The organism is Streptomyces sp. NPDC048419 (genome assembly GCF_043200415.1).
Classification (GTDB): domain Bacteria; phylum Actinomycetota; class Actinomycetes; order Streptomycetales; family Streptomycetaceae; genus Streptomyces.
Map to the genome: position 1 here is coordinate 228,125 of NZ_JBICXT010000007.1, position 57,671 is coordinate 285,795.

Annotated in this window: 47 protein-coding genes (2 of these 47 running past the window's edge); 30 read left to right on the forward strand and 17 right to left on the reverse strand. The window is 71.1% G+C overall.

The window, feature by feature from the left end:
- The 3 genes in view from ACGFYN_RS17950 to ACGFYN_RS17960 are tightly spaced (at most 44 nt apart) and all read left to right on the forward strand, a layout consistent with a single transcriptional unit that may run on beyond the window.
- Window positions 1-793 carry the 3' portion of a thiamine ABC transporter substrate binding subunit gene (locus ACGFYN_RS17950; RefSeq protein WP_393866764.1) on the forward strand. 284 nt of this gene lie to the left of the window's left edge, so the window shows 793 of its 1,077 coding nt (coding positions 285-1,077); its start codon lies off the left edge, out of view; it ends in the stop codon at window positions 791-793.
- A 44-nt stretch (window positions 794-837) separates the two neighbouring features.
- A complete protein-coding gene (locus ACGFYN_RS17955; protein WP_393866765.1) occupies window positions 838-2,439 on the forward strand; it encodes an ABC transporter permease in 1,602 nt (533 codons plus the stop codon).
- A complete protein-coding gene (locus ACGFYN_RS17960; RefSeq protein WP_393866766.1) occupies window positions 2,440-3,459 on the forward strand; it encodes an ABC transporter ATP-binding protein in 1,020 nt (339 codons plus the stop codon).
- Window positions 3,460-3,562: 103 nt separating this feature from the next.
- Here ACGFYN_RS17960 and ACGFYN_RS17965 read toward each other — a convergent pair whose 3' ends face one another.
- The 7 genes from ACGFYN_RS17965 to ACGFYN_RS17995 all read right to left on the reverse strand — a co-directional run bounded on the left by ACGFYN_RS17965 (window position 3,563) and on the right by ACGFYN_RS17995 (window position 10,241).
- The gene (locus tag ACGFYN_RS17965; protein ID WP_393866767.1) at window positions 3,563-4,222 is read right to left on the reverse strand and encodes an LAETG motif-containing sortase-dependent surface protein; all 660 of its coding nucleotides are present in this window, start codon (window positions 4,220-4,222) and stop codon (window positions 3,563-3,565) included.
- Between the two features lie 196 nt (window positions 4,223-4,418).
- A complete protein-coding gene (locus ACGFYN_RS17970; RefSeq protein WP_393866768.1) occupies window positions 4,419-5,540 on the reverse strand; it encodes an LOG family protein in 1,122 nt (373 codons plus the stop codon).
- Between the two features lie 37 nt (window positions 5,541-5,577).
- Window positions 5,578-5,985 (reverse strand): VOC family protein, encoded by a 408-nt coding sequence (locus ACGFYN_RS17975; RefSeq protein WP_393866769.1) that lies wholly within the window; start codon window positions 5,983-5,985, stop codon window positions 5,578-5,580.
- Window positions 5,986-6,080: 95 nt separating this feature from the next.
- Window positions 6,081-7,427 (reverse strand): hypothetical protein, encoded by a 1,347-nt coding sequence (locus tag ACGFYN_RS17980; protein WP_393866770.1) that lies wholly within the window; start codon window positions 7,425-7,427, stop codon window positions 6,081-6,083.
- Window positions 7,409-8,149, reverse strand: a complete 741-nt coding sequence (locus ACGFYN_RS17985) for an ABC transporter ATP-binding protein (protein WP_393866771.1) — start codon at window positions 8,147-8,149, stop codon at window positions 7,409-7,411. The genes ACGFYN_RS17980 and ACGFYN_RS17985 overlap by 19 nt, the downstream gene beginning before the upstream one ends.
- A 192-nt stretch (window positions 8,150-8,341) precedes the next feature.
- The gene (locus ACGFYN_RS17990) at window positions 8,342-9,706 is read right to left on the reverse strand and encodes an aspartate aminotransferase family protein (RefSeq protein ID WP_393866772.1); all 1,365 of its coding nucleotides are present in this window, start codon (window positions 9,704-9,706) and stop codon (window positions 8,342-8,344) included.
- A gap of 19 nt (window positions 9,707-9,725) precedes the next feature.
- Entirely contained in the window at window positions 9,726-10,241 is a 516-nt protein-coding gene (locus tag ACGFYN_RS17995; RefSeq protein ID WP_393866773.1) for an Lrp/AsnC family transcriptional regulator, read from the reverse strand.
- A 168-nt stretch (window positions 10,242-10,409) separates the two neighbouring features.
- Between ACGFYN_RS17995 and ACGFYN_RS18000 the strand changes: the two genes are divergently transcribed.
- Window positions 10,410-11,858, forward strand: a complete 1,449-nt coding sequence (locus tag ACGFYN_RS18000; protein WP_393866774.1) for a gamma-aminobutyraldehyde dehydrogenase — start codon at window positions 10,410-10,412, stop codon at window positions 11,856-11,858.
- An 83-nt stretch (window positions 11,859-11,941) separates the two neighbouring features.
- Here ACGFYN_RS18000 and ACGFYN_RS18005 read toward each other — a convergent pair whose 3' ends face one another.
- Window positions 11,942-12,568: a hypothetical protein gene (locus ACGFYN_RS18005; protein WP_393866775.1), complete on the reverse strand. Its 627-nt coding sequence runs from the start codon at window positions 12,566-12,568 to the stop codon at window positions 11,942-11,944.
- Between the two features lie 239 nt (window positions 12,569-12,807).
- Here ACGFYN_RS18005 and ACGFYN_RS18010 point away from each other — a divergent pair, with 239 nt between their 5' ends.
- Entirely contained in the window at window positions 12,808-13,998 is a 1,191-nt protein-coding gene (locus ACGFYN_RS18010; RefSeq protein ID WP_393866776.1) for a spermidine/putrescine ABC transporter substrate-binding protein, read from the forward strand.
- A gap of 113 nt (window positions 13,999-14,111) precedes the next feature.
- Here ACGFYN_RS18010 and ACGFYN_RS18015 read toward each other — a convergent pair whose 3' ends face one another.
- Complete coding sequence (locus tag ACGFYN_RS18015) at window positions 14,112-14,774, reverse strand: YceI family protein (RefSeq protein WP_393866777.1); 663 nt, start codon at window positions 14,772-14,774, stop codon at window positions 14,112-14,114.
- A gap of 220 nt (window positions 14,775-14,994) precedes the next feature.
- Here ACGFYN_RS18015 and ACGFYN_RS18020 point away from each other — a divergent pair, with 220 nt between their 5' ends.
- The 5 genes from ACGFYN_RS18020 to ACGFYN_RS18040 all read left to right on the forward strand — a co-directional run bounded on the left by ACGFYN_RS18020 (window position 14,995) and on the right by ACGFYN_RS18040 (window position 17,653).
- Window positions 14,995-15,381 carry a sortase-dependent protein gene (locus tag ACGFYN_RS18020; RefSeq protein WP_393866778.1) on the forward strand — a complete coding sequence of 129 codons (387 nt, stop codon included), beginning with the start codon at window positions 14,995-14,997 and terminating at the stop codon, window positions 15,379-15,381.
- Window positions 15,378-15,998: a class F sortase gene (locus tag ACGFYN_RS18025; protein WP_393866779.1), complete on the forward strand. Its 621-nt coding sequence runs from the start codon at window positions 15,378-15,380 to the stop codon at window positions 15,996-15,998. Before ACGFYN_RS18020 ends, ACGFYN_RS18025 begins: the two co-directional genes overlap by 4 nt.
- A gap of 93 nt (window positions 15,999-16,091) precedes the next feature.
- Window positions 16,092-16,583 (forward strand): RNA polymerase sigma factor, encoded by a 492-nt coding sequence (locus tag ACGFYN_RS18030; RefSeq protein ID WP_393866846.1) that lies wholly within the window; start codon window positions 16,092-16,094, stop codon window positions 16,581-16,583.
- Complete coding sequence (locus ACGFYN_RS18035; RefSeq protein ID WP_393866780.1) at window positions 16,567-17,091, forward strand: hypothetical protein; 525 nt, start codon at window positions 16,567-16,569, stop codon at window positions 17,089-17,091. The genes ACGFYN_RS18030 and ACGFYN_RS18035 overlap by 17 nt, the downstream gene beginning before the upstream one ends.
- Before the next feature lie 40 nt (window positions 17,092-17,131).
- Entirely contained in the window at window positions 17,132-17,653 is a 522-nt protein-coding gene (locus ACGFYN_RS18040) for a hypothetical protein (protein WP_393866781.1), read from the forward strand.
- On the opposite strand, the gene ACGFYN_RS18045 is transcribed toward ACGFYN_RS18040, so the two are convergent.
- Both ACGFYN_RS18045 and ACGFYN_RS18050 read right to left on the reverse strand, forming a co-directional pair.
- The gene (locus ACGFYN_RS18045; protein WP_393866782.1) at window positions 17,635-18,330 is read right to left on the reverse strand and encodes a glycerophosphodiester phosphodiesterase; all 696 of its coding nucleotides are present in this window, start codon (window positions 18,328-18,330) and stop codon (window positions 17,635-17,637) included. The two genes, ACGFYN_RS18040 and ACGFYN_RS18045, sit on opposite strands and share 19 nt — an antisense overlap.
- Window positions 18,331-18,349: 19 nt before the next feature.
- Window positions 18,350-19,414 (reverse strand): adenosine deaminase, encoded by a 1,065-nt coding sequence (locus tag ACGFYN_RS18050; RefSeq protein WP_393866783.1) that lies wholly within the window; start codon window positions 19,412-19,414, stop codon window positions 18,350-18,352.
- Between the two features lie 178 nt (window positions 19,415-19,592).
- Here ACGFYN_RS18050 and ACGFYN_RS18055 point away from each other — a divergent pair, with 178 nt between their 5' ends.
- Window positions 19,593-20,366 carry a DUF4190 domain-containing protein gene (locus tag ACGFYN_RS18055; protein ID WP_393866784.1) on the forward strand — a complete coding sequence of 258 codons (774 nt, stop codon included), beginning with the start codon at window positions 19,593-19,595 and terminating at the stop codon, window positions 20,364-20,366.
- A 742-nt stretch (window positions 20,367-21,108) separates the two neighbouring features.
- Here the strand turns inward: ACGFYN_RS18055 and ACGFYN_RS18060 are convergent.
- Window positions 21,109-21,681: an NADAR family protein gene (locus ACGFYN_RS18060; protein WP_393866785.1), complete on the reverse strand. Its 573-nt coding sequence runs from the start codon at window positions 21,679-21,681 to the stop codon at window positions 21,109-21,111.
- 210 nt (window positions 21,682-21,891) lie between these two features.
- Between ACGFYN_RS18060 and ACGFYN_RS18065 the strand changes: the two genes are divergently transcribed.
- The 8 genes from ACGFYN_RS18065 to ACGFYN_RS18100 all read left to right on the forward strand — a co-directional run bounded on the left by ACGFYN_RS18065 (window position 21,892) and on the right by ACGFYN_RS18100 (window position 31,556).
- A complete protein-coding gene (locus tag ACGFYN_RS18065; protein ID WP_393866786.1) occupies window positions 21,892-23,427 on the forward strand; it encodes a gamma-aminobutyraldehyde dehydrogenase in 1,536 nt (511 codons plus the stop codon).
- Window positions 23,428-23,477: 50 nt separating this feature from the next.
- Window positions 23,478-24,725 (forward strand): PotD/PotF family extracellular solute-binding protein, encoded by a 1,248-nt coding sequence (locus tag ACGFYN_RS18070; RefSeq protein ID WP_393866787.1) that lies wholly within the window; start codon window positions 23,478-23,480, stop codon window positions 24,723-24,725.
- Window positions 24,726-24,730: 5 nt separating this feature from the next.
- A complete protein-coding gene (locus tag ACGFYN_RS18075) occupies window positions 24,731-25,882 on the forward strand; it encodes an ABC transporter ATP-binding protein (RefSeq protein ID WP_393866788.1) in 1,152 nt (383 codons plus the stop codon).
- Window positions 25,882-26,808 carry an ABC transporter permease gene (locus ACGFYN_RS18080; protein ID WP_393866789.1) on the forward strand — a complete coding sequence of 309 codons (927 nt, stop codon included), beginning with the start codon at window positions 25,882-25,884 and terminating at the stop codon, window positions 26,806-26,808. The genes ACGFYN_RS18075 and ACGFYN_RS18080 overlap by 1 nt, the downstream gene beginning before the upstream one ends.
- Complete coding sequence (locus tag ACGFYN_RS18085) at window positions 26,809-27,609, forward strand: ABC transporter permease (RefSeq protein WP_393866790.1); 801 nt, start codon at window positions 26,809-26,811, stop codon at window positions 27,607-27,609.
- 29 nt (window positions 27,610-27,638) lie between these two features.
- On the forward strand, window positions 27,639-29,090 hold the full coding sequence (locus ACGFYN_RS18090) for an NAD(P)/FAD-dependent oxidoreductase (protein ID WP_393866791.1): 1,452 nt from the start codon (window positions 27,639-27,641) through the stop codon (window positions 29,088-29,090).
- A gap of 111 nt (window positions 29,091-29,201) precedes the next feature.
- Window positions 29,202-29,669: a hypothetical protein gene (locus ACGFYN_RS18095; RefSeq protein ID WP_393866792.1), complete on the forward strand. Its 468-nt coding sequence runs from the start codon at window positions 29,202-29,204 to the stop codon at window positions 29,667-29,669.
- Window positions 29,670-29,738: 69 nt separating this feature from the next.
- Window positions 29,739-31,556 (forward strand): chitinase, encoded by a 1,818-nt coding sequence (locus tag ACGFYN_RS18100; RefSeq protein WP_393866793.1) that lies wholly within the window; start codon window positions 29,739-29,741, stop codon window positions 31,554-31,556.
- Here the strand turns inward: ACGFYN_RS18100 and ACGFYN_RS18105 are convergent.
- Window positions 31,544-32,071 (reverse strand): phosphatase PAP2 family protein, encoded by a 528-nt coding sequence (locus ACGFYN_RS18105; RefSeq protein ID WP_393866794.1) that lies wholly within the window; start codon window positions 32,069-32,071, stop codon window positions 31,544-31,546. The genes ACGFYN_RS18100 and ACGFYN_RS18105 overlap by 13 nt on opposite strands.
- 409 nt (window positions 32,072-32,480) lie before the next feature.
- Entirely contained in the window at window positions 32,481-33,815 is a 1,335-nt protein-coding gene (gene gabT / locus ACGFYN_RS18110; RefSeq protein WP_393866795.1) for a 4-aminobutyrate--2-oxoglutarate transaminase, read from the reverse strand.
- A 250-nt stretch (window positions 33,816-34,065) separates the two neighbouring features.
- Between gabT and ACGFYN_RS18115 the strand changes: the two genes are divergently transcribed.
- The 3 genes from ACGFYN_RS18115 to ACGFYN_RS18125 all read left to right on the forward strand — a co-directional run bounded on the left by ACGFYN_RS18115 (window position 34,066) and on the right by ACGFYN_RS18125 (window position 39,538).
- A complete protein-coding gene (locus tag ACGFYN_RS18115) occupies window positions 34,066-36,189 on the forward strand; it encodes an ATP-binding protein (RefSeq protein WP_393866796.1) in 2,124 nt (707 codons plus the stop codon).
- A 121-nt stretch (window positions 36,190-36,310) separates the two neighbouring features.
- Window positions 36,311-37,915: a PucR family transcriptional regulator gene (locus ACGFYN_RS18120; protein ID WP_393866797.1), complete on the forward strand. Its 1,605-nt coding sequence runs from the start codon at window positions 36,311-36,313 to the stop codon at window positions 37,913-37,915.
- A gap of 177 nt (window positions 37,916-38,092) precedes the next feature.
- Window positions 38,093-39,538 carry an aldehyde dehydrogenase family protein gene (locus ACGFYN_RS18125; RefSeq protein WP_393866798.1) on the forward strand — a complete coding sequence of 482 codons (1,446 nt, stop codon included), beginning with the start codon at window positions 38,093-38,095 and terminating at the stop codon, window positions 39,536-39,538.
- A 73-nt stretch (window positions 39,539-39,611) separates the two neighbouring features.
- On the opposite strand, the gene ACGFYN_RS18130 is transcribed toward ACGFYN_RS18125, so the two are convergent.
- Window positions 39,612-42,449 carry a glycoside hydrolase family 3 C-terminal domain-containing protein gene (locus tag ACGFYN_RS18130; RefSeq protein WP_393866799.1) on the reverse strand — a complete coding sequence of 946 codons (2,838 nt, stop codon included), beginning with the start codon at window positions 42,447-42,449 and terminating at the stop codon, window positions 39,612-39,614.
- A gap of 351 nt (window positions 42,450-42,800) precedes the next feature.
- On the opposite strand from ACGFYN_RS18130, the gene ACGFYN_RS18135 reads away from it, so the two are divergent.
- The 6 genes from ACGFYN_RS18135 to ACGFYN_RS18160 are packed head-to-tail and all read left to right on the forward strand — an operon-like array spanning window position 42,801 to window position 51,421.
- Window positions 42,801-44,501: an extracellular solute-binding protein gene (locus ACGFYN_RS18135; RefSeq protein ID WP_393866800.1), complete on the forward strand. Its 1,701-nt coding sequence runs from the start codon at window positions 42,801-42,803 to the stop codon at window positions 44,499-44,501.
- 27 nt (window positions 44,502-44,528) lie between these two features.
- On the forward strand, window positions 44,529-45,575 hold the full coding sequence (locus ACGFYN_RS18140; RefSeq protein WP_393866801.1) for an ABC transporter permease: 1,047 nt from the start codon (window positions 44,529-44,531) through the stop codon (window positions 45,573-45,575).
- Window positions 45,572-46,510 carry a carbohydrate ABC transporter permease gene (locus ACGFYN_RS18145; RefSeq protein WP_393866802.1) on the forward strand — a complete coding sequence of 313 codons (939 nt, stop codon included), beginning with the start codon at window positions 45,572-45,574 and terminating at the stop codon, window positions 46,508-46,510. The genes ACGFYN_RS18140 and ACGFYN_RS18145 overlap by 4 nt, the downstream gene beginning before the upstream one ends.
- Window positions 46,507-48,474, forward strand: coding sequence for a beta-galactosidase (locus ACGFYN_RS18150; RefSeq protein ID WP_393866803.1), 1,968 nt, complete (start codon window positions 46,507-46,509; stop codon window positions 48,472-48,474). The genes ACGFYN_RS18145 and ACGFYN_RS18150 overlap by 4 nt, the downstream gene beginning before the upstream one ends.
- Window positions 48,471-50,669: a glycoside hydrolase N-terminal domain-containing protein gene (locus tag ACGFYN_RS18155; RefSeq protein ID WP_393866804.1), complete on the forward strand. Its 2,199-nt coding sequence runs from the start codon at window positions 48,471-48,473 to the stop codon at window positions 50,667-50,669. The genes ACGFYN_RS18150 and ACGFYN_RS18155 overlap by 4 nt, the downstream gene beginning before the upstream one ends.
- Window positions 50,670-50,704: 35 nt before the next feature.
- Window positions 50,705-51,421, forward strand: a complete 717-nt coding sequence (locus tag ACGFYN_RS18160; protein ID WP_393866805.1) for a hypothetical protein — start codon at window positions 50,705-50,707, stop codon at window positions 51,419-51,421.
- A gap of 79 nt (window positions 51,422-51,500) precedes the next feature.
- Here the strand turns inward: ACGFYN_RS18160 and ACGFYN_RS18165 are convergent, their stop codons facing one another.
- Window positions 51,501-53,558, reverse strand: coding sequence for a TIM-barrel domain-containing protein (locus ACGFYN_RS18165; protein WP_393866806.1), 2,058 nt, complete (start codon window positions 53,556-53,558; stop codon window positions 51,501-51,503).
- Between the two features lie 55 nt (window positions 53,559-53,613).
- Window positions 53,614-54,630 carry a LacI family DNA-binding transcriptional regulator gene (locus ACGFYN_RS18170; RefSeq protein WP_393866807.1) on the reverse strand — a complete coding sequence of 339 codons (1,017 nt, stop codon included), beginning with the start codon at window positions 54,628-54,630 and terminating at the stop codon, window positions 53,614-53,616.
- A gap of 342 nt (window positions 54,631-54,972) precedes the next feature.
- On the opposite strand from ACGFYN_RS18170, the gene ACGFYN_RS18175 reads away from it, so the two are divergent.
- A complete protein-coding gene (locus ACGFYN_RS18175; RefSeq protein ID WP_393866808.1) occupies window positions 54,973-56,904 on the forward strand; it encodes an acyl-CoA dehydrogenase family protein in 1,932 nt (643 codons plus the stop codon).
- 153 nt (window positions 56,905-57,057) lie between these two features.
- Window positions 57,058-57,671, forward strand: partial view of a 1-deoxy-D-xylulose-5-phosphate reductoisomerase gene (dxr, locus tag ACGFYN_RS18180; protein ID WP_393866809.1) — the 5' portion only. 655 nt of this gene lie beyond the right edge of the window; the window shows 614 of its 1,269 coding nt (coding positions 1-614); the start codon lies at window positions 57,058-57,060; the stop codon falls past the right edge of the window.

Below are 57,671 nucleotides of genomic sequence, written 5' to 3' on the forward strand. Positions count from 1 at the left end.
CCTCCTGTCGCGGGCGCTCGGCAACGGCCTCTTCCAGTCGTACGAGGCCAAGGGCTCCGACACGATCCTGCCGGAGTACCGGGTCGACCAGGCCAAGCACCGGGTCACGCCCATCGACTCCGGCGACATCTGCGTCAACTACGACAAGGCGTACTTCAGCAAGCACGAGCTGACGCCGCCGCAGTCGTTCGACGACCTGGTCAAGCCCGAGTACAAGAACCTCCTCGTCACCGAGAACGCCGCCACCTCCTCGCCCGGCCTCGGCTTCCTGCTCGGCACGGCCGCCAAGTACGGCGACGCCGGCTGGCAGGGCTACTGGAAGAAGCTCAAGGCCAACGGTGTGAAGGTCGTCGACGGCTGGGAGCAGGCCTACAACCAGGAGTTCTCCGGCTCCGCAGGCGGCAAGAAGGCCAAGGGCGACCGGCCGCTCGTCGTCTCCTACGCCTCCTCGCCGCCCGCCGAGGTCATCTACGCCGACCCGAAGCCGAAGACGGCGCCGACCGGGACGTCGTACGGCACCTGCTTCCGGCAGATCGAGTACGCGGGACTGCTCAGCAACGCCAAGAACACCAAGGGCGGCAAGGCGCTCCTCGACTTCCTGGTCACCAAGGAGTTCCAGGACGACATGCCGCTGAACATGTTCGTCTACCCGGTGCGGGAGGCCGCTCAGGTTCCGCCCGAGTTCCAGAAGTTCGGGCAGCCGGCCAAGGACCCGGAGAAGATGGCGCCCGGCGAGATCGCCGAGAACCGTGACCAGTGGGTCAAGTCGTGGACGTCACTCGTACTGAAGTAGCCGTCCGCGGCCGTCGCGCGGGGAGCGCGGCGCGGCTCGGCCTCATGGCCGTGCCCGTCGCGTTCTTCGCGCTGTTCTTCGCCTGGCCCGTGGCCGCGATCGTGGCACGCGGGCTCAAGGTGGACGGGGCCTGGCAGTTCGGCCGGATCGCGGACGTCGTCACGCAGTCCGACATCCGGCACGTCCTGTGGTTCACCACCTGGCAGGCGCTCGCCTCCACCGCGCTCACGCTGCTCATCGCGCTCCCCGGCGCATACGTCTTCGCGCGCTTCGACTTTCCCGGCAAACAGGTGCTGCGGGCCGTCGTCACCGTGCCGTTCGTGCTGCCGACGGTCGTCGTCGGCACCGCGTTCCTGGCGCTGGTCGGACGCGGCGGGCTCCTGGACGAGCTGTGGGGCGTACGGCTGGACACCACCGTGTGGGCCATCCTGCTCGCGCACGTCTTCTTCAACTACGCCGTCGTCGTACGGACGGTGGGCGGTCTGTGGGGCCAGCTGGACCCTCGGCAGGAGGAGGCCGCGCGGATGCTGGGCGCCTCGCCGCTGAAGGCATGGCGCAAGGTGACGCTGCCCGCGCTCGCGCCCGCCGTCGCCGCGGCCGCGCTCATGGTCTTCCTCTTCACCTTCACCTCATTCGGCGTGGTGCAGATCCTGGGCGGGCCGACGTTCTCCACCCTCGAGGTGGAGATCTACCGGCAGACGTCCGAGATCTTCGACCTCTCCACGGCCGCGGTGCTCACCATCGTCCAGTTCGCGGCGGTGGGCGCGATCCTCGCGGTGCACGCCTGGACCGTACGGCGGCGGGAGACGGCCCTGCGGCTGGTCGACGCGTCCGTGACCGCGCGGCGGCCGCGCGGGGCGCGGGAGTGGGGGCTGCTCGCAGGGGTGCTCGCCACGGTCGCCGTGCTGCTCGTGCTGCCGCTGGCCGTGCTGGTGCAACGGTCGTTGGACGCCCCGGACTTCGGCTACTACCGGTCGCTGACCCACGAGGACGGCGGCACCTTCCTCGTCCCGCCGATCGAGTCGATCGGCAACTCCCTCCAGTACGCGGCCGCCGCCACCGCCATCGCCGTGCTGATCGGCGCTCTCGCCGCCGCGGCCCTCGCCCGCCGGGACGCGGGCCGGCTGGTGCGCGGCTTCGACGCGCTGCTGATGCTGCCGCTGGGCGTGTCCGCGGTGACGGTCGGCTTCGGCTTCCTGATCGCCCTCGACCAGCCCCCGCTCGACCTGCGCTCCTCCTGGATCCTGGTGCCGCTCGCGCAGGCGCTGGTGGGCGTCCCCTTCGTCGTACGGACCATGCTGCCGGTGCTGAGGGCCGTGGACGCGCGTCTGCGGGAGGCGGCGGCCGTGCTCGGCGCGTCGCCGTGGCGGGTGTGGCGGGAGGTCGATCTGCCCCTGGTGCGGCGGGCGTTGCTGGTGGCGGCCGGGTTCGCGTTCGCCGTGTCACTGGGGGAGTTCGGGGCGACCGTGTTCATCGCGCGCCCCGGGAACCCGACGCTGCCGGTCGCCGTGGCACGGCTGCTCGGCCGCCCGGGAGACCTCAACTACGGCCAGGCGATGGCCCTTTCGACGATTCTGATGGTGGTGTGCGCGGTGGCGCTGCTGGTCCTGGAGCGACTTCGTACCGACCGGACCGGGGAGTTCTAGATGCTGCTGAGCCTTCAGGACGCGACGGTCCGCTTCGGCGGCCGGGCCGTGCTCGACGCCGTCCGCCTCGATGTCGCCGAGCACGAGATCGTGTGCGTGCTCGGGCCCAGCGGCAGCGGCAAGTCGACGCTGCTGCGGACGGTGGCGGGGCTGCAACCCCTCGACGGCGGGCGGGTGTCGCTCGACGGCCGCGACCAGAGGGGCGTTCCCGCGCACAAGCGGGGAGTGGGCCTGATGTTCCAGGACCACCAGCTCTTCCCGCAGCGGGACGTGGGCGGGAACGTCGCCTTCGGCCCGCGGATGCATGGGGCGTCCCGCCCGCAACAGGACGATCGGGTACGGGAGTTGCTGGACCTCGTCGGCCTCCCGGGCGCCGCCCGCCGGGCTGTCGCGTCGCTGTCGGGCGGTGAGCAGCAGCGGGTGGCGCTGGCGCGGGCGCTCGCGCCCCGGCCCCGGCTGCTGATGCTGGACGAGCCGCTGGGGCAGCTCGACCGCTCGCTGCGGGAACGGCTGGTCGTCGAACTCAGGGAACTCTTCGGGCGGTTGGGCACCACGGTCCTCGCGGTGACGCACGACCAGGGCGAGGCGTTCGCGCTCGCCGACCGGGTCGTGGTGATGCGGGACGGGCGGATCGCCCAGTCCGGTACGCCGCTGGAGGTCTGGCAGCGGCCCGCGGACGAGTTCGTGGCCCGGTTCCTGGGCTTCGACAACGTGGTCGAGGGCGCGGTGGCCGGTCAGGCCGCGGACACCCCGTGGGGCAAGCTGCCGGTGCCCGAGGACGCCCCCCAGGGCCCGCGCACGCTGCTCGTGCGCCCCGCGGGCGTCCGCCTCGTCGCCGCCGACCAGGGCCTGCGCTGCACGGTCGCCGCACGCACCTTCAAGGGCACCCACGTCGCCGTGCGGCTCCAGCCGGAGGAGGCGCCGCGGCTGGAGGCGGCGTGCGCGCTGCGGGCGGCGCCGGAGGTCGGGGACGTGGTCGGCGTGGAGTTCGACGCGGCCGAAGTCGTCGTACTCGCTTGACCGTTGAGGTCACCGTCCGCCGAGGTCACTTTCCGTGTGAGACGACCGTGGCCCGTCCCCCGGGGATACGGGGACGGGCCACAGCGACACTGCGGGTCAGGCGTCAGCTCTTGCTGCTCGCGCCACGACGACGCATGCCGAAGAAGACGGCGCCGCCGCCGACCACGACCAGCGCGCCCGCGATACCGGCGATCATGCCGGTGTTGGAGTTCGCACCGGTCTCGGCCAGGTTCGAGTCACCGGCCGCCGGGGACGGCGCGTTGCTCGAGGTGCCGGCCGGAGCGGAGCTGCTCTCCGAGGCGGACGGGGTCGGGGACTCCTCGGCCGGAGGCGTGGTGGACTCCGACGGCGACGGGGTCGCCGGCGGGGTCGACTCGTCCTTCGAGCAACCCTCGGACGGGGTCGTCAGGTTCGGCGTGATGTCCTTGTCGACGATCGGGCGATCCTGGTTCTTCCCGGCCGTGACGTGGACGCGGTACTCGGCGTTCGGCTTCCAGTCCTCGTTGAAGGTGACAACGACGCCTTCACGGGTGCCCGTGACGTCCTGCTCACCGACCTTCTGGACGTCAGCGCCGTTGTTCTCGAGGAACACGGTGATGGTGGCCGGGGTACCGGAGCCATCCTTGTCGGTGACGACGATGCTGCCCTTGCCGCCGTCGCACTTGGCTTCGGCGGAGAACTCGCTGATGTTGCAGGCAAGCGCGCTGCCCGCGGCGCTCAGAGCAAGCGCGGAGGAGGCGGCGGCAACGCCAAGGATCTGCACGGAACGACGTGCGGTACGACGGGATATGGACACGTTTGCCCTTCACGGGGTGCGCAACGGCGGGGGGCTGACAGGGGGACGTGAAGCAGCTGTGGAGGCGAAGCCTCACATTCCCCAGGAGAACCACAGGTCTATAAGCGTTCCATAAGAAGTGTCAATGCATAGGCGGGGCCCGGCCGTTGGCTTTACCTTCTTATTAACCACGGAGACGTTTCAACGCCTCCGGAGCCTCCTCGATACGGTCAACGAGTGCGATACGGGACTCCATCGACCGTTCCCGGGCGAGTGCCTGCAAGAGGGGCCACGTGGGCAGTCGCTCCGTCCAGTGCTCCCGGTCGACGAGCACCATGGGCGTCGGTTCGCCGCGTGACTCGTAGTAGTTGGGCGTCGCGTTGTCGAAGATCTCCTGTACGGTCCCGGCGGCGCCCGGCAGGAAGACCACGCCCGCGTTGGAGCGGGCCAGCAGGCCGTCCTCGCGGGTGGCGTTGGCGAAGTACTTGGCGATGTGCGAGGCGAAGGCGTTCGGCGGCTCGTGGCCGTAGAACCAGGTCGGGATGCCCACGGAGTGGTTGCCCTTCGGCCAGCGGGTCCGCACCTCGAAGGCGACCTGCGCCCACTCGGTGATGGACGGCGTGAAGGAGGGCGCCTTGGAGAGGAGCCGGCATGCCTCGTCGAGCATCGCGTCGTCGTACGACGCCGTGTACGCGCCCAGGTTCGCCGCCTCCATCGCGCCCGGGCCGCCGCCGGTCGCCACGGTGAGCCCCGCGCGGCTCAGCTCCCGGCCGAGGCGCGCGGCACCGGCGTAGGCCTCGGTCCCGCGCTTCATCGCGTGGCCGCCCATGACGCCCACCACCCGGGCGCCGCGCAGAAGTTCGTCGAGGGCGTCGGAGATCGAGTCGTCGTGGACGGCGCGCAGCATCGAGGCGTATATGTCGCCGTCCGCCTTGGTCCGCCGGAACCAGTCGTAGGCGAGCGCGTCCGGTGTCCGCTCGTAGCCCTGATCGAGCGAGGCGAACAGGTCGCTCGGCGTGTAGAGGTGACCGCGGTAGGGGTCGAAGGGCAGATGCGGGACGGGCGGGAAGACCAGTGCGCCGTCGCCGCGGATCTTCGCCGCCGCGTCCTCGCGCATCGCGCAGCCGAGGAAGACGGCCCGTGCGGTGTCGGTGGTGAGCAACTCCCGCGTACGGTCCGTCAGATCGACGGCCTGTACGCGGTATCCGGCGAGAGTGCCGCGCGCCGAGACGGTCGCGTCGAAGTCCTCGAGCGTCTCGATCTCGCGTTCGTCGTGGTGGGCCGCATGGGCCGGGCTCGTCTGCACGGGCCCATGCTAGGCACGGCGCTCTCCCGCGAAGGGCTCAGCCCTGGACCGCCGCCGGGTCCATCCACATGACCTCCCAGGAGTGGCCGTCGAGGTCGTCGAAGGAGCGGCCGTACATGTAGCCGTGGTCCTGGACGTCGGCGTTGGCGGTGCCGCCGGCCGCGACCGCCTTGTCCACCAGCTCGTCGACCTTCTCGCGGCTCTCCGCGCTCAGGCAGATCAGCACCTCGCTGCTCTTCGTGGAGTCCGCGATCTCCTTCTTCGTGAAGTCGGAGTAGCGCTGCTTGCTGAGCAGCATCGCGATGATGGTGTCGCTGATCACGACGCAGGTGCAGTCGTCGGTGCTGAACTGCGGGTTGATCGTGTAGCCGAGCTCCGTGAAGAACTTCCTCGACGCGTCGACGTCGTTGGTGGCCAGGTTCACGAAGATCATCTGCTGGTACATGCGAGTCTCTCCCATCGGGCGGGTGCCGTTCGCGGGGGTAGACCGGGGGTGCGTGCGGAACTCATCGCCTCTTGGGGATTTTGTTCCAGGAATGTTCAGCGGGCCAGCGGAAGCGCCGCCAGCTCGGCCACGACCAGCGTCAGCGGGCCGAACACGGCGAGCAGCGCACCGGCCCGGAGGGCGGCGGCGCTGCGCAGCATCGCCGCCGGCGCCCCGAGCCGCAGCAGCGCGGCCGTGGTGTCGGACCGGGCCTGCCTGGCCTCAACGGCGGCGGTGAGCAGCGTGGCCACGGCGCAGCCGGCCACGAGCAGCGTGCCGAGGGTGGTGAGCGGGCCGAAGCCGGGCTGGTCCGCGTCGAACAGCGCCGTCATGGCGACCACCCCGGAGGCGACCGCGCAGACGACGCCGAGCGGGCGGCCGATGCGGGTGGCCTCCTCCATCAGCACACGGCCGGCGAGCAGCCTGAGGGCGCCCGGACGGGCCGACTGCAGCAGGCGGCCGCACAGATGGGTCAGGCCGGGGCCGGCGAGAGCCAGGCCGAGGGCGGTGAGCGCCCAGCCGATGAGGATGCCGGGCGCGCCGGTGGCGAGGCCGCCGGGCAGAGCGAGCCGGGAGTCGTCCGTCGCGCGCCCGGCGTAGGCCTCGACGGCCAGACCGGCGGCCAGGACCGCGACACCCCAGGGCAGTCCGGCGGGCGCGTTGCGCGGGGCCGGGGGCCGGTCGGGGTCCGGGTCGGGGTCGAGTGCGGGGGCTGCCGTGGGCTCGGCGGGCGCGGACATGATCGCCGACGGCAGCACGACATCGGCGGACCGGTGCCCCGTGCTGCGGAAGCGTGCGCCGAAGCGGCCGTACGCCCCGAAGGTCTCCTGCGCCACCGACCTGCCGTACGCGCCGAAGCGGCCGTAGCCCCGCGGCGGCGCGCTCGGCCGTGGGTCGCGCGGGCGCAGGACAAGCGCCACGGTCGTCGAGGCGATCGCCGGGAGCAGCGCCAGCAGGGTCAGCGCCGCCGGGAGGGGCAACGACTGGTCCGCGGCGAGGAACTCGGCGGCGGTCCCGCCGACGGGCCCGCTCGTGAAGTCGCCGCGCAGCTGGAGGAAGACCAGCAGGGCGAGCAGCGAGCCCAGCGTGCAGGACAGGGCCGTGGTGGCCGCCGAGATGGTCATCAGGCGGCCCGGGCCCAGGCCGATGGCCGAGAGGCCGGGACGGGGCTTCGTGGCCGGGTCGGTGCGGGCCACCGCCATCGCGAGGTGGACGGTGGCGGCCAGCGGGGTCAGGCACCAGGCGAGCCGCAGCGCCGAGGAGGCGGGGGTCTCGGCATGGCTCATCGCGTAGCCGAGGACGCACAGCAGGAGGAAGCCCGTCCCGGCCGACGCCAGCGCCACCAGGGCACGGCGCAGGTGTACGGCCGGGTGGGCGCCGCGGGTCAGACGGAGAGCGAGCACGCGGCCCGGCCTTCCGTCTCGGTGACCGGGGGCAGGTGGACCGTGTTCACGCGGCGGCCGTCGAGCAGCGAGACCGTGGTGTCGGCGAGGGCCGCGGTCTCCGCGTCGTGGGTGGCGAGGACGACCGTGATGCCGTGGGAGCGGGCCGCCGTGGTGAGCGTGCGCAGCACATGGGCGCGGTCGGCGCGGTGCAGCGGCGCGGTCGGCTCGTCGGCGAACAGGACGGTGGGGGCCGGCGCGAGGGCCCGGGCGATCGACACGCGCTGCCGCTCGGCCTGTTTCATCGCGTGCGGGCGCAGCCGGGCCTTGTCGCCGACGTCGAGGCGCTCCAGCCACTCCAGGGCGGCCGTCTTGGCCCGCCGGCGGCTGGTGCCGCGCAGCATCAGCGGGAGGGCGGCGTTCTCCCAGGCGTTGAGTTCGGGTACGAGCACCGGAGCCGGGTCGATCCAGCCGAAGCGGTCGCGGCGCAGCCGCTCACGGGTCATCGGGCCCATGGTGTGCACCGGCACGCTGTTGAACCAGACCTCGCCGCGCCGGACCGGCACCAGGCCGGAAAGACAGCGCAGCAGGGTCGTCTTGCCGCTGCCCCGGGGGCCGCTGACGGCGACGATCTCGCCCTCCCGGACGCCGAGCGAGACACCGCTGAGCCCCGGCGAGCCGTCGCTGTGCTGGAAGTGCAGGGCTCGTGCCCAGAGCACGTCGTTGTCCGGCGGGGCCTCCATGGGCGTACACCTCGTTCAGATCCGTAGTTCCCGTGCCTTTCCCCCAGGCGGGGGAACGAAGGCTGGGCCGATCGGTTACCAGGCACGCTAAGGAGCCGACGCCGCTGCGCCGGACAGCACGCGGCCCGGGGGCACCCTTCTCACTCTTACGGGTGCACCCCGGGCCGTATGACCGGGCGGAAGCGGCGGAGCCTAGAGCTTCGTCCACGCCTCCGTCAGCGTCGCGCGCAGGATCTGCTCGATCTCGTCGAAGGTCCCCTGGTCGGAGATCAGCGGCGGGGCGAGCTGGACGACCGGGTCGCCGCGGTCGTCGGCACGGCAGTACAGGCCGTTGTCGTAGAGCGCCTTGGAGAGGAAGCCGTACAGGACGCGCTCGGTCTCCTCGTCGTTGAAGGACTCCTTGGTGGTCTTGTCCTTGACCAGCTCGATGCCGTAGAAGAAGCCGTTGCCGCGGACGTCGCCGACGATCGGCAGGTCGTGCAGCTTCTCCAGGGTGGCGCGGAAGGCGCCCTCGTTGTCGAGGACGTGCTGGTTGAGGTTCTCGCGCTCGAACAGGTCGAGGTTGGCGAGGCCGACCGCCGCGGAGACCGGGTGGCCGCCGAAGGTGTAACCGTGCAGGAAGGTGTTGTCGCCCTTGTAGAACGGCTCGGCCAGGCGGTCGGAGATGATGCAGGCGCCGATCGGGGAGTAGCCCGAGGTCATGCCCTTGGCGCAGGTGATCATGTCCGGGACGTAGTCGAACTTGTCGCAGGCGAACATGGTGCCGAGGCGGCCGAAGGCGCAGATGACCTCGTCGGAGACGAGGAGCACGTCGTACTTGTCGCAGATCTCGCGGACCCGCTGGAAGTAGCCGGGCGGGGGCGGGAAGCACCCGCCCGCGTTCTGCACGGGCTCCAGGAAGACGGCGGCGACCGTGTCCGCGCCCTCGAAGAGGATCTCCTGCTCGATCTGGTCGGCGGCCCAGCGGCCGAAGGCCTCCGGGTCGTCACCGAAGAGCGGGGCGCGGTAGATGTTGGTGTTCGGGACCTTGTGCGCGCCGGGGACCAGCGGCTCGAAGGGGGCCTTCAGGCCCGGCAGGCCGGTGATGGACAGGGCGCCCTGCGGGGTGCCGTGGTAGGCGACCGCGCGGGAGATCACCTTGTACTTGGTCGGCTTGCCGGTGAGCTTGAAGTACTGCTTGGCGAGCTTCCAGGCGGTCTCCACCGCCTCACCGCCGCCGGTGGTGAAGAAGACCTTGTTCAGATCGCCCGGCGCGTGGTGCGCGAGGCGCTCGGCCAGCTCCACCGCCTTCGGGTGGGCGTAGGACCACACCGGGAAGAACGCCAGCTCCTGCGCCTGCTTGAAGGCGGCCTCGGCGAGCTCCACGCGCCCGTGACCGGCCTGGACCACGAACAGGCCCGCGAGACCGTCCAGGTAGCGCTTGCCCTTGTCGTCGTAGATGTAGGTGCCCTCGCCCCGGACGATGGTCGGGACCGGGGCGTTCTCGTACGAGGACATGCGGGTGAAGTGCATCCACAGGTGGTCGTACGCGGTCTGGCTGAGGTCCTTGGTGCTCACGGTTATCGGGTCCTCACGGTTATCGGGTTCCCCACATGTAGGTCTGCTTCTTGAGCTTCAGATAGACGAAGCTCTCGGTGGAGCGCACGCCGGGCAGTGCCCGGATGCGTTTGTTGATGACGTCCAGCAGGTGGTCGTCGTCCTCGCACACGATCTCGGCGAGGATGTCGAACGAGCCCGCGGTCATCACCACGTACTCGACCTCCGGCATGGTGGTCAGCGCGTCCGCCACCGGCTCCAGGTCGCCCTCGACGTTGACGCCCACCATCGCCTGCCTGCGGAAACCCACGGTGAGCGGGTCCGTGACGGCGACGATCTGCATCACACCCTGGTCGAGCAGCTTCTGGACGCGCTGGCGCACGGCGGCCTCGGAGAGGCCGACGGCCTTGCCGATCGCGGCGTACGGCCGGCGGCCGTCCTCCTGGAGCTGTTCGATGATGGCGAGGGAGACGGCATCCAGATGAGGAGTGCCGTTCCTGGGCTCGCGGGAGTCCCGCTGCTCTGCGCTTCGACTGGCCACGACCTCACTCTGCACGACGTCTCGACCGTTCCGCAAGGGCGGAGCGATGAAATTCGTTGTTTATGAGACTGAGACTTGCGGATTTCGCAGAATCAGCAGGAGTGGGGGTGTTGAAAACGTCGGTGTGCCGATTAGGGTGGGTGTCTCAGTCAATGGACAGTTCGACCTGACAGGAGGCCGGCAGTGAGCACCGAGCCGCGTGGGCTGCGCAAACTCCGTAACTACATCGCCGGTGAGTTCCGGGACGCCGCCGACGGACGGACCACCGAGGTGGTCAACCCCGCGACGGGCGAGGCGTACGCGACCGCGCCGCTGTCCCGCGAGGAGGACGTCGACGCCGCGATGGCGGCCGCCGCCGCGGCCTTCCCGGCCTGGCGCGACGCCACCCCCGCCGAGCGCCAGAAGGCTCTGCTGAAGATCGCGGACGCGTTCGAGGAGCGGGCCGAGGAACTCATCGCGGCCGAGGTGGAGAACACGGGCAAGCCGATCGGACTCACGCGGTCCGAGGAGATCCCGCCCATGGTCGACCAGATCCGCTTCTTCGCGGGCGCGGCCCGGATGCTGGAGGGGCGCTCGGCCGGTGAGTACATGGAGGGCCTGACCTCCATCGTCCGCCGCGAGCCGGTCGGCGTCTGTGCGCAGGTCGCGCCGTGGAACTACCCGATGATGATGGCCGTGTGGAAGTTCGCCCCGGCGCTCGCGGCGGGCAACACGGTCGTGCTGAAGCCGTCGGACACCACCCCGGCCTCCACCGTCCTGATCGCCGAGATCATCGGCTCGATCGTGCCCAAGGGAGTCTTCAACGTCGTCACCGGCGACCGCGACACCGGCCGCCTGATGGTCGAGCACCCGACCCCGGCGATGGCCTCCATCACCGGATCGGTGCGGGCCGGCATGTCGGTCGCCGAGTCCGCCTCCAGGGACCTCAAGCGCGTCCACCTGGAGCTCGGCGGCAAGGCGCCGGTCGTCGTCTTCGACGACACCGACATCGCCAAGGCCGTCGAGGACATCTCCGTGGCGGGCTTCTTCAACGCCGGCCAGGACTGCACGGCGGCCACCCGTGTCCTGGTCCAGGAGGGCATCCACGACGAGTTCGTCGCGGCGCTGGCGAAGGCCGCGTCCGAGACCAAGACCGGTCAGCCGGACGACGAGGACGTGCTGTTCGGCCCGCTCAACAACCCCAGCCAGCTCAAGCAGGTCTCCGGATTCATCGAGCGCCTGCCCGCCCACGCCAAGGTCGAGGCGGGCGGCCACCAGGTCGGCGACAAGGGCTACTTCTACGCCCCGACCGTCGTCTCCGGGCTGAAGCAGGACGACGAGATCATCCAGAAGGAGGTCTTCGGCCCGGTCATCACCGTCCAGTCCTTCACGGACGAGGACCAGGCGCTGGAGTGGGCCAACGGCGTCGAGTACGCCCTCGCCTCCTCGGTGTGGACCAAGGACCACGGCCGCGCGATGCGGATGTCGAAGAACCTCGACTTCGGCTGCGTGTGGATCAACACCCACATCCCGCTGGTCGCGGAGATGCCGCACGGCGGCTTCAAGAAGTCCGGCTACGGCAAGGACCTGTCGGCGTACGGCTTCGACGACTACACGCGGATCAAGCACGTGATGACGTCCCTGGACGCGTAGTTGCCGCGACGTGAGGAGCGGCCCCGGACGGGAGGTTCCGTCCGGGGCCGCTCCGTTCCCCCCTCCTGATTCCCCCTCGGCGGTCAGGCGCTCCGCGCGCTGGTCGTCAGTCCGGGCAGGCCGTCGTCGGAACCGCCCTTCTCCGTGTGCAGGGACGGCCGTTCCCCGCCGGGCTCTCCCGGCCTCCCGGGCCTGCCCGGCAGCGGAGGCAGGCCGGGGCCCGCCGGGAAGGTGACGCCGGCCTTCTTCATGATCGGGCCGCAGGCCTTCATGGCCTTCTTGCAGCTCCTGGACGTCGGGTCGAAGCCGCCGCGGATCTTCACCTGGAGCCGGACGTGTCCCTCGCCGTCCTTCGAGGCGTGGAAGTTGGGGAAGACCGACCGGCCCTGGTCGCGCATGCACGCGGCGAAGTCGTCGTTGGCGGAGTTGCCGTCTTCCGGGGCGCCGGCGGTGGGCCGGCAGGCGACGCCGAAGCCCGCGCCCTTCGGGGGCTTGCCGTGCCCCGCCTTGGTGAGTCCCGCCTCGTGTCCGGCCTTGGTGCGTCCCGCCTCGATGTGGACGGAGACGCCGGTCGCGAGGGCCGCCGGAGCCTTGGCGGGCGACGTGCCGGACGCCTGGGCGGCCGACGCGCCGACCGTGCCGAGTGCGGCGGCCGTCAGGGCGGCGATGCCGAGGGCGAGCCGCCCCGGCCTGGTCGCCAGAGCACGCACGGTTCCTCCTGCGGTGAGCGTTACACGGCCGGCCGACGGGCGGTCTGGTGGTGGAGGTGGTGCTGCCGCCGGCGGGGGCACCTGGGGGTGCGGGCCCTTCCCGGCTGCCGGTCGCGGTCTGGTCGCGAGCCGCGCTCGCCCGGCGCCGCCAGGCTGATCGACAGGGTGTCCGGCCTGCGTGGGCGCACTCGACGGTACGTCGATTGCCGGGGCGCGGACGGGGGCGGCATGCTGCGGCAATGCCCTTCTCAGCGAAGAACGCCGCCCTGTCCCGCCGGTCCCTGCTGCGCGCGCTGGGCGGGGGCGCGGTGCTCGGCGGCCTGGCCGGGTGCGGGGTGCCGGCCGCGTACGTGGGGCCCGGCGAGCGTGCCGTGGGGGATCTGTCGGCCAGTGACAAGCGGCTGACCTGGGCGAACTGGCCGCTGTACATCGACACCGACGACGACAACCCCAACCGGCGGCCCACCCTGGAGGCCTTCGAGAAGCGCACCGGGATCTCCGTGAAGTACACCGAGGAGATCAACGACAACGACGAGTTCTTCGGCAAGATCAGCCCCGCCCTGATGAACCACCAGCAGACCGGCCGCGACCTGATCGTCATGAGCGACTGGATGTGCGCGAGGTTCGTACGGCTGGGCTGGGTCCAGGAGATGGACCGGGCGAAGCAGCCGAACGTGGCCGAGAACCTCGACCCGCTGCTGCGTTCGCCCGCCTTCGACCCCGGCCGCAGGTACTCCGTGCCGTGGCAGTCCGGCATCACCGGCATCGCCTACGACCGCCGCAGGCTGGGCCGGGAGATCCGGCACGTCTCCGAACTGTGGGCGGACGACCTCAAGGGCCGCGTGACCCTGCTGTCCGGCCTGGACGAGGCGTTCGCGCTGCTGATGCAGGGCAACGGCGTCGACATCACCAAGTGGACCGCGGACGACTTCCACAAGGTCTGCGACCAGGTGGAGAAGTACGTCGCCCAGGGCCGGATCCGCCGCTTCACCGGCAACGACTACACCAAGGACCTGGTCAGTGGAGACGTCCTGGCCTGCCAGGCGTACTCCGGTGACGTCATCCAGCTCCAGGCGGACAACCCGCACATCCGCTTCGTCGTACCCGAGGAGGGCGCGGAGCTGTGGTCGGACTCCCTGATGATCCCGGACCGCGCGCAGCACAAGCGGAACGCCGAGCGCCTGGTCGACTACTACTACGCCCCCGAGGTCGCCGCCGACCTCGCCGCCTGGGTCAACTACGTCTGCCCGGTCCCGGCCGCCCGGCACGTCCTCGCCGACGCCAAGGACAAGGACACCGCGGCCCTCGCCGAGAACCCGCTGATCTTCCCGGACTCGCAGATGCGCAAGCGGCTCGTGATCGCGCGGGACATCACCTCCCAGGAGCGCGTGGAGTTCGCGAAGCGGTGGAACAAGATCGTGGGGCTCTGAGCGTGGGTTGTGATCGCGCGGTCGTAGGGGGGCAGCCGTCGCGCGCGAGCAGGCCGCGCCGACCGGCCCGGCCGCCGTAGGAGGAGGCCGAGCGGGTCCACGAGGCGGACCGGTCAGACGGCGTCCGCGCGGATGGCGGCGATGTCGAACTGGAGGCGCACCTTCTCGCTCACCATGGCGCCGCCCTCCGCCAGCTTCTGGCTGTAGGTCAGGCCCCATTCGGTGCGGTTGATGGTGGTGGTGCCGTCGAATCCCGCCCGCTGCATGCCGAACGGGTCGGTGACGTGCCCGATGTAGGTGAGGTCCAGGTCGACGGGCCGGGTGGTGCGCTTGATGGTGAGGTCGCCGGTCATGCGGTAGACGTCGCTGCCCAGCAGTTGCACCGTCGTACTGACGAAACGCATCTGGGGGTAGTTCCTGGCGTCCAGGAAGTCGCGGCCCACCAGATGGGCGTCGCGTTGTTCGACACCGGTGTCGACCGATCCGGTGGACATGACGATCTCGGCGCGGGAACGGGACGGATCGCCGCCGTCGAAATGGAGCCGGCTCTCGTACTCCGTGAACGCCCCGCGGACGGTCGTCACCATGGCGTGGCGCACGGAGAAGCCGATACGGCTGTGCGCCGGGTCGATGATCCACTCACCGGTCAACCCCGCGAGGGCGGGGTCCGGCATTCCGGCTCTTGGGGGGAAAGTCGGTGGTTCCGGGGCAAGTTGGGGCGCGGGTGCGGGGGGAGCCGGGCGGCGCAGGGACGCAGCTCGGGTGAACAGGTTCATGATTCACGTACCTACGTCATGGCGCTGACCGCCGCAAGGCACCTTCAAGACCCGCGCACACGGTCGTCACCAAATAGCCCCGCCGCAGCCGCCGAGGCGGCCGTCCCGGCGACTTTGCCCGCTCTTTACAACCCGTTCCGGGGCCGCCTCGTCTCTTCGCTCGATCAGTCACACAGCCCGGCGGTCGACCACCGTGCGGGCCGACGAAAGAGAGCGACTCATGCGCCGAACGGGCCTCAGTGCCATGGCACTTGCGTGCACCGCCGTCCTGGCGGGCGCGGTGCCCGCCTTCGCCGACGGGGCGAGTGCGACCCCGAGCCCGGCCCGGAGTGCCGCCCCCAGCGCCACCCGTGCCCCCAGCCCCGCCCCCACCTCCGACCGGGCGAGCACCGCCCCGAGTGCCGTCCCGAGCGCCGCCCCGACCCGGGCGCCGTCGTCCGGTCAGGTCCGCGTCGTGCCGAGCGGTGCGCCCGACACCGGTGTGGCGCCGACGAGTTCGGACTCCACCGGCTCGGGCGCGCTGATCGGCGGCGGCGCCGCCGCGGCCGTCGTCCTCGGCGGCGGCGCGGTCTTCCTCGTGCGCCGCCGGCAGGCGAACGGGGCATGAGCCCGTTCTCCAGGTCCGCCCTCGCCGCCGTGGCGCTCGCCGCGCTGCTCGTGGGCTGCGGCGGCCCAGGCGCCACGGCCGGCAGCAGCGCGAACGGGAGCCGGCCGAGCACACCGTCCTCCTCCGCGCCGCCCGCAGCCAGGTCGGTGTCGGCGGTGGGGCGATCGGTCCCGGTCAGGCTCCGGATACCGGCCATCGGGGTCGACACCCCGGTCATGAAGCTGGGCCTGGCCGCGGACGGCACCGTGCAGGTGCCGCCGATCACGGCGCACGACCGGGCGGGCTGGTACGAGCACTCCCCGACGCCGGGACAGACCGGTCCGTCGGTGATCCTCGGCCATGTCACGGTCGGCGCCTACGGGGACGGCGTCTTCCGTCACCTGAAGGACCTGCACCGGGGCGGGCGGATCGTGGCGCGCCTGGAGAACGGCACGGCTGCGGAGTTCACCGTGACCGCGGTACGGACGGTGGCGAAGGACCACTTTCCGTCGGACGAGGTCTACGGGAACGTGGACCGGCCGGAGCTGCGGCTCATCACCTGCGGCGGCGCGCGGACCGGTGACGGCTACCGGGACAACGTGATCGTCTTCGCGGAGCTGAGCTCCACGACCCGCTGAACGACCACCCGGGCCGATGGAACGTACGCCGTCGGTCCGGGCTCTTCCCAGGAGCCCACGAGACCTACGAGCCCCCCACAACCCTGGAGAATGTTGAAACGGTCCCGCGAGAAGGCCGCGTCCGAGCTGTTCGCCGCCCTCTACCCGCGTCTCGCCGGCTGGGTGCGCCGGCTGGTCGACGACGACGAGACGGCTCACGAGATCGCCTCGGAGGCGTTCACCCGGCTCTGGGCCCGCTGGACGGCGGTGGCCGAGCCGCGCGGTTTCCTCTACGTCACCGCGGCCAACCTCGTCCGGGACCACTGGCGCAAACTGGAGCGCGAACGCAGAGCCGTGCGGAGGGCGACCACGGAGGCCGCGGTGACCCCGCCCCCCGAACAGGCCGACCCCTCGGTGCGGTTGCTCGTGCAGTCCCTCCCGGAACGGCTGCGCGTCCCGATCCTCCTGCACTACTACGCCGACATGCCCATCCGGGAGGTGTCCGTGCTCACCGGACGCAAGGAAGGAACCGTCAAGGCCGACCTCCACACGGCCCGCGAACTGCTCCGTGCCCACCTGAGGAGAAGCCTTGATCACACACCCTGACGAGGGCCCGGACCACGACCCCGACGACCCGCTCACCGTTATCCTGCGGCCCCCGGGCGAGTACCTCGGCGCGCCCCCGGGCCGCTACGAGGCGGTCCGCCGCGGCGCGTTCCGCCGCCGTCTGCTGCGCGCCGCCGCGGGCGCGGCCGTGACCTGCGGTGTGGCCGCCCTGGTGATCCTGCCGCTGCGGCTGACCGGCTCCGACGGCGCCGGCACCCCGGCGGTGCCGCTCGCCCCGCCGCCGGCGAGCAGCCCGTCGGCGCCGCCGCACCGGTCGGCGTCGCCCGCTCCGGAGAGCCCGCACCCGACCCAGGACGCCCGGACCACCGCGCCGACCGCCGTACCCACCATGCGTCCGAGCGCCACGCCCACCGCCCGTCCGTCCGCGAACGATCGCGTCGACCCGTCCGCCTCCACCGCGCAGACCGTCACCCGGGCCCCGTCGGGGGCGCCGTCCGCGGCCCGGACCCCCACCGGTGCGACGCCGTCCGCCACCACCCGGCGGTAAGTGTTTTGAACATGTTCAATTCCAGGCGTACGCTGTCGCCATGAGCGACAGAGCCGCCCTGCTGAAGGGCATCCGCGCCTGGTTGGTCCTCTTCGTCGTCTGCCTGGTGCTCAGCGGCGCCACGGCCTTCCCGCTCGTCCACGAACTGCGCTGGACCGAGGACCTGTTGCGGTCCCTGTCCGTGCCGGAGCACCTCCCGGCCCTGATGGACTGGATCGTGCGCGTCCGGCGCGGCGTCGACACCGCCGACGCCGATCAGCCCTTCCTGCTCTACGGCACGGACTGGCTGGCCTTCGCCCACCTCGTCATCGCGGTCGCCTTCTACGGTCCCTACCGCGACCCCGTACGCAACATCTGGGTCGTCGAGTTCGCCATGATCGCCTGCGCCGGGATCATCCCGCTCGCCCTGATCTGCGGACCGATCCGGGACATCCCCCTGTGGTGGTCGGTGCTCGACATGTCGTTCGGGGTCTTCGGGGTGATCCCGCTGTACGTCGTCCGCAGGAAGATCAAGCGGCTGGAGGGGCTCGGCCCGGCGGTACCTCAGCTCTCGATGGCGTAGTCCCGCAGCGCGCAGAGCACGTCGACGCGGTTCGTCGTGATCGCGTCGACGCCGACGTCGATCAGCCGGAGCATGGAGCGCCGGGTGTCGGGGGTCCAGACGGACAGGAGGTAGCCGTCGCGGTGAACCCGGGCGGCGAGGCCCCGGTCGACCAGTGAGAACCGGTAGTTGAGCCAGCGGGGGCGCACCGCCGCCAGCAGCGCCGGCCGCGGCGGGGCCAGCGTCGTCCAGGTCAGCGCGATCTCGGCTGACGGGTCGGCCGCCCGGACGGCGAGCATGGCGTGGGCGTCGGCGCAGTAGTACACGCGGTCCTGCGCTCCGGCCTCGCGCACGGCGTCCACGATCCGGCGGGCCGTCCGCACCTCGTGCGTCCCGGGCAGGTCGAGCATGATCCGGCTGCCGCCGGCCGCGGCGAGCGCCTCGGCCAGGGTCGGCACGCCACCGCCCGTGAGGCCGCGCAACTCGTCCGCGGACAGCGCGGCGAGGGGCCGCTCGTGCTCCCACAACCGTTTCAGCGTCCGGTCGTGCAGGAGCGCGGGGACGCCGTCCTTGGTCAGCCGTACGTCGACCTCGACGGCGTCCGCGCCCTGGGCGAGCGCGGAACGCAGCGAGTCGATCGTGTTCTCGCGGACCCGGTAGGGGTCGCCGCGGTGAGCCACGGCGGTCACGTTCTGCATGGCCCCATTGTGGTGGGCGTCAGGGCGCGAGCCACGCCGAGGTGTAGGCGTCGATCTCCTCCCGGATCCGGGCCTTGCCCGGCTCGTCCAGGAAGGAGACGTCGACCGCGGTCTTCGCGAGCTCCGCCAGGCCCCGCTCGTGCAGGTTCAGCAGCCGGGCGGCGACCGCGTACTCGGTGTTGAGGTCGGTGCCGAACATCGGCGGGTCGTCGGAGTTGACCGTGATGACTATCCCGGCCTGCGCGAACTCCTTGATCGGGTGCTCCTGGAGGGTGCGGACCGCGCGCGTGGCGATGTTGGAGGTCGGGCAGACCTCCAGCGGGATGCGGTGCTCGGCGAGGTGCGCGAGGAGCTTCGGGTCCTGGAAGGAGTTGGTGCCGTGCCCGATGCGCTCGGCCTGGAGGTGGGTGAGCGCGTCCCACACCGTCTCCGGCCCCGTGGTCTCGCCGGCGTGCGGCACCGAGTGCAGCCCGGCGGCGACGGCACGGTCGAAGTACGGCTTGAACTGCGGCCGCGGTACGCCCACTTCGGGCCCGCCGAGCCCGAACGACACCAGCCCCTCCGGCCGCAGCCGGTCGTCGGTGGCGAGCCGCGTCGTCTCCTCGGCGGCCTCCAGGCCGGCCTCGCCGGGGATGTCGAAGCACCAGCGCAGCACGGTCCCGAACTCGGCCTCGGCCGCCTTGCGGGCGTCCTCGATGGCGTCCATGAAGGCGCGCTCGTCGATGTTGCGGCGGGTCGAGGACCACGGCGTGATGGTCAGCTCGGCGTAGCGCACCTGCTGCCGCGCCAGATCGCGGGCGATCTCGTACGTCAGCAGCCGCACGTCCTCCGGCGTGCGGATCAGGTCGACGACGGACAGGTACACGTCGATGAAGTGGGCGAAGTCCGTGAACGTGAAGTAGTCGACCAGGGCCTCGGGGTCGGAGGGCACCTTGGAGTCGGGGTGGCGTGCGGCGAGCTCGGAGACGATCCGGGGGGACGCGGAGCCGACGTGGTGGACGTGCAGCTCGGCCTTGGGCAGTCCGGTGATGAAGGCGTGCAGGTCGCGCAGCGGTGCGGCGGACGCGTCGAGGTGCTCGGTCAAGGGTTCCTCCCCGAAAGCGGCGCCCCGTGGCGGGTTCGGCCGGGCGGGACGCGGGTGATCGGCTGATCGGTGACTCGGGGATCATCGTAGGCCGGGGGGTCCGGCTCACGGGGCCCGCTCCACGGCGCGGGGTACGGGCCGTAGCATGACCTGACGTTCGACAGAGGGGATCCCGCGCATGTCCGACGACGCGCAGACGCCGGCCGCCCGCGACCCGTGGGCCGCGCCGTCGGAGGCCGACTCGCGTGACGCGGCTCCGAAGGTCCCCCTGGGCAAGCAGGACGGCTCCGCACCGGAGCCGAACCTCTGGGCCCCGCCGGCGAACGACGGACAGCCGGGTCCGGGGTACACGATCGCCGGGACCGACGTGCCGGCGGCGGCACCGGGGAGCGGTCCGGCCGGCCCGGCGCACCCTTCGGTCCACGACCAGCAGACGGTCACGTCCATGCCCGGCGTCGGCGACACGGCACCGCCCTCCCAGCCCTGGGCCAACCCGTTCACCCCGCCGGCCGCCACGCCTCCGGCGGGCCCCTACGGCCCTCCCGCCCACCACCACGGCGAGCCGGTTCCCCCGCCCCCGATAGCCCCCGAGGGCCCCGGCCAGGTCCCCTACGGCTACGGCTATCCGCAGCAGTCCGGCTACGGCGCCCCCGGCCCGCAGTCCTCCGGCCTGCCCGGCTACTACGGCTGGCCCGGCCTGGCGGCCGTCCCCAGCAACGGCATGGGCACCGCCGCCCTGGTGATCGGCATCATCGCGGTCGTGGTGTTCTGCCTGTGGCCGATAGCCATCCTGCTGGGCGTGCTCGCGGTGATCTTCGGCTCGATCGGCCGCGCCAAGGCCCGCCGGGGCGAGGCCACCAACGCGGGCCAGTCCCTGGCGGGCATCATCTGCGGCGCCGTGGGCATCGTCCTCGGCCTGGTCATGATCGCGGTCCTGATCGCCAACCCCTGACACCGCGCTCCGCGCTTCCGGCGCCCGGACGGCGCTCCCCTCTTCCGGCGACCGGGCCGTGTTCCCTGCTTCCGGCAACCGGACCGCGCTCCCTGCTTCCGGCAACCGGATTCCGTTCCCCGCTTCCGGTGACCGGACCGCGCTCCCGCTTCTGGCGACCGAACCGCGTTCCCCTTTTCCGGTGACCGGGCCGCCTCCTTCTGGCGAACGGAGCGCGCCCCGGCTTGCCACTCCTCCCCGCGCGAGTCCCCGCGCCTGCGTCAGCGCGAATCTCGGATTGCCGACCTCTGACGGCTGCCGGAGCGCGCTCCATCTACCGGCGACCGGGCCGCGTTCCCCCCTTACGGCGAAGGGACCGCGTCCCGGCCTGCCAGCCCCCCTGCGCGACCGCCCCCCGCGCCTGCATCAGCGCGAATCCCAGATCGCCGACCCCTGACGGCTGCCGGAGCGCGCTCCATCTACCGGCGACCGGACCGCGTTCCCCCTTACGGCGAAGGGGCCGCGTCCCGGCCTGCCGGCCCTCCCTGCGCGACCGCCCCCCGCGCCTGCATCAGCGCGAATCCCAGATCGCCGACCCCTCACGGCTGCCGGACCCCGCTCCACCCCTCCCGGCGGCCGGACCGCCCGCTCCACCCCTTCCGGCGGCCGGGCCGCCCTCTCCTTACCCGGCACCGGACCGTGCCCCCTCTACAGGCGACCGGACCGCCCTCCCCCTACCCGGGACCGAACCGCCCCCGCCCCCTCACCCCTCCCCGCGCAACCGCCCCCGCGTCTCCATCAGTGCGAATCCCAGCAGGTTCGGGCCGCGCCACCGCTCCGGGTCCATCGCCGCGTCGTCGTCCGCCGCGAGGCCGATGCCCCATACCCGGTCCACCGGGCTCGCCTCGACCAGCACCCGATCGCCCGTGCCCAGCAGGAACTCCCGCAGATCCGCGTGGGCGTTGAACTTGTGGACGCTGCCCTCCACGACGATTGCGTACCGCTCGCGCTCCCATATGCGCTCGTCGAAGCCGCGCACCAGGCGTCCCGCCTTCTTGGCGAGGGAGGGGTGCTCCGCGACCAGCGCCCGGCGCTCCGCCTCCGCGTCGCCGAAGAGACGGGCCTTGGCCGCCATCATCCAGTGCTCGGCGGTCCCGTACGTCACTCCGGCCACGGTGAACGGCGAGGGCCACCACTGACTCAGGCAACTCGGGCCCACCTGTCCGTCGGCCCGCGCCCGGTGACCCCAGAAGTGCAGATACTTGATCCGAGTCCCGGTGTGGACCTGCCTGACCAGGGCCTCCCGGGAGTCGATCTTCCCCGTGATCCTTTCCATGCATGCGAGTCTGGCAGGCACCACTGACACTCCGTCCCCCCTTTTCCGTGCTCACTCGACACCTGGTCGACAGATTCCGTCGCGTAACCGAAAGGCAACAACGGAATCCCTTGTAGGACCGCTATTGCTCTGTCAGGATCGGCACTCAAATCGAGCTGGAGCTACGCCACCCGCCCCCCGATCCGCGGGGCGACGGCGGAGGAGAGCGACATGCACAACCCGGGCAGTCACACCCCGGAACGATTCCCGGCGCAGGACCGCTTCTCGGACGGTGCGCAGTTCATCGCGGGCCGCCTGACGAAGGGGACCTCCGGCCGTACGCACGCGGTCGTCGATCCGGCGACCGGCGAGGAGGTGTACACCTACGAGCTGGCAGGACCCGACGACGTCGACGCGGCCGTGGCCGCCGCCCGCGCGGCCTTCCCCGGCTGGTCCGGCGCCACTCCCGGCGAGCGCTCGGACGCGCTGCACCGTTTCGCCGCCGTGCTCGCCGACCGTGCCGAGGACTTCGCCCGCGCGGAGTCCCTCCAGTGCGGCAAGCCGCTGAAGCTGACGCGCGAGTTCGACGTCCCCGGCACCATCGACAACATCGCCTTCTTCGCCGGCGCCGCCCGGCACCTGCAGGGGCAGTCGGCCGGGGAGTACTCCGGCGACCACACCTCGTACGTGCGCCGTGAGCCCATCGGCGTCGTCGGGTCGATCGCCCCCTGGAACTACCCCCTCCAGATGGCCGCCTGGAAGATCCTCCCGGCGATCGCGGCGGGCAACACCATCGTGCTCAAGCCGGCGGAGCTCACGCCGCTCACCTCGCTGATGTTCGCCCAGGCCGCGACCGACGCCGGGATTCCGGACGGTGTCGTCAACGTCGTCACCGGCACCGGCAAGGAGGCCGGCGAGCACCTCGTGGGCCACCCCGACGTCGTCATGACGTCCTTCACCGGCTCCACCGCCGTCGGCATGCGTGTCGCCGAGATCGCCACCGCGACCGTCAAGCGCATCCACCTGGAGCTCGGCGGCAAGGCCCCCTTCGTCGTCTTCGACGACGCGGACCTCGACGCCGCCGTCAACGGCGCCGTCGCCGGTGCGCTCATCAACACCGGCCAGGACTGCACGGCCGCCACGCGCGCGTACGTGCAGCGTCCCCTCTACGAAGCGTTCGTGGAGCGGACGGCCGCCCTCATGGAGTCCGTCCGGCTCGGGGATCCCTTCGCCCCCGGTACCGACCTCGGCCCGCTGATCTCACACGTCCAGCGCGACCGTGTCGCGGGCTTCGTCGAGCGGGCGCGCTCCTACGCGCGCGTGGTGACCGGCGGCGAGGCTCCCGGGGGAGACCTCGAGAAGGGCGCGTACTTCCGCCCCACCCTGGTCGCGGACGCCGCCCAGGACAGCGAGATCGTCCAGTCCGAGATCTTCGGCCCGGTACTGGTGGTTCTGCCGTTCGACAGCGACGACGATGGAATCAGGCTCGCCAACGACACCCCGTACGGACTCGCCGCCTCCGCCTGGAGCCGCGACGTCTACCGGACGAACCGCGCCACCCGCGAGATCAAGGCGGGCTGCGTGTGGGTCAACGATCACATCCCGATCATCAGCGAGATGCCGCACGGCGGCTACAAGGCGTCCGGCTTCGGCAAGGACATGTCGACGTACTCCTTCGAGGAGTACACCCAGATCAAGCACGTCATGTTCGACAACACGGCGGTGGCCAGGAAGGACTGGCACCGCACGATCTTCGGGGACCGATAGCAGAACAGGCCGCCCGACCGCGGCCGCACTCCCGAAAGGGCAGCACGCGCATGGAGCAGTACGAGCCCGACCGCCTGTCACCGGCCGTGGCGGCCGCCGTGCGGCGCAGTTACCGCAACGGACGCGCCGCGATGACCCGCCGTTCGCTGCTGCGCGCCTCCGCGGGCGGCGCGCTCGCCGCCGGCGGCATGATGGCGCTCAGCAGTTGCGGCATCCCCGCAGCGGGCAAGACGGAAGGCGGCCAGTCGGCCGACGACCACTCGGCCAAGGAGAAGGAGATCAACTTCTCCAACTGGCCCGAGTACATCGACGTGGACGACAGCGGCAAGCACCATCCGACGCTGGACACGTTCCGCAAGCGGACCGGCATCACGGTCAAGTACACCGAGGACATCAACGACAACGACGAGTTCTTCGGCAAGATCCAGCCGCAGCTCGCCGCGGGCCAGGACACCGGCCGCGACCTCATCGTGCTCACCGACTGGCTGGCCGCGCGCATGGTCCGCCTCGGCTATGTGCAGAAACTGGACACGTCCAACCTGCCGCACGCCTACGCCAACCTCTCGGACCAGTTCCGCAGCCCGGACTGGGACCCGGGCCGCGCCTACTCGTACGTGTGGCAGGGCATCTCGACCGTCGTCGCCTTCAACAAGAAGGCGCTGAACGGCGTCGAGGTGAAGTCGGTCTCCGACCTGCTCGACAACCCCAAGCTCAAGGGCCGGGTCGGCCTGCTCACCGAGATGCGCGACACGGTCGGCATGACCATGCTCGACATGGGCATGGACCCGGCGAAGTTCACCGACGACGACTACGACAAGGTGATCGCCCGGATCCAGAAGGCCGTCGACAAGGGACAGATCCGCCGCTTCACCGGCAACGACTACACCTCGGACCTCAGCAAGGGCGACCTGGCCGCCTGTATCGCCTGGGGCGGCGACATCGTCCAGCTCCAGGCGGACAGCGCGAACGTCGGCTACATCATCCCCGACAGCGGCTACATGACGTCGACCGACAACCTGATGATCCCGAACAAGGCGCGCCACAAGACCAACGCCGAGCGGCTCATCGACTTCTACTACGAGCCGCAGCCGGCCGCCGAACTCTCCGCCTACGTGAACTACGTGAGTCCCGTCGCGGACGTGAAGCCGTACCTCGCCAAGATCGACAAGTCGGCGGCGGAGAACCCGCTGATCCTTCCCGACAAGGCCATGCAGGCGAAGTCTGTCGCCTTCCGCGCGCTGACCTCGAAGGAAGAGACGGCCTACCAGCAGAAGTTCGCGAAGCTCACAGGGGCGTGACGAAGATGACCAAAGACAGCAGCGGAGACGTCCGCCTCTCCGGCATCAGCAAGACCTACGGCTCCTTCACCGCCGTGCACCCGCTCGATCTGACCGTGCCCCAGGGCTCGTTCTTCGCCCTGCTCGGCGCGTCCGGCTGCGGCAAGACCACCACCCTGCGCATGATCGCCGGCCTGGAGGAGCCCAGCGGCGGCACCGTCCACCTCGGCGACCAGGAGGTCACCCAACTGCCGCCCTACAAGCGGCCGGTGAACACCGTCTTCCAGTCCTACGCCCTCTTCCCGCACCTCGACATCTTCGAGAACGTCGCCTTCGGCCTGCGCCGGCGCGGCATCAAGAGCGTGAAGAAGCAGGTCGAGGACATGCTGGAGCTGGTCCAGCTCGGCGAGCAGGCGCGCAAGAAGCCGCACCAGCTCTCCGGCGGCCAGCAGCAGCGCGTCGCGGTGGCCCGCGCACTGATCAACACCCCGAAGGTGCTGCTCCTGGACGAGCCGCTCGGCGCCCTCGACCTCAAGCTGCGCCGCCAGATGCAGCTGGAGCTCAAGCGCATCCAGACCGAGGTCGGCATCACCTTCATCCATGTCACGCACGACCAGGAGGAGGCCATGACCATGGCCGACACGGTCGCCGTGATGAACGCGGGCCGCGTCGAGCAGCTCGGCTCGCCCACCGACCTGTACGAGAACCCCAACACCACCTTCGTCGCCAACTTCCTCGGCACCTCGAACCTGATCGAGGCCGAGGTCGACTCCAAGAGCGGCGACGACATCGTCCTCAGGGCGGGCGGCGGCAAGCTGGTGCTGCCAGGGTCGCGGTGCAGCGCGCCGACGACGACCGGCGGCAAGGTGCTGGTCGGCGTCCGCCCCGAGAAGATCTCGCTCACGCACGCCGACGACGCGGGTGAGATCGGCGAGGAGCGCAACCGCATCACCGGGAAGATCGCCGACTCCAGCTTCATCGGCGTCTCCACGCAGTACGTCATCGACAGCCCCGTCTGTCCCGAGTTCGAGGTCTACGCGCAGAACATCGACCGCGACGCCCGCCTCGTGCCCGGTACCGAGGTCGTCCTGCACTGGAACCCGGCCCACACCTTCGGCCTCGACGCAGCCCAGGACATCGACGCCGGTGTCGCCGAGGTCGAGGAGGAGGCCGCCTGATGGCCACGGTCACCGAGGCGCCGCCGCCCCTGGCGCCCGCCCCCGAGAAGAAGCCCCCGCACAAACGCGGCCGCTGGACGCCGTACTGGCTGCTGCTGCCCGGTCTCCTGTGGCTGATCGTCTTCTTCGCGCTGCCGATGATCTACCAGGCCTCCACGTCCGTGCAGACGGGCTCCCTGGAGGAGGGCTACAAGGTCACCTGGCACTTCGCCACCTACTGGGACGCGCTGTCCGAGTACTGGCCGCAGTTCCTGCGCTCGATCCTCTACGCCGGCTCGGCGACGATCCTGTGCCTGATCCTGGGCTACCCGCTCGCGTACCTCATCGCCTTCCGGGCGGGCCGCTGGCGGAACCTGATCATGGTCCTGGTGATCGCGCCCTTCTTCACCAGCTTCCTGATCCGCACCCTCGCCTGGAAGACGATCCTCGCGGACAGCGGACCGGTGGTGAGCGTTCTCAACACCCTGCACATCCTGGACATCACCAACGCGCTCGGCTGGACCGCCGGCGACCGCGTCCTCGCCACCCCGCTCGCCGTGGTGTGCGGTCTGACGTACAACTTCCTGCCGTTCATGATCCTGCCGCTCTACACCTCGCTGGAGCGCATCGACGGACGGCTGCACGAGGCGGCCGGCGACCTGTACGCCAAGCCCTGGACCACCTTCCGCAAGGTCACCTTCCCGCTGTCGATGCCGGGCGTGGTCTCCGGCACGCTGCTGACCTTCATCCCGGCGGCCGGCGACTTCGTCAACGCCGAACTCCTCGGCTCGACCGACACCCGCATGATCGGAAACGTCATCCAGACCCAGTTCCTGCGGATTCTGGACTACCCGACGGCGGCGGCCCTCTCCTTCATCCTGATGGCCGCGATCCTGTTCATGGTCACCATCTACATCCGCAGGGCCGGGACGGAGGATCTGGTCTAAATGCCTTTCGTCAACTGGCTCAAGCGCCATCTCGTGGTCATCGCCGGACTGGTGACGCTCGGATACCTGCTGCTGCCGAACGTCATCGTCACGGTGTTCTCCTTCAACAAACCCAAGGGCCGCTTCAACTACCAGTGGCAGCAGTTCTCCACGGACGCCTGGAAGGACCCGTGCGGCGTCGCCGACATGTGCGGCTCGCTGTCGATCAGCCTCCAGATCGCCTTCTGGGCGACCATCGGCGCCACCCTGCTCGGCACGATGATCGCCTTCGCGCTGGTCCGCTACCGGTTCCGCGCGCGGGGCACGGTGAACTCGCTGATCTTCCTGCCGATGGCGATGCCCGAGGTCGTCATGGCGGCCTCGCTGCTCACCCTGTTCCTCAACCTCGGCGCCCAGCTGGGCTTCTGGACGATCCTGATCGCCCACATCATGTTCTGCCTCAGCTTCGTCGTCGTCGCCGTCAAGGCGCGCGTGATGTCGATGGACCCGCGCCTGGAGCAGGCGGCGCAGGACCTCTACGCCGGTCCGGCGCAGACCTTCCTGCGCGTCACGCTGCCCATCGCGGCGCCCGGAATCGCCGCGGGCGCGCTGCTCTCCTTCGCGCTGTCCTTCGACGACTTCATCATCACCAACTTCAACGCGGGCTCCACCGTCACCTTCCCCATGTTCGTCTGGGGCTCGGCTCAGCGCGGAACGCCCGTCCAGATCAACGTCATCGGCACGGCGATGTTCCTGGTCGCCGTACTGCTGGTGCTGACCTCCATGGTGATCAGCAATCGCCGCAACAGGCAGAAGGCATAACCGCACGACCCTCGTAGGGAGTTGAAATCATGGCCCCGAGCGCCATGCTGTTCAATTCTGGGGGCAACACCCCCAGACCCCCTGACTGGACGAAGTCTCTCTCCGACGCACGGCCCGTCCCGTACTGGCTGGAAGACCCCGGCAAGCCCCAACCCGAGCCCGCGCTGACCGGCGCCGAGACCTGCGACCTGCTGGTCGTCGGCGGCGGCTACAGCGGACTGTGGACCGCGCTCATCGCCAAGGAGCGCGATCCCGGACGGGATGTCGTCCTGCTGGAAGGCCGTGAGGCGGGCTGGGCCGCCTCCGGCCGCAACGGCGGCTTCTGCGCCGCCTCCCTCACCCACGGCCTGCCCAACGGACTGGCCCGCTGGCCGGCCGAGATCCACCGGCTGGAGGAGCTGGGCACCCGCAACCTCGACGAGATCGAGAAGGCGGTCGCCCGGTACGACCTCGACTGCGACTTCGAGCGCACCGGCGAGATCGACGTGGCGACTCAGCCGTACCAGGCGGCGGAACTGCGCGACTGGCACGAGCAGTTGGAGCGTGAGGGCCTTGCCGACGGCGTCGAGTTCCTGGACGCCGAAGCGGTGCGGAAAGAAGTCGACTCACCCACGTTCCAGGCGGGCCTGTGGGACCGCCGGGGCGTCGCCATGCTCCATCCGGCGAAGCTCGCCTGGGGTCTCAAGCGCGCCTGCCTCCGGCTCGGCGTCCGCGTCTACGAGCACACCCCGGCCCTCGCCCTGAAGCAGTACGGCGCCGGCATGGCCGTCCGCACCCCCTACGGCTCGGTCCGCGCCCGCAAGGTCGCGCTCGGCACCAACATCTTCCCGAACCTCATCAAACGCGTGCGCTCGTACACCGTCCCGGTCTACGACTACGCGCTGATGACCGAGCCGCTGAGCGACGAGCAGCTGGCGTCGATCGGCTGGCGGGGCCGCCAGGGACTCGGGGACAGCGCCAACCAGTTCCACTACTTCCGGCTGTCCGCGGACAACCGCATCCTGTGGGGCGGTTACGACGCGATCTATCCCTACGGCGGCCGGGTGCGCGCCGAGTACGACGACCGCCCGGAGACCTACGCCAAGCTCGCCGGGCACTTCTTCACCTGCTTCCCGCAGCTGGAGGGCGTCCGCTTCACGCACGCGTGGGGCGGCGCCATCGACACCTGCTCGCGCTTCTCGGCGTTCTTCGGCACCGCGCACCAGGGCAACGTCGCCTACGCGGCGGGCTACACGGGCCTCGGCGTGGGCGCCACGCGCTTCGGCGCCGACGTGATGCTGGACCTGCTGGCGGGGGAGACGACGGAGCGGACGGCGCTGGAGATGGTCCGCAAGAAGCCCCTGCCCTTCCCGCCCGAGCCCTTCGCCTGGACCGGCATCGCCCTCACCAAGTGGTCGCTCGCCCGCGCCGACGCGCAGGCCGGCCGCCGCAACCTCTGGCTGCGGACGATGGACCGGCTGGGACTCGGCTTCGACAGCTGAGTGTGATCCAGCTCACTTCAACTGGGTGCCCGAACCCGCGTAATGCCTGCCGGGGGACCTCCCTCTCTCCCGTGACGCGACGGCGTCGACAAGCGACAGGGAGGTCTCCTCATGACTGGGGCGAAGTCGGCGGTCGAGTGGCTGGCATCCGTTGCTCCGGATCCCGAGGCCTGCCGCCGGGAGTGGGAGCGCAATCCGCTGGGGATCGCGCTGCTGCCCGCCGGCAAGGTCTGGGACGTGCTCATCCTGCCGAGCGAACTGGGCTATCCCACACTCGACGTCCTCACCCGCATCCTCGGCCGGCCCGGCCCGGTGCTGGCCGACTTCGGGGACGCGCGGATGGGCTTCCTGGTGCCGCCGGGCACCGCGGCCCGATGGCTCGGTACGGGCATCCGTACGGCCGGGGCCGGCACCTGGATCGTGGTGCCGTACCCGGGCCGCTCGACCAGCGGGGTCCGCTGGCTGGTGCCGCCGGACGGCTCCGGCACGCTCACCGACCCGGCACTGCTCGAACTGGCCATGCACGAGGCGGCGGCGGGCCTGGCCGGTGAGGACGACGGCCGGGGCCGGAGGTCTTGACAAGGGGATTGGTCTGGACCAAATTGGGCGCGCTCCACCCCTCCAATTCCCCCCTGCCCGGAGGCACTTGTGGACCGCCCCAGACGCCCCAGACACACCAGACCCGTCCTCGCCGCGCTCACAGCGGCCCTGCTGGCCGTACCCGGCATCACCGCCCTCTCGTCGTCCGCCCGTGCGGCCGACGCGGACCTGGCACGCAACGGAGGCTTCGAGTCCGGCCTCGACGGCTGGAGCTGCACGGCCGGTACGGCGGTCGGCTCACCTGTGCACAGCGGCGGTTCCGCGCTCCAGGCGACCCCGGCCGGCAGCGACAACGCGCAGTGTGCGCAGACCGTGACGGTGCAGCCCAATTCCCAGTACACGCTGAGCGGTTACGTCCGCGGCTCCTACGTCTACCTCGGCGCGTCCGGTACCGGCACCGGCGACGTCTCCACCTGGACCCAGTCCGCCCCCGACTGGCAGAAGCTCACCACGACCTTCACCACCGGCGCCGCCACGACCAAGGTGACCATCTACACGCACGGCTGGTACGGCACCGGCGCCTACTTCGCCGACGACGTCTCCCTCGTCGGCCCGGGCGCGAGCACCGGCCTGCCGCCCGCCGCGCCCGGCGGTCTCAAGGCCGGCACGGTCACGTCCTCCAGCGTCGCTCTGTCCTGGTCGGCGGTGACCGGCGCGGCGAGCTACTCCGTCTACCGCGACGGTGCCAAGGTCCAGACGGCGAGCGGCACTTCGGCCACCGTGACCGGACTGACCCCGGCCACGGCCTACAGCTTCCAGGTCACCGCCGTGAACGACGCCGGCGAGTCCGCGAAGTCCGCCGTCGTCACCGCCACCACGTCCACCGGCTCGACCGGCGGCGGCTCCACCGACCTCCCCACCCATGCCCTGGTCGGCTACCTCCACGCGAGCTTCGCCAACGGGTCCGGCTACACGCGCGTGGCAGACGTCCCGGACAGCTGGGACGTCATCGACCTGGCCTTCGGCGAGCCGACCTCCGCCACCTCCGGCGACATCCGCTTCACCCGCTGCCCGGTCACCGAGTGCCCGAACGCCGAGTCGGACGCCGACTTCAAGGCCGCGATCAAGGCCAAGCAGGCAGCCGGCAAGAAGGTGCTGATCTCCATCGGCGGCGCCAACGGGCAGGTCCAGCTGACCACCACCGCCGCCCGCGACGCCTTCGTCTCCTCGGTCTCGAACATCATCGACACCTACGGCCTCGACGGCCTGGACATCGACTTCGAGGGCCACTCGCTCTCCCTGAACGCCGACGACACGGACTTCAAGAACCCGAAGACCCCGGTGATCGTCAACCTGATCTCGGCCCTGAGGACCCTGAAGGCCAAGTACGGCTCGAAGTTCGTCCTGACCATGGCCCCGGAGACCTTCTTCGTGCAGATGGGCTACCAGTTCTACGGCACCGGGAAGTTCGGCGGGCAGGACCCGCGCTGCGGCGCCTACCTCCCGGTCGTCTACGCCCTGCGGGACGACCTGACCCTGCTGCACGTCCAGGACTACAACTCCGGCCCGATCATGGGCCTCGACAACCAGTACCACTCCATGGGCGGCGCCGACTTCCACATCGCCATGACCGACATGCTGCTCACCGGTTTCCCGGTCGCGGGCGACGCGAACAACGTCTTCCCGCCGCTGCGCCCCGACCAGGTGGCCATCGGCATGCCGGCCTCCACGAACGCGGGCAACGGCTACGTCGCCCCGGCCGAGGTCACCAAGACCCTCGACTGCCTCACGAAGAAGACCAATTGCGGCTCGTACCCCACCCACGGCACCTGGCCCGCGCTGCGCGGACTGATGACGTGGTCGGTCAACTGGGACCGCTACTCGAACTGGGAGTTCCAGCGGACCTTCGACGGCTACTTCGGCTGATCCCCGGCTCTGCCGAGGACCGTCCGGAGGACCGTGAGCAGCATCGCGCAGAGGCACCAGCTGGCCACGACGTCCAGTGGCCAGTGGTAGCCGCGGCGGACCAGACCGTAGCCGACACCGAGGTTGACGAGCACGCAGGCGGCGACGAGGGCGCGGCGGACCCGGGCGCTGCTCAGCCAGGGGAGGAGGAGCAGGGTCGCGGTGCCGTACGCGATGGAGGCCGTGGCGGTGTGGCCGGAGGGGTAGTAGCCGGTGCCCGGGCCCATGATCGGTGGGCCCGGACGGTCGATCAGCACCTTGAGCGGGACGACCAGGGCCGGGACCAGAACCATCGCCACGGCCGCGGCCAGGGGCGCAAGCCACCAGCGGTACGTCCCCGCGGCACGGCCGCGCCGGCCCACGTAGCCGATGACCAGGACGAGTACCGGGACGGCGACGAAGACGTTGCCCAGGTCGGCGAGGCCTCCGTAGACGCGCAGCGGGTCCACGAGGGCGTGGCTGACGCGCTTGTCCACACGAACGAGCAGGCCGTCGGAGACGACCTGCCAGGTGATCAGCGCGAAGAGCAGGGCGGGAAGCCCGAGAAGCGGAAGAAAGGAGGCCGGCCGCCCCGGAACAGGGGGGGTGGTTCCGAGGCGGCCGATCTGACCGGATCGACGCCCACCCCGGGGGGTTTGGGGCGGGCGACTGTCCGATCGGTGAGGAGATCCGGAGCCAGAAACTCCGGGTGTGTGCGCGAGGGCACGACCAGGTCGTAGCTGGGGAGGCCACGGCCTGAAGTCGCCCACAGTCCCCTGTGAGCGGGGTGTATCTCTCATCTGGGTAGAACCTACGGCAGCAGATGGGCTGAAGACAGGCGGAATCGCGTCCCGCCATCCACCTCGCACACGTTCTTCACACGGCCTGACGCAGCCATTCCGTGCCTCAGATACGGGCGAAGGCCTGCTCGATGATGTCGAGGCCCTCGTTGAGCAGGTCCTCGCCGATCACGAGCGGGGGCAGGAAGCGGAGCACGTTGCCGTAGGTGCCACAGGTCAGAACCAGCAGGCCCTCCTGGTGGCAGGCCTTGGCCAGCGCGGCGGTCGCCTCCGCGTCGGGCTCCTTGGTCGTACGGTCCTTGACCAGCTCGATGGCGATCATGGCGCCGCGGCCACGCACGTCACCGATGATGTCGAACTTGTCGGCCATGGCGGTCAGGCGGCCCTTCATGATCGCCTCGATGTTCTTCGCCCTGGCGTTGAGGTCGAGCTCCTTCATGGTCTCGATGGCGCCGAGCGCACCGGCGCAGGCCACCGGGTTGCCGCCGTAGGTACCGCCCAGGCCGCCGGCGTGGGCGGCGTCCATGATCTCGGCGCGGCCGGTCACGGCGGCCAGCGGCAGACCGCCGGCGATGCCCTTCGCGGTCGTGATCAGGTCGGGGACGATGCCCTCGTCCTCGCACGCGAACCACTGGCCGGTGCGGCAGAAGCCGGACTGGATCTCGTCGGCGACGAAGACGATGCCGTTGTCCGAGGCGAACTTGCGGATCGCGGGCAAAAAGCCCTGCGCGGGCTCGATGAAGCCGCCCTCGCCGAGCACCGGCTCGATGATGATCGCGGCCACGTTGTCCGGGCCGACCTGCTTGGTGATCTGGTCGATGGCCTGCGCGGCGGCCTCGGGCCCTGCGTTCTCGGCACCGGTCGGCCAGCGGTAGCCGTAGGCCACCGGCACCCGGTAGACCTCGGGCGCGAACGGGCCGAAGCCGTGCTTGTACGGCATGTTCTTCGCCGTCAGCGCCATCGTGAGGTTGGTGCGGCCGTGGTAGCCGTGGTCGAAGACGACCACGGCCTGGCGCTTGGTGTAGGCACGCGCGATCTTGACGGCGTTCTCGACGGCCTCGGCGCCGCTGTTGAACAGCGCGGACTTCTTGGCGTGGTCACCCGGGGTGAGCTCGGCGAGGGCCTCGGCGACCTCCACGTAGCCCTCGTAGGGGGTGACCATGAAACAGGTGTGGGTGAAGTCCGCGAGCTGGGCGGAGGCCCGGCGCACGACGGCCTCGGCGGAGGCGCCGACCGAGGTCACGGCGATGCCGGAGCCGAAGTCGATGAGCCGGTTGCCGTCGACGTCCTCGATGATCCCGCCGCCCGCGCGGGCGGTGAACACGGGCAGCACGGAGCCCACGCCCTGCGCGACCGTGGCGGTGCGGCGGGCCTGCAGTTCCTGCGACTTCGGGCCGGGGATGGCGGTGACGATCCGGCGCTCCTGCGGAAGTGCGCTCATGAGGGGCTCCTGGGGTTCTGCGCGGTGGTGCGGATGGCGTTTTACGGACTCTTGCCTTCTTTTCTCGCAGGCTAGGACGGGGGATGAAAGGTGGGCATGCTCCATGTGGGCGTTGTCGGCCGACGCGATTGTCCACCGTGGACATGGTGCCGGTCACGGACCCCGGCCGTGTAAAGCGGTGAACTGCCCGGACGGGGCGTTAGATTGACCGCTGACGGTGGACGGAGCGGCTGGTCAAGGGGCGAGGGCGATGGACAGCGACGGGACGCAGGACGCGCGGGGTACGCATGCGAACCCGGTCCCACGTCCGGCGGGACCACCTCGGATGCCGTCGGCGCCGCCCAGGCCCGCCACGGCCCCGGGCGTACCGCCGCGGCCGGACGGGTCGGCGTTCCTGAACTGGCTGCGGGCGCCGCGCCCGGACGCGCTGCCCGGTGTGTGGCGGTTCGGGCACCGGCCGCGCCCGGAGGAGGAGCCCGAGCTCATCCCCGCCCGCCAGCTGATCAGCGGCGCGGTGATCGCCTTCCTGGTCGGCTGGCTCGTCTGGTCGCTGCTGTGGAACGGCTACCTCGGCGGCTGGTGGCTGCTCCCGCTCTACGCGATGATCCCCGACTCCTGGGCCCAGCCGCACAGCTTCGGCTCGGTCGTGGTGGTCTACGCCTACTACGTGCTCATCGCCCTGGTCATCATGATCGGCGTGGGCCGCCTCGGCCGCTGGGGCGAGATCTGGCGCCGCTACGGCCCGCCCGCCTGGAAGCGGACGGCGCCCCGCGCCGAACGCCCGCCCGTTCCCGAGCAGGACCCCGTCGAGTGGCCCCAGCTGCGGGCCGCCGGGGCCGAGGACGCCGCCGAGCGGCTGGCCACCGAGGCCCGATCGGGACTGATGCGGGACGTGGACCACGCCCGGATCGTCCGCGCCTGGCAGGGCGTGCGCACCGGCCGGCACACCCTCGCCGCCTTCACCCGCGCCGTGCTCCAGGACGGCGCCGCCGCCTGTCTGCACCCCTCCGGGGAACGCGACCTGCCGGCCCGGCTGGCCCGGCACGACCTGTTGACCGGGCAGGTGCGGCTCGGCACGACCGCCGACGACCCCCGCAACCCGTACGCCTACCGCGGGGCCGGCCTCGGCCTCGGCACCGATCTGCTCGGCACCTCCCTGCTGGCGGTCGGCCCGGCCGGCTCCGGCAAGACCGCCAGCGTGGTCCAGCCGCTCGCCGAGTCCCTCTGCCTGCACGCCCTCGCCGGACGGGCCGCCGTGGTCGTGGTCGCAGCCGCGGGCGCGGCGCTCGGACCGGCCGACTCCTACGACGTCGTCGTACGCATCGGCAATCCGGAATCCGTGTACGACCTCGATCTCTACGGCGGGAGCGGGGACCCCGACGAGGCGGCGGCCGTGCTCGCCGAGGCGCTCGTCGGGGATCTCGCCGATCCGCATCCGGGCAGTGACAGCCGGCGGTCCACGACCGTGCTCGCCCAGTTGCTCGGGCCGTTCCGGGCGGTCCACGGCCGCTTCCCCTCCGTACCGGAGCTGCGGCAGCTGCTGGACGGGGCGCCCGGCCCCCTGGACGAGCTGCGCACGGCGCTGCAGGGCTCCGGACACGACTCCCTGCTGCGGGAACTGGACGCACGGCAGCGGCAGTCGGGGCACCCGGGTGACGCCGCGGCGGTGCTCGCGGACCGGGTGGCCCTGCTGGACCGGCCCGCCTTCGCCGGGTTCTTCGACACCTCGGGGCAGTCGAAGCCGTTCTCGCTCAAGGCCCTCGACCACCCGGTGCGGGTCCGTGTCGACCTGCCCGAGCGCGGGCACGCGGACGCGTCGCGGATGCTGGCGCGGCTGGTGCTCGCGCAGTTCACGGCGAGCGTCGCGGTGCGCGAGGACCGTTCGCTGTTCGCCTGCCTGGTGCTGGACGACGCGACGGGCGTCGTGACGCCGGAGGCGGTGCGCGGGATCCAGCGGCTGCGCTCGGCGAACGCCGGTGCCGTGCTCACCCTGCGCACCCTGGACGACGTGCCGAGGCCGCTGCGCGGGCCGCTGCTCGGCAGCGCCGGCTGCCGGATGGCGCTCTCCGGGCTCACCCCCTGGGACGGGCAGGACTTCGCCGAGGTCTGGGGCAAGGAGTGGACGGAGGCGCGGGACGTCACCGACCGGCAGATCATCGCCGAGACCCCGGCAGGCAAGGCCGTGCACATGCTGCGCCGGGTGATCACCGGCAAGGCGCCGACCGCGCGGGCGGTGACCGTGCGGCAGGTCGAGCGGGAGCGGTGGTCGGCCTCCGAGCTGGCGCACGGGGTGCCGCCGGGCCACGCGGTGCTGTCCCTGACGAATGTGAAGGGGGAGCACGCGCCCCCGCTGCTGGTGGATCTGAGGGATTAGGTCTGGACACCGAGGCGCAGGGTGACCGTACGGTGAGGCAGAATCTGCACACGCCGTTCATACCAAGCGGCCAAAGATCACAAGGTTCGCCCGGTCCACGCAAACCTGACCTGAAGGTCCCATGCCTCCGACGCTTGCTTCGCTCGTCCACCACCCCGCGCTCAAGCTCACCGTGCGCGCGGATGAGGACCGCCTGGACGTGCCCGTCCGCTGGGCGCACGTCAGCGAACTCGCCGATCCCGTGCCGTACATGGAGGGCGGCGAGCTGCTGCTGGTCACCGCGCTGAAGCTGGACGCGGAGGACCCGGAGGCGATGCGGCGCTACGTGAAGCGGCTGGTCGGCGCCGGGGTGGTGGGGCTGGGCTTCGCCATCGGCGTCAACTACGAGGAGATCCCGAAGGCGCTGGTCGACGCGGCGGAGGAAGAGGGGCTGCCGCTGCTCGAGGTGCCGCGCCGCACGCCCTTCCTCGCCATCAGCAAGGCGGTCTCGGCGGCCATCGCGGCCGACCAGTACCGGGCGGTGACGGCCGGCTTCGCCGCGCAGCGTGAACTGACCAAGCAGGCGCTGACGGCCGGCCCCGAGGGGGTCCTGTCCGCGCTCGCCGCGCAGGTCGACGGCTGGGCGGCGCTCTACGACGTCTCGGGCACCGTCGTCGCCACGGCCCCGGAGTGGGCGGGCCGGCGGGCCGCGCGGCTGACGGCGGAGGTGGAGCGGCTGCGCGAGCGGCCGGCGCCCGCGTCCTCGGTGGTCGGCCCGCCGGACAACGAGGACCGCGTCGAACTGCACTCGCTGGGCACGGAGCGCCGGGCGCGCGCCGCGCTCGCGGTGGGCACGGCGGCGGCCCTCGGCACGGCGGAGAGGTACGCGCTGCACTCGGCGATCGCGCTGCTCACGCTCACCACGGAGCGGTCGAGGTCGCTGCACGCGGCGCAGCAGCGCCTCGGAGCGGCGGTGCTGCGCATGCTCCTCGCGGGCGAGCCGGACCACGCGCGGGCCGTCGCGGGCCATCTGTACGGGGGCCTCCTGGACGCTCCCTTCCGGATGATCGTCGCCGAGTCGGTGTCGAGCGCGCGCGCCGCGGCCGACCCGGCCGCCGATCCGCTGGGCGTGCTCGCCGAGATCGTGGAGTCGGCGGCCGCGCGGGCGGGGGAGGCCGTGCTGGTCGTACCCGAGGGGGAGCAGCTGATCGCGCTGGCCGCGGACGGGGGCGCGGCGGTCGCCGCGTGCGGGGAGTACGCGGCGGGTGTGGAGGCCGCGCGCTCCGACGCGGCGACGGCGCGGGAGCCCGCCGGTGACGAGGACGAGATCGTGGTGGGGCTGTCGGCGCCGGTGGGACCGATAGCGGCCGCGGCGGCGTACAAGCAGGCCGAGCAGGCGCTGTCGGTGGCCCGGCGGCGGGGCCGGGTGTGTGTGGCGCACGAGCAGCTGGCCTCCGGGTCGGTGCTGCCGTTGCTCGCCGACGACGCGGTCAAGGCTTTCGCGGACGGGCTGCTCCGCCCGCTGTACGAGCACGACGCGACCGGCCGCGGCGACCTGGTGGCCTCCCTGCGCGCCTGGCTCTCCCGCCACGGCCAGTGGGACGCGGCGGCGGCGGACCTGGGCGTCCACCGGCACACGCTGCGTTACCGGATGCGCCGGGTCGAGGAGATCCTGGGGCGTTCCCTGGACGACCCGGACGCCCGCATGGAGCTGTGGCTGGCGCTGAAGGCGACGTCGACGGAGTGAGTGCCGCGCGCATGGGGTGAGGTGGCCCGTGCTGCTTCCCGTGGGCTGAAAATGGCCGAACCGTCGCACTCCCGCATGCGACCACTACACACCGGCGAAACGCGACTCCGCCCCCACCGTCCTACCGTGGTCACGGACCACCCTGCACACCCCCTACCGCGGAAGGGCCGGGACCTCATGACTTCCACCACCGCCTTCTGGCTCGCCGGCCGCCAGGCCACGGGCGACGACACCTTCGACGTGACCTCCCCGTGGGACGGCCGGCTCGTCGGCAAGGTCAGCGTGCCGACGGACGCCCAGGTCGAGGAGGCCGTCGCCGCCGCCCACGCCGTCCTCGACGACTTCGCCGCGACCCCGGCCCACGTCCGCGCCGCCGCCCTCGACCACGTCAGCAAGCGCCTGGCCGAGCGCACCGAGGAGATCGCCCAGCTGATCTCCGCCGAGAACGGCAAGCCGATCAAGTGGGCCCGCGGCGAGGTCGGCCGCGCCGTCTCCGTCTTCCGGTTCGCCGCGGAGGAGGCCCGCCGCTTCAACGGCGGCGAGGCCCAGCGCCTCGACACCGACGCCGGCGGCCAGGGCCGGCTCGCCCTCACCCGCCGCTTCCCGAAGGGCGTGGTCCTCGGCATCGCGCCCTTCAACTTCCCGCTCAACCTCTGCGCCCACAAGATCGCCCCGGCGATCGCGGCCGGTGCGCCGATCATCCTGAAGCCGGCCCCGGCCACCCCGCTCTCCGGCCTCGTCATCGGTGACCTGCTCGCCGAGACCGACCTCCCGGCCGGCTCCTGGAGCATCCTCCCGGTCGCCAACGACAAGATGCCCGCCCTGGTCCAGGACGAGCGCCTGCCGGTCATCTCCTTCACCGGTTCCGAGAAGGTCGGCTACGCGATCATGGACTCGGTGCCGCGCAAGCACTGCACCCTGGAGCTCGGCGGCAACGGCGCGGCCGTCGTCCTCGGCGACTACGCCTCCGACGCCGACCTCGACTGGGCGGCGACCCGCATCGCCACCTTCTCCAACTACCAGGGCGGCCAGTCCTGCATCTCGGTGCAGCGGGTCATCGCGGACGCGTCCGTCTACGACCGCCTGCTGCCGCGCATCGTCGCCGCCGTCGAGGCCCAGGGGACCGGCGACCCGGGCGACGACAAGACCGACGTCGGCCCGCTGGTCAGCGAGGACGCGGCCAAGCGCGTGGAGTCGTGGGTGAAGGAGGCCGTCGAGGTCGGCGCCACGCTCCTCACCGGCGGCGACCGCGACGGCGCCTCCTACGCGCCGACCGTCCTCGCCGACGTGCCGGCCGAGGTGACCATCTCCTGCGAGGAGGTCTTCGGACCCGTCCTCACCGTGCGGAAGGTGGACGGCGAGGCCGAGGCGTTCGCCGCGGTCAACGACTCCAAGTACGGCCTCCAGGCAGGTGTGTTCACGCACGACCTCCAGGTCGCCTTCCGCGCCCACCGCGCGCTGGAGGTCGGTGGCGTCGTCGTCGGCGACGTCCCCTCCTACCGCGCCGACCAGATGCCGTACGGCGGCGCCAAGCAGTCCGGCGTGGGCCGCGAGGGCGTGAAGTTCGCGATGGACGACTACACGTACGAGCGTGTACTGGTCCTCACCGGTCTGGCTCTCTAGCCAATCCTCGAAGGGGCCCGGCACCGATGCCTTCCGGTGCCGGGCCCCTTCAGTGCCGGCCCGCTCCGGCCCCTCAACCGGAGAAGCCGACATGCGCGAGCCGCAAGGGGCCGCGCAGTCTGAGGTGGACATCGCGCACGCCCTCGGCCACGAGGCCGGTGCGGAGCGTCGTGTACGCGTACGGGTCGTCCGGGGCGATGCCCTGCGACGTCAGTGAGGCGAGCGGCGCGCCCCCGTCCAGGGACAGATCGACGACTCCCCCGCCCGCCACCGAGACGCTCACCTCGGTGACGCCGTCCCCGAAGTCGCAGTCGCGGTAGACGAGTTCGGCGCTCCTGCCGTCCGCCGGTGTCACCGCGTCCCCCGCCTCCTTCGTACGGTCGACGACGGCGGCCCCGCTCTGCTCGTCGAAGCCGGCCGCGTCCAGGCCGCGTCGGACGGCCGGGCGCGGGGCGCCGGGCTCGCCGTCCAGGAGTGCCGTCGTCCGCAGCCGGACGTCCTCGCTGGAGGCGCCCGCCAGGAGTTCGTAGGGGCCCGGCTCCAGCCGCCACCCGCCGCGGGCGACGTCCCAGAACTCGAAGGCGGACAGGGGGACTTGGAAGGACAGGTCGGCTCGCGCGCCCGGCGCAAGGGTGATCCGGCGGTGTGCGACCAGCTCGCGGCGCGGGCGCGGCACCGACGGCTCCACGGCGCGGGTGTAGAGCTGCGCGACCTCGTCGGCGGTGACGTCACCGGTGTTGGTGACCGCGAAGGAGACGTGCACCGCCGCACCGTCGATCCGGACCGACAGGTCCTCGTAGGAGAACGACGCGTACGACAGGCCGTGCCCGAACGGGAACAGCGGCGTCCCCTCGAAGTACAGATAGGTCTGCCGGCCGCCGATCACGTCGTAGTCCAGCAGTCCGGGCAGGTCGGCGTCCGTCTCGTACCAGGTCTGCGGGAGGCGGCCCGCGGGGGAGACGTCGCCGGACAGCACCCGGGCCAGGGCGGTGCCCGCGGCCTGGCCGCCGTGCGCGGTCCACAGCACCGCCGGGAGGGCCGCGGTGTCGACGGCGTACGGATACGCGGAGGTCAGTGCCAGCACGGTGTCCGGGTTCGCGGCGCGGGCCGCGCGCAGGATGCGCTCCTGATGGGCGGGGAGCCGCAGCGTCGTACGGTCCTCGGTCTCCCGGCCGTTGATGTGCGGGTCGTTGCCCGCGACCACCAGCACCACGTCGGCCTGCGCGGCGGCCCGCGCCACCGCGTCCTCGCCGCGCTCGGTCACGACGAGCCCGAACACCTCCGGGTCCGCGTCGGCAACCTTCACCCCGTCGGCGGCGACACAGACATGGCGACCCGTACCCAGGTGCCGGAGGAGGTGGCCGCCGTCGTGGGGTTCCAGGCGGAACGTCTCCTGCACGACCCAGCCGCCCGGCTGGTCCGCGGAGGCGCGCACGCGGCCGTCCTCGGCGACCGACAGATACCGGCCGTCGGGTGCGCGCAGCGTCAGCACGCCCTCGCCCCAGTCGGTCAGCGCGAACTCGGTGCCGACGGCGTCCGTGGTGAGCGGGGGCAGGTCGGTGCGGCCCGCGAGCAGGGCCGGGTCCAGGGCGCCCTCGGCGCCGCGCGCCTCGTCGGCCGCGTCCGACGGCACCACGTGCAGAAACGTACCGGCGGAGGTCTTCAGCCGGACCCGGTCCACGCCCTCCGCGAACCGCACGCGCTCGGCGCCGAACCGCTCGTACAGGCCCTCCAGCGGGGTGGAGCGGTGGATGAGCGTGCCGCTGTACCAGTCGAGCTTGCACTCGTCGGCGAGCAGGCCCACCACGGCGATGCGGGCGTCGGGGGCCAGTGGCAGCAGCCCCTCGTTCTTCAGGAGCACGACCGCCTGCTCCGCGGCCTGCTGGGCGAGCGCGCGGTGCGCCGGGGTGTCGAAGTCCTTGGTGCCGGTGTGCGGATCGTCCTGCGGGTCGAACTCACCGAGCCGGAAGCGCACGGAGAGCTGGCGGCGGACGGCGGTGTCGATGTCGCCCTCGGTCAACAGCCCCTGTTCGTAGGCCCTTTTGACCCGCCCCACGATCTGCGTGCTGTCCGTGCCGTGGTCGGTGAAGCTGTCGACGCCCGCCCGCAGCGCGGCCGCCGTCGCCTCCTCGTGGGTGGCGAAGTAGTGCTCGGGGTCGACCAGGTTGGAGGGCGCGCCCGCGTCCGAGCAGACCAGCAGGTCCTCCTCGGTCCAGGTGCGCAACTGCTCGCGCAGATACGGCGAGACGTGGTTGGGGCGGCCGTTGACCAGGTTGTACGCGGGCATCACCCCGGCCACCGCGCCCGCCTCGACCGTCTCGCGGAAGGCGCGCAGGTCGTACTCGTGCAGCACGCGCGGGCGCACCGAGCTGGACGAAGTCGCGCGGTCCGTCTCGTTGTTGTGGGCGAGCCAGTGCTTGAGCACGGGCGCCGTGCGCCAGTACACGGGGTGCTCACCCCGCAGGCCCCGGGTGTACGCGGTGGCGATGGCCGACGTCAGCTTCGGGTCCTCGGAGTAACCCTCCTCGTTGCGGCCCCACAGCGGGTGGCGCAGCAGGTTCACCGTGGGCGACCAGACGTTGAGGCCCACCCGGTCGTCATGGGCGCGCATCGCACGGGCCTCCCTGGAGACCGCCTCGCCGATCCGCCGTACGAGATCCGTGTTCCAGGTGGCTCCGAGGCCGACCGCCTGCGGGAAGACGGTGGCCGGGCCCATCCAGGCGACTCCGTGCAGCGCCTCCTGCCCGGTGCGGAAGGCGCCGACGCCGAGGCGCTCCACCGCCGGTGCGAACTGATGCAGGAAGGAGATCTTCTCGTCGAGCGTGAGCCGCTGGAGCAGGTCGTCGATGCGCTTCGCGAACGGCAGTTGCGGATCGCGGAACGGCGGCGTGGGCGGCGTCTGTGCGGTCACGTGGGATCCCTTTGTGATGAAGCGGCGTGGCGCTTTCGAAGCGCTTCGATGCTGATTCGAGAGGCCGTCAGGTGTCAAGGGCTCCTCACCGTCACTTCAAGCGCCACATGAGAATTGGTCGGTCGTGGAGGCGCCGAGGAATCTTGGGAGCGGCCCTTGTGCACCCCCTGGTGTTCACTTAACCTCACACCGACATCGAAGCGCTTCGACTATCGAATTCGCCTGCGTGGGTCACCTGCAGAGGGTCCGGTGCAGGGTCCAAGAACCGCTTCCGCTCAGCCAGTTCCACTCGAGACACCGCAGCCGACGGCCACCGCCGGGTGTCCTGGTGCGCCATGAAGGGTTGACGCAATGACGCCGAACGCCGCTTCCGCCTCCTCCGGGTCCTCCGGTCCCAGCCGGAGAAGCTTCCTCGCCTCCACGGCGGTCGCCACCGCCGCGGTGGCGGGCGGGATGCCGCTGCTCGCCGCCTGCGGCGGGTCGGACAGCACGTCGGGGGGAGGGTCCTCCGGGGGCAAGGGCGCGAAGAAGCTGCTGCCGTCCTACGTCGCCGGCAACGTGGTGAGCCCGGACATCCCGGCGAAGAACGGCTCGGCGATCGGCTTCACCGGCAAGCTCGACCTCGAAGGCCTCAAGACCTCGGTCCCCAAGAAGCTCGGCAAGGGCGGCAAGCTCACCGTCATGTCGCCGTTCTGGGGTTCGCCGCCCAAGCAGGACAACGCCTACTACAAGGCGATGAACGACCTGATCGGCGTCGACGTCGTCTGGCAGAACCAGGACGGCAACACCTACGACCAGAAGCTCGGCGCGGTCCTGGCCTCCAGCGACGTACCGGACATGGTGGTCGTCCCGAGCTGGAACATGGGCGGCAAGATACCCACCGCCATCATCGGCAAGTTCGCCGACCTCGGCCCCTACCTCTCCGGCGACAAGATCAAGGACTACCCCAACCTCGCCGCCATCCCGACCGACGCCTGGCGCCGCTGCATCATCGGCGGCAAGCTGCGCGGCCTGCCGCAGCCCTCCCCGTACGTCACCGGCATCGTGCCCCTCTACCGCAAGGACGTCTTCGACAAGGAGGGCTACGAAGTCCCGCGCTCCGCGGACGAGTTCATGTCCCTGGCGAAGGAGATCACCAACGCCAGGGCCAAGCGCTGGGCCTGCACGGACATGAAGTGGACGGCCTTCCAGGCCTTCGGCGTGCTCTCCGGCAGCGAGAAGCCGCTCGGCTGGAACCTCGTCGGCGGCAAGCTGGTCAACCGCATCGAGACCGACGAGTACCTCGAAGCGCTGGAGTGGACCCGCAAGCTGTTCGCCGCCGGAGTCGTGCACCCCGACGCCAAGATGGGCAAGAACGCCCCCGACCCGGGGCCCAAGTTCGCGGCCGGCGAGTTCCTGATCTACGCCCAGAACATCAGCCAGTGGTGGAGCCGCACCGCCGAACAGGCCACCCAGAACCCGGACTACAAGATCTGGGGCATGGACATCTTCGGCCACGACGGCGGCGACCCTTCGCTCTGGGCCGAACAGCCCGCGGGCATCTTCGCCTTCATCAACAAGAAGGCCCCGGAGTCCGTGATCCGGGACGCGCTGGCCGTCGCCAACGTCACCGCCGCGCCGTACGGCACCAAGGAGTACATGCTCACCAACTACGGCCCCGAGGGCACCGACTACACCGTCAAGAACGGCGTGCCCACCAAGACCACCCAGGGCAACAACGAGGTCCTCAACGCCTACGTCATGGTCGCGAGCCCGGCCGCCACCATCGCCCACCCCGACTTCCCCGACGTCGCCAAGGCCCAGGTCGAGTGGCAGCAGCGGATGGGCGCCTTCACCACGAAGTCCAGCTTCTACGGCCAGATGATCACCGAGCCGTCCCGCTACACCAACCTCGGCAACGACTTCGAGCAGCTCGAGGACGACATCACCCGCGGCCGCAAGAAGATCGGCGACATGCAGCAGGCCGTCGCCGACTGGAAGAGCAAGGGCGGCGACAAGCTGCGCGACTGGTACCAGAAGCTGCTCGACGACAACGGCTCTTCGGCGAGCTGACCCGGCACCGAGGCAAGGAGAACGGCCGTGTCCCACAGCACGGTGCCTCGCAGCAGGGCCGAGGCGCACGACCACGCGGACGAGACCCCGGCGACGTCCGGCAGTGCCGGCGGAACCGGCACGAGGGCGAAAAGGGCGAGGAGCGGGAAGCTGGCTTTGCGCCTCAGATTCAGACGTGACCGCCTCCTGCTCCTGATGACGCTGCCGGCGGTCCTGCTGATGCTGCTCTTCAACTACCTGCCGATCCTGGGCAACATCGTCGCCTTCCAGGACTACGACCCCTACGTCAGCGACAACGGCGTCGTCTCCATGCTGCACAGCCCGTGGGTCGGCCTGGAGAACTTCCAGCGGATCTTCGAGGACTCGGCCTTCTGGAACGCGGTGCAGAACACGCTGGTGCTGTTCTCCCTGCAACTGGTGCTGTTCTTCCCGATCCCGATCGCGCTCGCGCTGCTCATCAACAGCGTGGTCCGGCCGCGGGTGCGGGCGATCTCGCAGGCGATCATGTACCTCCCGCACTTCTTCTCGTGGGTGCTCGTCATCGCCGTCTTCCAGCAACTCTTCGGCGGCGCGGGGGTGTTGTCGCAACTGCTGCGACAGCACGGCTACGACGGGCTGGACATCATGACCGACCCGTCCACCTTCAAGTTCCTCGTCACGGCGGAGGGGGTCTGGAAGGACGCCGGCTGGGGGATCATCGTCTTCCTCGCGGCGCTGGCCTCGGTCAGCCCCGACCTCTACGAGGCGGCCGCGATGGACGGCGCCGGGCGCTGGCGCCGCATGTGGCACGTCACCCTGCCCGCGCTGCGGCCGGTGATCGCCCTGCTGCTGGTGCTGCGCGTGGGCGACGCGCTGACCGTCGGCTTCGAGCAGATCCTGCTCCAGCGCGACGCCGTCGGCCCGGGGGCGGCCGAGGTCCTGGACACCTTCGTGTGGTGGAACGGCGTACGCAACCAGGACTTCGGCTACGCGGCCGCGGCCGGTCTGATCAAGGGCGTGGTCAGCCTCGGGCTGGTCCTCGCCGCGAACAAGGTGGCCCATCTCATGGGCGAGCAGGGGGTGTACAAGAAGTGACCGCCGTCATCGACAACCCACCGCTGCGGGAGCCGTCCCCGTGGGCCGCGCCGCCGCGCCCCGTGTGGGAGGAGGAGCCGAACAAGGCCGGCCTGGCCGGCAAGGGCCTGGTCCTGACCCTGGCCTGTCTCGGCATCCTCTTCCCGCTTTGGATCGTCGTCGTCACCAGCCTGTCCTCACGCAGGACGATCGACGAGGCGGGCGGCCTGGTGATGATCCCCAAGGACATCACGTTCGTCGCCTACAAGGAGCTGCTGAGCGGCGGCCAGGTCACCCGGGCCGCGATCATCAGCATCCTGGTCACGCTGGTCGGCACGGTGTTCTCCATGACGGTGTCCGTCCTGTGCGCCTACGGACTCTCGCGCGTCGGCTCGCTCGGCCACCGCTGGCTGCTGATGCTGCTGCTGGCGACGATGTTCTTCAGCGCGGGCCTGATCCCCACGTATCTGCTGGTCCAGTCCCTGGGGCTGACCGACAGCTATCTCGCCCTGATCCTGCCGAGCGCGGTGAGCGTCTTCAACATCCTTGTGCTGCGCGGCTTCTTCATGGGCATCTCGCAGGAACTGACCGACAGCGCGCGTATCGACGGCGCCGGCGACTTCCGGATCCTGTGGCAGATCGTGATGCCGCTGTCCCGGGCGGTGCTCGCCGTCATCACGCTGTTCTACGCCGTCGGGTACTGGAGCGCCTGGTTCAACGCCTCCCTGTACCTCAACGACCAGGACATGATGCCGCTGCAGAACGTCATGATCCAGCTCGTGCAGAAGCAGCAGGCGCCCGTCGGGCTGGGCCAGGCCATCAAGACGGGGCAACTGTCGGGCCTGGCCGTGCAGATGGCCGTCATGGTGATGGCCCTGCTGCCGGTGGCCGTGCTGTCTCCGTTCGTGCAGCGGCATTTCAAGAAGGGCATGCTCACCGGGGCGATCAAGGGATGACCGGGCTCGGTGACGTGACCCGTGGGCGCGTTCTCTTCGGCGGGGACTACAACCCCGAGCAGTGGCCCGAGGAGACCTGGTCCGAGGACGTCCGTCTGATGAAGGACGCCGGGGTCAACTCCGTGACCCTCGGGGTGTTTTCGTGGGCCCGGCTCGAACCCCGGCCGGGTGCGCGGGAGTTCGGGTGGCTGGACCGGCTCATGAATCTGATGCACGACAACGGCATCGGAGTCGTCCTCGCCACCCCCACGTCCTCGCCACCACCCTGGCTGGGACGGCTGCACCCGGAGACCCTGCCCCGTGACGAGGACGGCCGTACCGAATGGTGGGGCGGGCGCCAGCACTTCTCGCACTCCAGCGCCGCCTACCGGCGCTACGCCGCCGCCATAACCGAGGACCTCGCCGCCCGCTACGGCGGCCACCCCGCCCTCACCATGTGGCACATCAACAACGAGTACTGCACCTACGACTGGGGCGACGAGGCCGCCGCCCGGTTCCGCAACTGGCTGCAGAAGAGGTACGGCACTCTCGACGTCCTCAACTCCGCCTGGGGAACGGCCTTCTGGAGTCAGGCCTACGGCGAGTGGGAGGAGATCCTGCCGCCCCGCCACGCCCACTACCTGAAGAACCCGGGCCAGGTGCTGGACTTCAAGCGGTTCACGTCCGACATGCTCCTGGAGTGCTACGCCGCCGAGCGCGACATCGTCCGCCGGCACAGCCCGCACCTCCCGGTCACCACCAACTTCATGCCGCTGTGGGCCGGGCAGGACGCCTGGCGGTGGGCCGAGGAGGAGGACGTCGTCTCGGTCGACCTCTACCCCGACCCGCGCGACCCCTTCGGCGCCCAGCACGGCGCTCTGGTGCAGGACATGACCCGCTCGCAGGCCCGCGGCCCCTGGATGCTGATGGAACAGGCGGCGGGGCCGGTCAACTGGCGGGGCGTCAACCACCCCAAGCCGCGCGGCCTCAACCGCCTCTGGTCGCTCCAGGCCGTCGCCCGCGGCGCCGACGCCGTCTGCTACTTCCAGTGGCGCCAGTCCCGGCAGGGCGCCGAGAAGTTCCACTCCGGGATGGTCGGGCACGCGGGGCCGAAGGGACGCACCTTCCAGGAGGTCAAACGGCTCGGTGCCGAACTCGCCGTGATCGGTGGGGCGGTGGCGGGCACCCACAGCCCGAGCGGGATCGCGATCCTGCACGACTGGCACTCCTGGTGGGCCGGCGCCCACGAGGGCCGGCTGTCCACGCAGGTCGACTACGCCCAGGTCCTCACCGCCTGGCACCGCGCCCTGTGGCAGGGCCACCTCACCACCGACTTCGCCCACCCCGAGCACGATCTCAGCCCGTACGCACTGGTCGTCGTCCCCCAGCTGTACGCCCTCACGGACGCGGCGGTCGACAACCTCCTCGGCTACGTCCAGGGCGGCGGCACCCTCGTCTGCGGCTTCCTCACCGGCGTCGCCGACCAGGACGACCGGGTGCGCCCCGGCGGCATGGACCCGCGCCTGCGGGAGCTGTTCGGCATCCGCACGCTGCACGAGTGGTGGCCGCTGGAGGCGGGGGAGAGCGCCGAGACCGACGGTCCGCGCGGGACCCTGTGGTCGGAGGAGATCGAGGCCGCCGAGGACGCCTCGGTCGAGGCCAGGTACAAGGGCGGCGAGCTGGCCGGTCTGCCCGCCGTGCTGCGCAAAGGGCGTGCCTGGTACGTCTCGACGCTTCCCGAGCCGCACGCGCTGCGCGGCCTGCTGGCCCGGATCGCTCGCGACGCCGGAGTCCGTCCCGTCCTCGACGAACTGCCCGACCAGGTCGAGGCGGTCCGCCGCGGCGACCTGCTCTTCGTCCTCAACCACGGGCGCGAGCCGGTCACCGTGGCGGTGCCGGGCACCTACCGCGACCTGCTGACCGGGGCGACCGTCGAGGACGGGGTCACCCTAGGCCGGTACGGGGTGGCGGTGCTGCGGCCATGAGCCTCGTCCACGGAACCTGGGAGCCGCTTCCGGCGAGCCGCTGGGAGGACGGATTCCTGAGCGGGAACGGCCGGCACGGCGCCCTGGTGTTCGGCGACCCGAACGACGAACGGGTCGTCGTCACCCATCACACCCTGGTCCGCCCCAACGGCGGCGAGGACGCCCGCCCGCCCCGACTGGCCGCGCGACTCCCCGCGTTGCAGGACCAGTTGCTGGCGGGCGAGCTCCACGCCGCCGAGGACTTCACCGACGGACGCGACCTCCAGTGGGTGCAGCCCTTCCACCCCGCGTTCCAGATACGGCTGCGCAGGACGCCCGCCGAAAAACCGCGCGACCACCACCGCTCTCTCGACTTCACCACGGGTGTCGCGGAGACGGTCTGCGAGGGCCGGCGCAGCCGGGTCTTCGTGTCGCGGGCGGACGACGTGATCGTCCAGCACCTCGCGGCCCCGGACGTGCACATCGCCCTGGACCACCGGCTCCCGGGCGCGCCCGCGGGCCTCGCCGTGGGCGACGGCGCCGTGCTCACCGCGGAGGGCGCCCTGCTCACACTCCGGGTCAGGTATCCGGGCAGCGGTACGGGTTACACCGGACTCACCCTCGTCGTGGTCACCGGCGGCCGGACGACCCTCACGCCTCCGGGGCTCCGGGTCACCGGCGCCGAGTCGGTCCTGCTGCTCACGCGGGTGCTGCGGCACACCGGCGAGCTGGACACCGCACCGCCCGCCCGCGACCTGCGCCGCCTGGTGCCGGAGGGCGAGGCGGACCCGTACACGACGCTCCTCGACCGGCACACCGCCCTGCACCGCACCGCCTACGAGCGGGTCACCCTCGACCTGGGCGGCGATCCCGCCGAACGCGCCCTGCCGGGCTCGGAGTTGCTCACCCGCCCGGGCAGCCCCGCCCTCCTGGAGCGCCTCTTCGCCGCGGGCCGCCACCACCTGCTCTCGGCGAGCGGTCTCTTCCCGCCGCGGCTCACCGGCCTGTGGACCGGCGACTGGAACACCGCCTGGTCCGGCGCGTTCACCAACGACGCGAACCTCAACCTCCAGACGGCGTCCGCGGTGGCCGCCGCCCTGCCGGAGGTCACCGAGGCGCACGCCACGCTGATCGGCCGGCAGCTCGCCGACTGGGGCGAGAACGCCCGCACGGTCTTCGGCGCCCGGGGCGTCGTCGCCCCCGCCCACACCGACGGCGAGTCCGGGCTCTCGTACCACTTCAGCCGTGAGTACCCCCTGCACCTGTGGACCGCGGGCGCCGACTGGCTGCTCAAACCGCTCGTCGACCACGACGAGACCACCGGCGCCAGAGACCCGCGCACCGCCCACGCCCTCGCCCAAGTGGCCCTGTTCTACGAGGACTTCCTCAATCGGACCGACAAGGACGGGCGCCCGGTGGTCGTGCCCTCCTACTCGCCCGAGAACCGTCCCGCGAACGCCGGCTGGGGTGCGATCAACGCGGCCATGGACCTCTCGGCCGCCCGGCACGCCCTGCTGGCCGCCGCCGGCCACCACCCGGACACCCCGGAGGCCGGCCGCTGGCGTGCCCTCGCGGAGCGGCTGCCCCCGCACCGCGTCAACGCGGACGGCGCCCTCGCCGAGTGGGCCTGGCCCGGCCTCGACGACACCTACGACCACCGCCACCTCAGCCATCTCTACGGCGTCTGGCCGCTGGAGGAGATCAACCCGTACGACACCCCGGACCTCGCCGCCGCCGCCCGTCGCGCGCTCGAACTGCGCGGCGCCGAGAACGACTCGGCGCACGGCCATCTGCACCACGCCCTCGTCGCCGCCCGGCTGCGGGACGGCGAACGGGTCGCGCACGCGCTCGGCCAGGTGCTCGGGGGCGACTTCTTCCACGCCTCCCTGATGAGCGCGCACTACCCGCACCGCGACGTCTACAACGCGGACGCCGCGCACACCCTGCCCGCCGTGCTCATCGAGATGCTCGTGCAGTCCACCCCGGACCGGCTGGTCCTGCTGCCCGCGCTCCCGGCCGCGTACCCGCAGGGACAACTCCGCGGCGTACGCACGCGGTTCGGCGCCCGGCTCGACCTCACCTGGACCCCGAACGAAGCGACCGCGGTGATCCGCCCCAGCCGTACCCACCGCGTCGAACTCCGGACTTCCTCCGGCGCCCGTCCGCTCGACCTGGCCGCCGGAGAAGACCACGTCCTCACCCTGAGGACGTGGTGATCCGCGCACTTCCCCCCACCCATGGAAGGGACACCATGGCAACACGCACGCTCGCCCGCAGGATCACCATGGCGCTGACCGCCCCCGCCCTCGCGCTCGGCGCCACCGTGAGCCTCACCTCCGCCCCCGCCTCGGCCGCCGTCTGGAGCTCCTGCGACCAGTGGGGCAGCACCACGCTGAACGGCTACACGCTCTACAACGACATCTGGGGCTCCGGCGCCGGCAGCCAGTGCATCTGGGCCAACTCCGGCACCAACTGGGGAGTCAACGCCAACCACCCGAACACCGGCGGCATCAAGGCCTATCCCAACGCCAAGAAGGTGATCAACAAGTCGATCACCTCGCTCGGTTCGCTCTCCAGCAGCTACAACGTCTCCGTGCCGTCGTCGGGCGCGTACAACACGTCGTACGACATCTGGGACACCGGCTACAAGTACGAGATCATGCTCTGGATGAACAAGACCGGAGCCGTGGGACCGCTCGGGACCTCGCAGGGCACCCTCACCCTGGGCGGTCACACCTGGACCGTCTACAAGGGCAACAACGGCTCCAACGACGTCTTCTCGTTCGTCCGCACGTCCAACTCCAGCTCAGGCACCGTCAGCATCCTGCCGATCCTGAAGTGGATCAAGGACACCAAGGGCTGGTTCGGCAACGTGACCGTCGGGGACCTCCAGTTCGGCTTCGAGATCACGTCCTCGTCCGGCGGCCTGAACTTCACGGTCAACAGCGAGAGTGTCAGCAGCAGTTGAGCGATCAGTCCCCCGCGCCCCGAAAGGGGCGCGGGGAACTGCGCGACCAGCCACGACGAGGCGGCAGCCGCCCACCGCCCTAGAGCGGCACGTCCTGAGGCGCGACAGGCAACCGGGCCCCGTCCCGCAGAAACAACGGGATCCGCTCCAGCGGCGCGTCGACCGTGACGGTCGCACCCCCCGCGTACTCCTCACCGGTCCACGCGTCCGTCCACACGGCCCCCGCCGGCAGACGCACCGTGCGGGCCGTCGCCCCCGCCGTCAGCACGGGGGCGATCAGCAGGTCCCGGCCGAACAGGTACGCGTCGTCGACCGTCCAGGCAGCCCGGTCGTCGGGGAACTCCAGGAACAGCGGCCGCATCACCGGCAGCCCTTCCTCGTGCGCCTGACGCATCACCTCGAGGACGTACGGCTTCAGGCGCTCGCGCAGCCGCAGGTACCGCTCCATGATCGCGCCGGCCTCCTCGCCGTACGACCACACCTCGTTCGGGCCGCCGGTCATCCGAGGGCCCAGCGGCATGCCCGGGTCGCGGAAGCCGTGCAGGCGCATCAGCGGGGACAGGGCACCGAACTGGAACCAGCGGATCATGACCTCGCGGTAGGCCGGGTCGTCCGGGTCGCCGCCGTGGAAGCCGCCGATGTCCGTGTTCCACCAGGGGATGCCGGACATCGCGGTGTTGAGGCCCGCCGCGATCTGGCGGCGCAGGGTCGGGAAGTCGGTGCCGATGTCGCCGGACCACAGGGCGGCGCCGTAGCGCTGGCTGCCCGCCCAGGCCGAGCGGTTGAGCGTGACCACCTCGGTCTCGCCGGACGCGTGCAGGCCCTCGTGGAAGGTGCGGGAGTTCTCCGCCGGGTAGCTGTTGCCGACCTCCAGGCCGGGGCCCGTCCAGTAGCGCAGGTTCTCCTGGAAGCCGGGTTTGAGCTCGGGCTCGCAGGCGTCCAGCCAGAAGGCGGTGATGCCGTACGGCTCCAGGTAGTTCTCCCTCACCCGCGACCACACGAACTCACGGGCGTCCGGGTTCGTGGCGTCGTAGAAGGCGACCTGGACGGTGGAGGCGACCTGCTTGTCCGGCCAGTCGGCGTGGGCCGCCGGACCGTACTCGGTGCCGATGAAGTAGCCGCGCTGCTCCATCACGGGGTGGTTCTCGCTCAGCGGCGACACCGACGGCCAGACGCTGACCACCAACTTGATGCCCAGCTCGTCCAGTTCACGGACCATCGCCGCCGGGTCCGGCCACTCGGCCGGGTCGAACTTCCACTCGCCGAGGTGCGTCCAGTGGAAGAAGTCGCAGACGATCGCCGAGATCGGCAGCCCGCGCCGCCTGTACTCCCGTGCCACGGCGAGGAGTTCGTCCTGGGTGCGGTAGCGCAGCTTGCACTGCCAGAAGCCCGCCGCCCACCGGGGCAGCATCGGCGTCCGGCCCGTGACCGCGCTGTAGCGGCGCTGGCCGTCGGCCGGGCCGCCCGCGGTGATCCAGTAGTCGATCTGGCGGGCCGAGTCGGCCACCCAGCGCGTGCCGTTGTACGCCAGCTCCACACGGCCGATCGCCGGGTTGTTCCACAGCAGGGTGTAGCCGCGGCTGGAGGAGAGCACCGGGATGCTGACCTCGGCGTTGCGCTGGACCAGGTCGACGACCAGGCCCTTCTGGTCGAGACGGCCGTGCTGGTGCTGGCCCAGGCCGTACAGCTTCTCGTCGTCGTAGGCGGCGAAGCGCTGCTCCAGACGGTGGTGGCCGTTGCCGACGGGGGTGTAGAGGCGCGAGCCCGGCCACCAGAAGTGGGCGCGCTCCTCGGCCAGGATCTCCGAGAGGTCGTCGGTGCGCAGGAAGCGGACCAGGCCCTCGGCGCTCACCTGGACGGTCAGCGCGCCGACGGTCAACTGCCCTTCACTGTCACCGATCTTGATGCTGCTCACGGTGGCCGGGACCTCGTCGAGGAGCGCGCCCGGTGTCTGCTCCAGGACGGGGCCGCCGAGCCGCGCCCGGACCCGGACCGCGTCCGGACCCCACGGTTCGACGCGAAGGGTCTCCTGACGGCCGCTCCACTCCAGCGCGCCGTCCCGCTCACGGAAGGTGCCGACGGTGGGGGACGACTGCGCGAGGCTGATCCGAGTCTGGTTTTCGGCAGGCTGATTCACGAACGGTGCTCCCGAAAGGACATGAGGGTGCCCGAAGGGCATGGGAAAGCAGAGGTCAGGAACTGCTGGCGGGGGCCGGACCCGTGCTCGTCCGGACCGTCAACTCAGGGGAGATCAGTACGACTTCGTCGGCACCGCGGCCCTCGAGCTTGGCGACCAGCCGCTCCACCGCGTGCCGGCCCATCTCCTGCGCGGGGATGGCGACGGACGTCAGCCGCACCGAGGCCTGGACGGCGACCTGCTCCGGGCAGACCGCGACCACCGAGACGTCCTCGGGCACCGCGCGGCCCTGCTGGCGCAGCAGGGCCAGCAGCGGCTCGATCGCCGACTCGTTCTGCACGACGAAGCCCGTGGTGCCCGGGCGCTCGTCGAGGATGCGGGCGAGGGTGACGGCCATGGCGTCGTACCCGCCCTCGCACGGCCGGTGCAGCAGCCGCACGCCCAGCTCCTGGGCGCGCGAGCGCAGTCCGTCGAGCGTGCGCTCCGCGAATCCGGTGTGCCGCTCGTAGACCGCGGGCGCCTCACCGATGACAGCGATGTCGCGGTGGCCGAGCATCGCCAGGTGCTCGACGCACAGCGCGCCCGTCGCCCTGAAGTCCAGGTCGACGCAGGTCAGTCCGGTGGTCTCGGCGGGCAGCCCGATGAGCACGGACGGCTGGTCGGTCCCCCGCAGCAGCGGAAGCCGCTCGTCGTCGAGCTCTACGTCCATCAGGATCATCGCGTCGGCGAGCCCGCTGCCGGTGACCCGGCGCACCGCGTCGGGGCCCTCCTCACCGGTCAGCAGCAGCACGTCGTACCCGTGCGCGCGGGCCGTGGTGGCGACCGCGATGGCGATCTCCATCATCACCGGGACGTACATGTCGGTGCGCAGCGGGACCATCAGGGCGATGATGTTCGACCTGCTGCTGGCCAGGGCCCGCGCGCCCGCGTTCGGGTGGTAGCCGAGCTCGCGGATGCTCTGCTCGACCCGCTCCCTGGTGTTCGTGGAGATGGACCGCTTGCCGCTGAGGACGTAGCTCACCGTGCTCGCCGAGACTCCGGCGTGCTGGGCGACCTCGGCGAGGGTGACCATCCAGCTCTCCAAGTTATGTGAAGCGCTTCGACAGTGCGCATGGCGAACAGGGGCGGGTGAGGGTGGTTCGACACTAGCTTCAGCGAGAGTGGGTGTCCATAGGTTGTCGAAGCGCTTCGACACCTTTCTTCCTCGGGAGTCTCCCGGACCCGAACCGTCCCCCCGAAAGGACCCCGTGTGCAAGAGCCGGGAGTCCGGGCGGAGGGCGGTACTCCGTCAATTCGGCCCAACGACCGTGCCCCAGGGGTGGTGGGGTCGCCCCGGATCGGGTACATACGATCGAGTAGAACCCGTCGGTAACCGATAAGGCCCAAGATCCCGATTCGCGGCGAGGTGTGCCTCATGTCCGCACCATCCAGCAAACCCACCGTCTCCGAACGTGAGGCCCGCCAGGTGGCGGAGGCCGCCCGGGAACAGGAGTGGCGCAAGCCCAGCTTCGCCAAGGAACTGTTCCTCGGCCGCTTCCGGCTCGACCTCATCCACCCCCACCCCATGCCGACCGACGAAGCCACCCAGCGCGGCGAGGAGTTCCTCGCCAAACTGCGCGACTTCTGCGAGACGAAGGTCGACGCGGCGCTGATCGAGCGCGACGCCCGGATCCCCGACGAGGTCATCAGCGGCCTCAAGGAGATCGGCGCCCTCGGCATGAAGATCGACACCAAGTACGGCGGCCTCGGCCTCACCCAGGTGTACTACAACAAGGCACTGACCCTGGCGGGCTCCGCCAGCCCCGCCATCGGCGTGCTGCTGTCCGCGCACCAGTCGATCGGCGTACCGCAGCCGCTGAAACTGTTCGGCACGCAGGAGCAGAAGGAGCAGTTCCTGCCCCGCTGCGCCCGCACCGACATCAGCGCCTTCCTGCTCACCGAGCCGGACGTCGGCTCCGATCCGGCCCGCCTCGCGACCACGGCCGTGCCCGACGGGGACGACTACGTCCTCGACGGCGTGAAGCTCTGGACCACCAACGGCGTCGTCGCCGACCTGCTGGTCGTGATGGCACGGGTGCCGAAGGCCGAGGGCCGCAAGGGCGGCATCACCGCCTTCGTCGTGGAGACCAACTCGCCCGGCATCACCGTCGAGAACCGCAACGCCTTCATGGGCCTGCGCGGCATCGAGAACGGCGTCACCCGCTTCCACCAGGTCCGGGTCCCCGCCGCCAACCGCATCGGCCCCGAGGGCGCGGGCCTCAAGATCGCGCTCACCACGCTGAACACCGGCCGCCTGTCGCTGCCCGCGTCCTGCGTCGCCGCCGGCAAGTGGTGCCTGAAGATCGCCCGCGAATGGTCCGCGGCCCGCGAGCAGTGGGGCAAGCCCATCGCCCACCACGAGGCCGTCGGCGCCAAGATCTCATTCATCGCGGCGACGACCTTCGCCCTGGAGGCCGTACTCGACCTCTCCAGCCAGATGGCCGACGAGAACCGCAACGACATCCGCATCGAGGGCGCGCTCGCCAAGCTCTACGCCTCCGAGATGGGCTGGCTCATCGCCGACGAGCTCGTCCAGATCCGCGGCGGCCGCGGCTTCGAGACCGCGGCGTCCCTCAAGGCCCGCGGCGAACGCGCCGTCCCCGCCGAGCAGGTCCTGCGGGACCTGCGGATCAACCGCATCTTCGAGGGCTCGACGGAGATCATGCACCTCCTGATCGCCCGCGAGGCCGTCGACGCCCACCTCAGCGTCGCAGGCGACCTCATCGACCCCGAGAAGTCCCTCCAGGACAAGGCGAAGGCGGGCGCCAACGCCGGCGTCTTCTACGCCAAGTGGCTCCCGAAACTGGTCGCGGGCCCGGGCCAGCTCCCGGTCTCCTACGGCGAGTTCAAGCACGGGGTCGACCTCTCCCCGCACCTGCGCTACGTCGAGCGGCACGCCCGCAAGCTGGCCCGCGCCACCTTCTACGCCATGTCCCGCTGGCAGGGGAAGATGGAGACCAAGCAGGGCTTCCTGGGCCGCGTCGTGGACATCGGCGCCGAACTGTTCGCGATGAGCGCGGCCTGCGTACGGGCCGAACTCCTGCGCAGCCAGGGCGACCACGGCCGCGAGGCCTACCAGCTCGCCGACGCCTTCTGCAGCCAGTCCCGCATCCGCGTCGAGGAACTCTTCGGCCGCCTGTGGAACAACACCGACGACCTCGACCGCAAGGTCGTCAAGGGCGTGATGTCGAGCACCTACGAGTGGCTGGAGGACGGCATCGTAGACCCCTCGGGCGAGGGCCCCTGGATCGCCGCATCCGACCCCGGACCCGCACAGAAGGACAATCTCCACCGCCCCATCGGCTGACCCGCCGCACGTCCCGGAGGGATCCTCCCGGCGCATGATCTTCATGCCGTCCACACAAGGGGGGATCCCCCCGCGACCCGGCGGAGCCCGGCAAGCCACCCGCCCGAGCGACGCACTGTCCTCCTCGCGGCGCACCTCGGCAACAATGGAGGGATGAGCGACAGTCCAGCCCCACTCGCCGACCCGCACCTCGTCTACGACCCCGTGGCGGGCAGCGGCCCGAAGGACGTGGTGATCCTCGGCTCCACCGGGTCGATCGGCACCCAGGCCATCGACCTCGTACTGCGCAACCCCGACCGCTTCCGGGTCACCGGGCTCTCGGCCAACGGCGGACGGGTCGCCCTCCTCGCCGAGCAGGCGCACCGGCTCCGGGTGCGGACCGTCGCGGTCGCCCGCGAGGACGCCGTGCCCGAGCTGCGCGAGGCGCTCGCCGCGCAGTACGGCGCGGGGGAGCCGCTGCCGGAGCTGCTGGCCGGGCCCGAGGCGGCCACACAGCTCGCCGCGTCCGACGGCCACACCGTGCTCAACGGCATCACCGGCTCCATCGGCCTCGCCCCGACCCTCGCCGCCCTGGAGGCGGGCCGCACCCTCGCGCTCGCCAACAAGGAATCGCTCATCGTCGGCGGCCCGCTGGTCAAGGCGCTCGCCAAGCCCGGGCAGATCATCCCGGTCGACTCCGAGCACGCGGCCCTGTTCCAGGCGCTGGCGGCCGGCACGCGCACGGACGTACGGAAGATCGTCGTGACGGCCTCCGGCGGCCCCTTCCG

Bases quoted from the DNA above. Each gene is read 5' to 3' on its own strand.
- ACGFYN_RS17955 (WP_393866765.1), top strand. From the start codon at position 838: ATGGCCGTGCCCGTCGCGTTCTTCGCGCTGTTCTTCGCCTGGCCCGTG.
- ACGFYN_RS17960 (WP_393866766.1), top strand. From the start codon at position 2,440: ATGCTGCTGAGCCTTCAGGACGCGACGGTCCGCTTCGGCGGCCGGGCC.
- ACGFYN_RS17975 (WP_393866769.1), bottom strand. From the start codon at position 5,985: ATGTACCAGCAGATGATCTTCGTGAACCTGGCCACCAACGACGTCGAC.
- ACGFYN_RS17985 (WP_393866771.1), bottom strand. From the start codon at position 8,149: ATGGAGGCCCCGCCGGACAACGACGTGCTCTGGGCACGAGCCCTGCAC.
- ACGFYN_RS18010 (WP_393866776.1), top strand. From the start codon at position 12,808: ATGCCCTTCTCAGCGAAGAACGCCGCCCTGTCCCGCCGGTCCCTGCTG.
- ACGFYN_RS18015 (WP_393866777.1), bottom strand. From the start codon at position 14,774: ATGAACCTGTTCACCCGAGCTGCGTCCCTGCGCCGCCCGGCTCCCCCC.
- ACGFYN_RS18020 (WP_393866778.1), top strand. From the start codon at position 14,995: ATGCGCCGAACGGGCCTCAGTGCCATGGCACTTGCGTGCACCGCCGTC.
- ACGFYN_RS18025 (WP_393866779.1), top strand. From the start codon at position 15,378: ATGAGCCCGTTCTCCAGGTCCGCCCTCGCCGCCGTGGCGCTCGCCGCG.
- ACGFYN_RS18040 (WP_393866781.1), top strand. From the start codon at position 17,132: ATGAGCGACAGAGCCGCCCTGCTGAAGGGCATCCGCGCCTGGTTGGTC.
- ACGFYN_RS18045 (WP_393866782.1), bottom strand. From the start codon at position 18,330: ATGCAGAACGTGACCGCCGTGGCTCACCGCGGCGACCCCTACCGGGTC.
- ACGFYN_RS18055 (WP_393866784.1), top strand. From the start codon at position 19,593: ATGTCCGACGACGCGCAGACGCCGGCCGCCCGCGACCCGTGGGCCGCG.
- ACGFYN_RS18060 (WP_393866785.1), bottom strand. From the start codon at position 21,681: ATGGAAAGGATCACGGGGAAGATCGACTCCCGGGAGGCCCTGGTCAGG.
- ACGFYN_RS18065 (WP_393866786.1), top strand. From the start codon at position 21,892: ATGCACAACCCGGGCAGTCACACCCCGGAACGATTCCCGGCGCAGGAC.
- ACGFYN_RS18070 (WP_393866787.1), top strand. From the start codon at position 23,478: ATGGAGCAGTACGAGCCCGACCGCCTGTCACCGGCCGTGGCGGCCGCC.
- ACGFYN_RS18075 (WP_393866788.1), top strand. From the start codon at position 24,731: ATGACCAAAGACAGCAGCGGAGACGTCCGCCTCTCCGGCATCAGCAAG.
- ACGFYN_RS18080 (WP_393866789.1), top strand. From the start codon at position 25,882: ATGGCCACGGTCACCGAGGCGCCGCCGCCCCTGGCGCCCGCCCCCGAG.
- ACGFYN_RS18085 (WP_393866790.1), top strand. From the start codon at position 26,809: ATGCCTTTCGTCAACTGGCTCAAGCGCCATCTCGTGGTCATCGCCGGA.
- ACGFYN_RS18090 (WP_393866791.1), top strand. From the start codon at position 27,639: ATGGCCCCGAGCGCCATGCTGTTCAATTCTGGGGGCAACACCCCCAGA.
- ACGFYN_RS18095 (WP_393866792.1), top strand. From the start codon at position 29,202: ATGACTGGGGCGAAGTCGGCGGTCGAGTGGCTGGCATCCGTTGCTCCG.
- gabT (WP_393866795.1), bottom strand. From the start codon at position 33,815: ATGAGCGCACTTCCGCAGGAGCGCCGGATCGTCACCGCCATCCCCGGC.
- ACGFYN_RS18115 (WP_393866796.1), top strand. From the start codon at position 34,066: ATGGACAGCGACGGGACGCAGGACGCGCGGGGTACGCATGCGAACCCG.
- ACGFYN_RS18120 (WP_393866797.1), top strand. From the start codon at position 36,311: ATGCCTCCGACGCTTGCTTCGCTCGTCCACCACCCCGCGCTCAAGCTC.
- ACGFYN_RS18125 (WP_393866798.1), top strand. From the start codon at position 38,093: ATGACTTCCACCACCGCCTTCTGGCTCGCCGGCCGCCAGGCCACGGGC.
- ACGFYN_RS18135 (WP_393866800.1), top strand. From the start codon at position 42,801: ATGACGCCGAACGCCGCTTCCGCCTCCTCCGGGTCCTCCGGTCCCAGC.
- ACGFYN_RS18150 (WP_393866803.1), top strand. From the start codon at position 46,507: ATGACCGGGCTCGGTGACGTGACCCGTGGGCGCGTTCTCTTCGGCGGG.
- ACGFYN_RS18155 (WP_393866804.1), top strand. From the start codon at position 48,471: ATGAGCCTCGTCCACGGAACCTGGGAGCCGCTTCCGGCGAGCCGCTGG.
- ACGFYN_RS18160 (WP_393866805.1), top strand. From the start codon at position 50,705: ATGGCAACACGCACGCTCGCCCGCAGGATCACCATGGCGCTGACCGCC.
- ACGFYN_RS18170 (WP_393866807.1), bottom strand. From the start codon at position 54,630: ATGGTCACCCTCGCCGAGGTCGCCCAGCACGCCGGAGTCTCGGCGAGC.
- ACGFYN_RS18175 (WP_393866808.1), top strand. From the start codon at position 54,973: ATGTCCGCACCATCCAGCAAACCCACCGTCTCCGAACGTGAGGCCCGC.